We start from the raw sequence: 54,656 nt of genomic DNA, 5'->3' as shown, positions 1-54,656 counted from the left end.
GTGCCGGTGGTGATCTACCTGGCGGTGAACTCGGGCCGGCCCTCCGGGCACGGCTGGGGAGCAGCGATGTCCACCGACACCGCGTTCGCCCTGGGCATGCTGGCGCTGCTGGGGTCGCGCTTCCCGCGCCGGCTGCACACCTTCATCCTCACCGTGGCGGTGGTGGACGACTTCCTGGCGCTGGCGGTGATCGCCGTCGCCTACAGCGAGCACCTGTCGTGGACGCCGCTGCTGATCGGGGTGGGCGTGCTGGTGGTGGCGGCGCTGGTCCGCAGGACCGGCACCCGGCGCGGGCCGGTCTACGCGCTGCTCGGCGTGGTCGCCTGGGTGGCCTTCGTGAACTCCGGGGTGGACCCGGTGGTGGTGGGCCTGATCATGGGCCTGATGTCGTACGCGTACCCGGCGTCCCGGGACGCGCTGGAAAGGGCCAGCGGGCTCTTCCGGTCCTTCCGCGAGCAGCCGACCCCGGAACTGGAGCGGGAGGCCCGGCAGGGCATCGCCTCGGCGCTCTCGCCCAACGACCGCCTCCAGCGGCTCTACCACCCGTGGAGCAGCTACGCGATCGTGCCGCTCTTCGCGCTGGCCAACGCCGGTATCGAGATCAACGGGTCGCTGCTGTCCGACGCCTTCACCTCGCCGATCACCCTGGGCATCCTGCTGGGCTACGGCGTCGGCAAGCCGATCGGCGTGATCGGGGCGTCGGTGCTGGCGACCCGGCTGAGCGGCGGCCGGATGCGGCCGCCGGTGGGCTGGGGGGCGGTGGCCGGCGGCGGGACCATCGCGGGGATCGGCTTCACCGTGTCGCTGCTGATCGCGACGCTGGCCTTCGACGGGCGGCAGCTGGACGAGGCGAAGATCGGCGTGCTCAGCGCGGTGGTCTTCGCGATGCTCGCCACCTCGACGGTGGCGCTCGTCATCGCCCGCATGCCGAAGGAGCGCAAGGCCAAGGCGCTGCTGGGCACCGCGGAGGCCGTCGTCGACCTCGCGGAGCCGGTGGACCCGGAGCGGGACCACGTACGGGGGCCGCTGGACGCGCCGGTGACGGTGGTCGAGTACGGCGATTTCGAGTGCCCCTACTGCGGCCAGGCAGAGGAGGTGGTGCGCGAGCTGCTCGCCGACTTCGGCGACGTCCGCTACGTCTGGCGCCATCTGCCGCTGACCGATGTGCACCCGCACGCGCAGCTCGCCGCCGAGGCCGCCGAGGTCGCCGGGCTCCAGGGCGCCTTCTGGGAGATGCGGGACCGGCTTTTCGAGCACCAGGACCGGCTGCAGGTCAAGGACCTGCTGGCGCATGCCGAGCACCTGTCGCTCGATGTGGGCGCCTTCCGCGAGGCGCTGCGCGGGCGCAAGGGCGCGCCCCGGGTCGAGCGCGACGTGGAGTCGGCCGACCTGAGCGGGGTGTCGGGCACACCGACCTTCTTCATCAACGGCAGGCGGCACCACGGCGCCTACGACATCGAGAACCTGTCGGCCGCCGTGGTCGCCGCGCGGGACCGTGCGGTGCTGATCGACGGGGCGGGTCCCGGCGAAGGCTACTGAGGGGCACTCCCCCGCGCTCTCAGCGCGGCACGGAGTGGACGGACAGGGGGACGTCGGGTGTCTGGTGGCCGCCGCTTGCGACCATCCGGACCTCGCCGTCCGCGCTGATCTCGGCGCGGACGATACCGGTGTCGTCCTGGTAGATGGGATAACCGCCGGCACCGGACCGGTCGGTGCGGTGCACCAGCACCGCGTCGTCCTCGACGGCGGCGGCGTGGAACACCAGCTCGTACGTTTCCGGATAGTCCATGGCTGCCTCCCGGCCTCGGTTGCCGGTCAACCTCCATCATCCACCAGGTGCGGCCGGCGCGCCTGTCAGTCGAGCAGGCCCGCCTTGTACGCGGCGGCGACCGCGGCGGCGCGGTCGCGCACGCCGAGCTTGGCGTACAGGTGCAGCAGGTGGGTCTTGACCGTGGCCTCGCTGATGAAGAGCCGGCGGGCGGCCTCCTTGTTCGTGGTGCCCGCGGCGACCAGGCGGAGGACTTCGAGTTCGCGGTCGGTGGGGGTCGTCTCGGGCGTCGCGGGGGCGGCCTGCGGGGTCCTGACACGGCCGAGGATCTTGCTGGCCACCGTCGGGGCGAGCACGGCCTCGCCGCGGTGGGCGGCGTGGACCGCGCGGACCAGTTCCTCGCGCGGGGCGTCCTTGAGCAGGTAGCCGGTGGCGCCCGCCTCGATCGCCGGCAGCACGTCGGCGTCGGTGTCGTAGGTGGTGAGGACCAGGACGCGGATCGCGGGGGCGCGGTCGGCCAGCAGCCGGATCGCCTCGACACCGCCCATCCGCGGCATCCGCAGGTCCATCAGGACGACGTCCACCGCCAGCGCCACGGCACGGTCGACTGCCTCCGCACCGTCCGCGGCCTCGCCCGCGACGGTGAAGTCCGGGTCCCCGTCGAAGACGCCGCGCAGGCCGTCGCGGACGACGGGGTGGTCATCGACGATGAGCAGGCGAATGGTCACGCGCCATTGTCCCCCGCGGCGGAGACCCGGCCGCCTTCAGGGGCGGGGGTCCGCGCGGACGGGCAGAGCGGGGAGGGGGCCGGGACGGTCGGCGATGCGGTCGCGGCGGGGACGCGGGCGCTCAGTGCGGTGCCCTCACCCGGGGCGCTCTCGATCTCCAGGGTCCCGCCGACCTGGTGCAGCCGCTGCCGCATCGCGGTGAGGCCGTAGCTGTCGCCACCGGGTGCGGAATCGAAGCCGGCCCCGTCGTCGAGCACGTCGAGCATCACCACCTGGTGCGTGTACGAGAGGGTCAGGCCGGCGCGGGAGGCAGCTGCGTGCTTGGCGATGTTGGCCAGGCCCTCCTGCGCGGTCCTGAAGAGCACCACCTCCACCGGTGGGGGCAGCGGTACGGGGCTGCCGGTGACCTCGACCCTGACACCGACGCCCGAGGTCCGCGACCAGCGCCAGGCCAGGTCCTCCAGGGCGCCCGGCAGGTGGGCGGCCTCGTCCAGCGGGCCCGGGCGCAGCGCCCGCACCGAGCGGCGGGCCTCGGCCAGGCTCTCCCTGGCCAGCGTCCTGGCCAGCTCGCGGTGCCTGGCGCGGCGGGCGGGGTCGGCGTCGAAGCGCTCCGCGGCCTCCAGCTGGGTGACGATGCCGGTGAGGCCCTGGGCGATGGTGTCGTGGATCTCGCCTGCCATCCGCTGCCGCTCGTCCAGGACCCCGGCCTCGCGGGCCTGGGTGACCAGCTGGGCGTGCAGCCCCGCGTTCTCCACCATCGTCTCGCGCAGCCTGCGGTTGGCCTCGGCGAGTTCCTCGATCATCTCGGCCCGCCGTCTGCTGCGCTGGTCCTCCTCGATGCCCTGGTTGGTGATGACGCCGGCGAAGACCATGTTCACGACCACCAGGCCCGCGTAGACGCCGAGGGTGCCCCCGTGCAGGTTGCCGAAGCCGCCGACCTGGGTGGTGGCCATCAGTGCCGCGTTGACGGCGATGGCGGGCATCCGCAGGGCGCGGGGCAGCAGCGCCACCTGGAGGTAGCCGGTGAAGCCGAAGAAGCCGAAGAAGGGGCTGAGGGCGACCAGCGCGGCGATGAGCGCCTGGAGGCCGGCGAAGAAGAGGATCGCCCGGCCGCGCCGCCCGGCGGGCGCGGGGTAGGGCAGGTCCATGAAGCGCAGCCACAGCGCGGCAGCCGCGGACAGCCCGCAGGCGGCCGCCACGAATGCCGCCGTGTGGGGGCCGAGGCCGAGCGCCAGCACCAGGGAGACCCCAAGGCCGCCGTAGGGCAGGTGCTGCTGGAGCTGCTGGAACCGCACGTCGGAGGTGTCGCCGCTTGCTGCCTTCACCCGTCCCATCATTCCCAACGGAAAAGCCGTGCGGCCAGCAGCCCGCCGAGCACGGTGTACGCGGCGAGCACCGCCAGGTGGTGCCACAGGGCTCCCTGGCCGGCCCAGGCCGCCATCACGGCGCCGAAGGGGACGTACTCGCTGATCCGCCGGAGCACGTCGGGCAGCTCGGCCAGCGGCACGTACAGGCCGCTGAAGAAGAAGTTCAGCACCATCAGCGGGACGCCCATGCCGCTGGCGGCGCCCGAGGTGCGGGCCAGTGCGGCCACCACCAGGCCGAGGGCGAACACGGCGGTGCTGCCGAGCAGGAAGGAGGCGGCGACCGCGCCGGGGTTCGCCGGCGCCTTGACGTGGAAGGCGAGGCTTCCGACGGCGGTGACCGCGGCGACGCCCACCGCGGCCAGGGCGGCGATGACGGCCAGCAGCGCGGCGAGCAGGCCCGCGGCCGGGACCGGGCTGACCGACAACCGGCGCAGGAAGCCCTTCTCGCGGAAGCCCGCCATGGTCATGGGCAGGGCGGTGCAGCCGAGGAACAGCGGCACCATGGCGGCGATGGTGGGCACGTACACGTCCAGGACACTCCGCCCGCCGAGGTCATCGCTCGGGGTGCGGAAGCCGGGGATGTTGCCGAAGACGATCAGCATCAGCAGCGGGAAGGTGAGCCACACCAGAGCGGCCGGCTCGCGCATCAGCAGCCTGGCCTGGGTGGCGGTCAGGGTGCGGAAGCCCTTGGCGGTCATGCGGACGGGTGGCGCGGCGAAGGCGGTCATCTGAATGTCCTCTGCGGGTGTCGGGGTGGCGGGGTGTCGGCAGTGCGCGCGGGTCAGCGGGCGTCGTCGGCGCGGCCGGTCTGGTGCGCCCCGCCGGTCAGGGCGACGAAGGCGTCGTCGAGGGTGGCCTGGTCGACCCGCAGGTCGGCGGCGATGATCCGGCGCCTGGCCAGCAGGGAGGTGACGGCGCCGACGAGGTCGCCGGTACCGGTGAGCTCGACCTGCCCGCCGTGCCGGGCCAGGGTGGTGACCTCGGGCAGGGCCCGCAGCTCGGCCTCGTCCAGCGGCGCGGACGGCCGGAAGCGCATCCGCTGCTCCTGCCCGGCCCGCCCGGCCAGGCCCGCGGGGGTGTCGACGGCGACGATCCGGCCGGCGTCGATCAGTGCGACCCGGTCGCAGAGCCGCTCGGCCTCCTCCATGAAGTGGGTGACCAGTACGACGGTGGCCCCCTGGTCGCGGATCTGCTCCACCAGGTCCCAGGTGGCGCGGCGGGCGTGCGGGTCGAGGCCGGTGGTGAGCTCGTCGAGCACCACCACCCGGGGGCGGCCGACCACGGCCAGGGCGATCGCCAGACGCTGCTTCTGGCCGCCCGACAGGCTCTTGTGCCGGGCGGCGGACTTGTCGGACAGGCCGAGGCGGTCGAGGAGTTCCGGGATGTCGGCGGGGTCGGCGTGGAAGGACGCGAAGAGTTCGAGGGCCTCGCGCACCCGCAGCCGGTCCGGCAGGCCGCTCTCCTGCAGCTGGACGCCGAGCTGCCGGCGTACGGCGGCGCGTTCGCTGCGCGGGTCGAGGCCGAGGACCCGCACCCGGCCGCCGTCTGCGGGCCGCAGCCCGGACAGGCACTCCACCGTCGTGGTCTTGCCCGCGCCGTTCGGGCCGAGGATGCCGAACACCTCCCCTTCGCCGACCGAGAACGACACGTCGTGGACCGCGATGTCGTCGCCGTAGCGCTTGTGCAGGTGCTCGACCTCGATGACCTTCATTGCCGTGGACCTTCCCGGTGGCCTTGGGGCGGCGCTTCGCCGTCGTGGACCGAGAATCCCGCGCGGAGGCCTCCGGGCGGATCGACCACCGGGGTGCGGTGCACAGGCGGCGCGGTGGATCCGGGGGTCAACCGATCGGTTGATGCGGGCGGCGGCGCCCCGTGCGACCGCCCGGCTTCCGAACGGCAGCCTCGCGGCGCCTCCGGAACCCGCCCGAGGTCAGAGGGTGCGCAGCCAGTGCGCCGCGGCGGCCGGGGTGGTGACGGTGGGTACACCGGGGGGTGCCTGCGGGCGGCGGACGATCAGTACCGGCAGGGCGGCCTCACGCGCCGCGGTGAGTTTGGGGGCGGTGGCGGTGCCGCCGCTGTCCTTGGTGACCAGGACGTCGATGCGGTGCTCGCGCAGCAGGGCCCTCTCCGCGTCGAGGCTGAAGGGCCCCCGGTCGAGCAGGACGCGGCAGTGCGCGGGCAGCGGTGGCGGTGGCGGGGCGACCGAGCGGGCCAGGAAGCGCAGCGGGAGGTCCGCGAAGGCGGCCAGGTCCCGGCGGCCGGTGGTCAGGAAGGGCCGCCGGCCCAGGGCGGGAAGCAGTGCCGCGGCCTCCACGACGGTGTCCGCCCAGTGCCAGCGGTCCCCCTCCCCCGCGCTCCAGCCGGGCCGGCGCAGCGCCAGCAGCGGTATCCCGGCGGCGCGGGCCGCGTCCACCGCGTGGCGGCTGATCGCCTCGGCGAACGGGTGGGTGGCGTCGACCACCGCGCCGGTGCGCCGCTCCCGCAGCCACTCGGCGAGCCCTTCGGGGCCGCCGAATCCGCCGACCCTCGCCTGGCCCGCGGGCAGCCGCGGTGCCGGGGTGCGGCCGGCGAGCGAGGTCGTCACCTCCAGGCCCTCCGTGCCGGCGAGCAGGTCGCCGAGCTCGCGGGCCTCGGCGGTGCCGCCGAGGATCAGCACCCGGCGCATCAGGGCGCGTCGGCGGGCGCGGCCCCGGCGGCGGGCGCCCCGGGAGGCGGGGCGGCGTCGGGTCCCGCCTCGTGAGGGGGCCGGGAGCCGGCGGCCCTGCGCAGCAGGTAGGTGTCCATGATCCAGCCCTTGCGGGCCCGCGCGTCGGCTCTGACGGTACGTATCCGGTCGGCCAGTTCCTCGTCCAGCGGGCCGGCGAGCAGGATCTCCTCGGGGGTGCCGAGATAGGCGCCCCAGTAGATGTGCAGGCCCTGGCCTGCGAGCGCGCCGAAGGCCTGGCGGGCGTCGAGCATCACCACGACGTCGTCCACGCCGTCGGGCAGTCCGCCTTCTGCGAGCCGCCGTCCCGTGGTGATCTGGACCGGGCGGCCGACCTGGTTGAGCCCAATGCGGTGCCGGGCGGCCAGTGTCGCCACGGCGCTGATGCCGGGCACCACCGTCCATGCGAAATCCGTGCCGCCGCGGGCCTGCACGTCCTCCAGGATCGCCAGGGTGCTGTCGTAGAGCGCGGGGTCGCCCCAGACCAGGAACGCCCCGCACCCGCCGTCGGGCACCTCCTCGGCGATGAGCCGCCGGTAGATGTCGGCGCGGCGCCGCCGCCAGTCGTCGACGGCGGGTGCGTAGTCACCGGTGGGGGCCTTGCGGTCGCGGTCCGGGTCGCGCGCGACGACCACCCGGTGCGGGTGGGCGGCGTGCCGTTCCAGGATCTCCTCGCGCAACCGCACCAGGCCCGCCTTGTCCTCCCCCTTGTCCAGCAGGAAGAACACTTCGGCGCGCCCGAGCGCGCCCACCGCCTGCAAGGTGAGCTGTTCGGGGTCGCCCGCGCCGATGCCGATGACGTAGATGTGCTTCACGCACCGGAGTGTGGCACAGGGTCCGTGCGGCGCCGGGGCCGGTCGGGGCGGTGGTCAGGCGGGTGTGCCGTGCAGCACGCAGTCGCCGCACAGGGCGCCCGCGCGGTCGGGGGCGGCGCGGTAGATCAGGCAGCAGCTGCGCCGGCGGAAGGTGCCTGCCGGGGTGCGGGCGCTCTGTGCCCGCAGCGGCGGGCGGTCCAGCAGCAGGGCGGTGAACGCGTGGGCGCGGGCGGCCAGTTCCGGACGTGCGGCGGCCAGCGCGGTCGCGGCGCCGTTGACCGCGGAGGCGGTGTTGCCCAGCAGGATGTGCCGGGAGACTCCCAACGCCCCCATGTGATCGGCCAGTTCCGCGAGCGGACCGTCGAGCAGCAGGCGGGCCACGGCGTCGGCGAGCCGGTCGGGCGCCGGGAGCGCCGGTCGCAGCGCGTCGTCCGGCAGCGAGACCGGGACCGGGCCGCCCAGCGCGGGCTGCCAGCGCACCGCGCCGAGGTCGTAGCCGAGCGGCCGCCGGTGCAGGACGGCCGCGGCGAGCGCGGGCGACACCAGCCGGGCGGCCAGGCCGAGATGGGCGACGGAGGCGGCGACCCGCGGCTCGACCGCGTCCTGCGGCTGCCCGCCGGCCGCGGCCAGATACGCCCTGACGCCGGCGGCCCGCTCGGCGAGCAGCGGCCCGGTCATGGACGCCCACGGGCCGGCAGGCGGTGCGCCGGCCGGGTGGGTGGAGACGGCGAAGAACGGCCCGAGCGCGGCGATCTCCTCGATCACCGCGCCCGGCGCCGCCGTGCCGTGCGGGTGGCCGGTCATGCCGGTAGGGGTGCCGCCCCTCGTGCGGTGGCCGTGTCGGGCCGGGGCCTGAGCACCCGGTCGGCCAGTGGCGCGAAGACCAGGCCGATCACCGACCAGAGCAGCAGTTGCGCGGCGACGGAGTAGAAGCGGAAGGAGAAGAGCACGTCGGCCGGGAAGCCGGGGTAGACGATGCGTCCGCTGCCGTCGGTGAGGGGCAGCGGGGTCTCGGTGGCGTGGTTTCCGAAGTGCTCCTTGTTGTAGGCCAGATGGCCGAGCGGGGGCAGCACCAGCATGACGACGCCGATCGCGACGGCGAAGGCGCCGGCGGCCAGCAGGGTGGCGTTCCAGTTGCCGAACCTGGCTTGCAGCCGTCTGCCCAGCCAGGCCGCGCCGGCCAGGAAGGCCACCGAGCAGACCACCATCAGCAGGTAGAGGCCGCTGCGGGCCCTGATGGTGTCCTCGTGCCCGATGGCCGGCGGGTTGGCCGGGTACTTCAGGAACGGCACCAGGTACATGCCGAGGAATCCGCCGCCCGCGACCAGCAGCGCCAGGCTGCGGGCCCGCAGGCCGCCGACGCGGCCGAGGCAGACCGCGTAGGCGACGGCGAACAGCGCCCCCATGGCCATGCCGAACACGATCATTCCGGCGCCTATCCCGACGTCGGCCTGGACGGTGCGGCTGAACAGGTCCGGGTCGGCCGCGGCGGCCGGCAGGCCGGCCGCCTTGTCGAGTGCGGCCTGTGCGGCGTCCCGGCCGCTCTCGTAGTCGATCGCCCTGCCGATCTGCGGCTCGGCGAAGACGCGGGCGAAGAGGAAGGCGAGCAGCCCGGCGGCTGCGCCGGCCAGGATGCCGCGCAGTATGAGCTTCTTTTCCATGTCGAGTTGTCCGTACCTCGGGTTCCGGCGGTGTCAGTGGCAGGGGAAACCGAGGAAGTGGCGGGCGTCGTGGACGAACTCGTGGATGTGCATGTCCTTGCCGAAGACCGAGACGGCGCCCTGGTCGACACCGATGAAGTAGTAGGCGGCGAGCGCGAGGATCGCGGTGCCGACCAGCCACAGCACGGCCTTCGAGACCGGCAGGACGACCGGCGTGGCTGCCGGGCGGGGTGCGGAAATGCTGCTCAAGGTGAGCCCTCCTTTGGGGATCGTGCGTCCCTGTTCCATGGGCGTCGTGATGAGCGGCTGTCTGACTTCCCGTCTCGCCCGGTGCGGGCGGCGGGATCACAGTGGCGCGACCGTGCTGGATTCCCACCAGCTTCCCCACGTCATCACTACACGGCGAGCGTAGGGCTCGGTTCTGTCATGCGTCAATCAGGACGAAGGGACATCGGCCACGCTTTCCCGGCGCTTGTGATCAAGCTCTCCCGCCCCGATCGCAGCCGGGCCCGGACCCGTTGCGGCTGCGGCGCGCCTGCGGGGCAGGGCTTCCGGTCGCGGCGGCGGGTGTGAACGAAAGCGGAGGGGGAAGCTATTGCGAGTGATTCGCAACAAGTAGTCTGTTGCGGTAACCGCTCCCCCAGCCGCTCCACGGAGGACCCACGATGACCACCACCACCGAGGCCGCCGTCCCAGCGGCGTCCCGCTGGCGCCGCATACGCGGATCGATGACCCGGGCGGAGTGGTCCCGGCTGGGCGGGATGGCCGCGTTCATCGTGGCGCTGCACGTCATCGGGTGGTTCACACTGGTGGCGATCGTCGCGCCCGAGCACTACAGCCTGGGCACCAAATCCTTCGGCATCGGCATCGGCGTGACCGCGTACACGCTGGGCATGCGGCACGCCTTCGACGCCGACCACATCGCGGCCATCGACAACACCACCCGCAAGCTGATGCACGAGGGCAAGCGGCCGCTGTCGGTCGGCTTCTGGTTCTCGCTGGGCCACTCCAGCATCGTCTTCGCGCTGGCCCTGCTGCTCTCGCTCGGCGTCAGGTCGCTCGCCGACCCGGTCGAGAACGACGACTCGCAGCTGCACAATGTCACCGGCTGGGTCGGCACCACCGTCTCCGGCACCTTCCTCTACGTCATCGCCTTCATCAACCTGCTGATCCTGGCGGGGATCTGGAAGGTCTTCCGGCAGATGCGCGGCGGCCACTTCGACGAGGCCGCGCTCGAAGAGCACCTGAACAACCGAGGGTTCATGAACCGGCTGCTCGGCCGGGTGATGAAGTCGGTCACCAAGCCGTGGCAGATGTACCCGCTGGGACTGCTGTTCGGGCTGGGCTTCGACACCGCCACCGAGATCGCACTGCTGGTGCTCGCCGGGTCAGGCGCCGCCTCCGGGCTGCCGTGGTACGCGATCCTGTGCCTGCCGGTGCTGTTCGCGGCGGGGATGTGCCTGCTGGACACGATCGACGGCTCGTTCATGAACTTCGCCTACGAGTGGGCGTTCTCCAAGCCGGTCCGCAAGGTCTACTACAACCTGACCATCACCGGCCTGTCCGTCGCGGTCGCGCTGATCATCGGCACCGTGGAGCTGCTCGGCCTGGTCAGCGACAAGGCGGGGCTGCACGGGGCGTTCTGGGACTGGGTGGGCGGCCTGGACCTCAACATCGTCGGATACGTCATCGTCGGGCTGTTCTTCGCCACCTGGGCGGTGGCGATGGCGGTCTGGAAGTTCGGCAACATCGAGGAGAAGTGGACGGCGGGGCTGCGCCCGGTCGAGCAGCAGGACTGAGCCCTCCGCCGTCAGCCCGGCAGGCCGCCGGGAGCGGGCTGCGGCCCGCGCTCCAGCGCCGTGCGCAGGGTCGCCAGCGTCGCCGCCACCCGGTCGAATTCCGCGGCCGGGACGGCGGCGGTCAAGGTGGCGAGTTCCCGCTCCACCTCGGGACGGGAGAGCGCCAGGAGCCTGGCGCCCTCCGGGGTGAGGCCCAGCACCGAGGAACGCCTGTCCTGCGGGTGCGCGCTGCGCACGCACCAGCCGGCCGCCTCCAGCCGGTCGACGGCCTTGCTGGCGGCTCCCACGGTGATCGCCACCTCGCGGACGATGTCGAGCACCCGGCATCCCGGCACCCGGTCGATGATCTCCATGAATTCGAACTGCCCCAGGCTCAGCCCGAGTTCAGAGTGCAGCCGGGCGTTCACGGCGTTGTAGAGCCGGGTCTCGACGCGGACGAGGTCCGTGAAGACCCGGGTGACGTGGCTCACACAGAACTCCTTTTGATTCCTGGGAATCATCTTCCCAGGAACCCGGTTGGCACGAACAGATGGATTCCAAGGAATCCATCGCCCCATCATGCCACTGGAGGCACCCATGACCCGGCAGCAGCGTGACACCCTGGACGCCCTGCTCCGCAGCGCCCCGAGCGATCCGCACCCCGCCCCCGAGGCGGAACGCCTCGCATTCGCCGCGGCCCTCACCCGGCCCGCACCCGACGACGTCGCCACCCGCAGGACCGTCGTGGGCGGCCTCCCCGCCCTCGAGCTGGAGCCCGCAGGGGCCGCAGGCCGCGGCCGGCTCCTCTACCTGCACGGCGGGGGCTACGTCATCGGCTCCCCCGACACGCACGCGGGCCTGGTCGGCGAGCTGGCCCGGCGCACCGGGGTACGGGCCACGTCGCCCGACTACCGCCTGGCGCCGGAGCACCCGTTCCCCGCGCCGGTGGACGACGGGCTCGCCGTCTACCGCGCTCTGCTCGATGACGGCACCGACCCGCGCGAGCTGGTCCTGGCCGGCGACTCCGCGGGCGGCGGCCTCGCGATCGCCGTCCTGCTCGCCGCGAGGGACGCCGGCCTGCCGCAGCCGGCCGCCGTCGCCGTCCTGTCCCCGTGGACGGATCTGACCCTCGGCGGCGAGAGCATCCGCACCAAGGAGCAGGCGGACCCGATCTTCACCGGCGACCACCTGCGGGCGTACGCCGACCACTACCTCGGCGACCGGGACCGCTCGCAGCCGCTGGCAAGCCCGGTGTTCGCGGACCTGACCGGGCTGCCCCCGCTGCTCATCCAGGTCGGCTCGAACGAGGTACTGCTCGACGACGCCGTCCGGCTGGCAGGACGCGCGGGCGCCGACGACGTCGACGTCACCCTCGAGATCCGGCCGCACGTCCCGCACGTCTTCCAGCACCACTACGGGCGGCTCGACGAGGCCGACGCCGCCCTGGACGGGCTGGCCCGCTTCCTCGGCGGGAAACTGGCCGCGGCGCGGCCCGCGCCGGCGAGCCGGGCGCAGGCCGCGAGCGGGCCGCGCTAACCGGGCTGCCGGGTGCCGATGACGACCGTGGCGCCGAGGTCGTCGTCGGTCGCGACACGGGGCCGCAGGCCGCCGCCGGACAGGACGGCGGCCGCGGCTCGCGCCTGCCGTTCACCGGACTCCACCAGGAGGGAACCGCCCGGGGCGAGCCAGCCGGCGGCGGCCGCCGCGACCCTGCGCATCACATCGAGGCCGTCGTGTCCCCCGTCGAGGGCGATCAGCGCCTCGTGGTCCCTGGCCTCGGGCGGCAGCAGGCCGACGGCGCCGCTGGGGACATAGGGCACGTTGGCGGCCAGCACATCGACAGTCCCGCGCAGTTCGGGCGGCAGCGCCGCGAAGAGGTCGCCCTGGTGGACCCGCCCGCCGGCCGGGGCCAGATTCCGGGTGGCGCAGGCGACGGCCGCCGGATCGAGGTCGGCTGCGTGCAGCCGGGCGCCCCCGAGGCCCGCGGCAAGCGCGGCGCCGACCGCGCCGGAGCCGCAGCACAGGTCCAGCACGACGACCTCGCGTTCCGCGGCGGCCGGCCGGGCGAGCGCGACGGCCTCGCGGACCAGGAGCTCGGTACGCCTGCGGGGCACGAAGACCCCGGGGTCCACGGCGATCCGCAGGCCGCAGAACTCGGCCCAGCCGACGACGTGTTCGAGCGGCAGCCCACCGGCCCGCCGGGCGACCATCGCGGCCAGCTCTTCGGGCGTGGTGGCGGTGCCGAGGATGATCCGCGCCTCGTCCTCGGCGAAGACGCACCCCGCGGCTCTGAGGCGGGTGACGACAGCGGATTCGGACATCGATCCGGGCATCGACCCGGTCATGGCTTCTGGCAGTGGTGTGGCGGAGTCCGACATGTGAACCTCTCGGGGAGCCGGTTGCCGCTCCCCTGACCCGATCACGGGACAGCCCTCAGGAAGCCGCGGGCCTCGCGAGGCCGTGCGGTGGGAGCGGCCGGTACGAACTGGCGGTGATCGGTCCCACCTCCTCGGCTTGTCGCGGTGTGCTGCCGGTCGGCGCCCAACCTACCCCACCGCGCCGCCCCGGCTCGCACTGAACCAGTATGTAACGGTTAAGCATCAGCGCTGAATCAGTCCCTTTACCGGCCAACAACCCAATGCAATAGTGCGGTCGTTCCGTTACTGAATCGCTTAAGTAACCGCGCTGCGCGTCGTCCCCTCCTGGACTCGCTCGGACGTCATGGAAACGGAGATGGTGCACATGAAGCGCACAGCACTCGCCGGCTCGCTGCTCGCCACCATGGCGCTGCTGGCGACGGCCTGCGGCGGCGGCTCGTCGTCGTCCGGCGGCGACTCGGCCGCCTCACCGACCGACCCGAGCAAGGTCACCGGCGACGTCAAGGTCCTCACCCAGCGCACCGACCTGGTGCAGGACGGCTCGATGAAGAAGTACGCGGCCGAGTTCAACAAGATCTACCCGAAGGTGCACGTCACCTTCGAGGGCATCACGGACTACGAGGGCGAAGTCAAGATCCGGATGAACACGTCGAACTACGGCGACGTGCTCATGATCCCCGCGGCCATCAAGACCGACGACTACCCGAAGTTCTTCGCCTCGCTGGGCAGCGCGGACGAGCTGGCCAAGAAGTACACCTTCACCGAGAAGTCCACCGTCGGCGGCAAGGTCTACGGCATCGCGAACTTCGCCAACGCGGACGGCTTCGTCTACAACAAGGCCGTCTGGCAGCAGGCCGGTGTCACGGACTGGCCCACCACGCCGGACGAGTTCCTCGCCGACCTGCGGGCCGTGAAGTCCAAGACGTCCGCGACGCCGTACTACACCAACTACAAGGACGGCTGGCCGCTCACCGCGTGGACGCAGGTCCAGGGGGCGGTGACCTGCGACGCCAAGGCGACCGACGAGCCGGCCACCGACCCCGACCCGTGGAAGGCCGGCAGCGATCTGAACGTCGGCGACACGCTGCTCTACACCATCGTGCACGACAAGCTCTCCGAGGAGGACCCGACCACCACCAACTGGGAGAACAGCAAGAGCCTGCTGGCCACCGGGAAGATCGGCACCATGTGGCTTGGCTCGTGGGCGATCGTGCAGATGCAGGACGCGGCCAGGAAGGCCGGCAAGGACCCGGCCGAGATCGGCTACATGCCCTTCCCCTCGCAGAAGGACGGCAAGTCCTGCACCCCGGTCGCGCCCGACTACCAGGAGGCGGTGAACATCCACTCCAAGCACAAGGCCGCCGCCCGCGCCTGGATCGACTGGTTCACCGACAAGTCCGGCTACGTGCAGACCAACCAGGCCGTCCCGACGCTCAGGGGCGGCGCGCTGCCGTCGGCGCTCAAGCCGTTCCAGGACGCGGGCGTGCAGTTCGTGCAGATGTCGCAGGCGCAGAGCGCCAAGGTCACCGGTATCGACAACCAGTCGGAGATCGGCATGACCAACAAGCCGGACTACCGCCAGCACCTGATCGACGTGGCCCGCGGTGCGGCCGGCGGTGATCTCCAGGGCATCTTCGCCGACCTCGCCAAGAAGTGGTCCTCCGCACAGAAGACCGCAAGCCTGTGACCCGCGCTCGGGTCTGGCGGACCGTGACGCCGTGGCTCTACCTGGCGGTGCCGCTCGCTCTGCTGATCACGTTCACCTACATTCCGGTCGGGAACATGATCAGGGACAGCTTCACCGACTGGGACGGGGTCAGCCCTGACCGCAATTACGTCGGGACCAGGAACTACGTGGAGCTGTTCACCAGACCCGAGCTCTTCCAGGTCTTCTTCGTCAGCATCTACTACCTCGTGGCGTCGGTGGTGCAGATCGTGCTGGCGCTGTACTTCGCGACGGTGCTGAGCTTCGACCTGCGCTTCAGGAACCTCTTCAAGGGGATCCTGTTCTTCCCCTACCTGCTCAACGGGGTCGCGATCGGCCTGGTCTTCCTGTACTTCTTCCAGCCGCACGGCACCCTCGACACGGTGCTGAGCGGCTTCGGGGTGCACGGGCACCACTTCTGGCTGGGCAGCGGGCGGATCGCCAACACCTCGCTGTCCGGGGTGTCGGTGTGGCGCTTCATGGGCCTGAACTTCGTGCTCTTCCTCGGCGCGATCCAGTCGATACCCGGCGAGCTGTACGAGGCGTCGGAACTCGACGGCGCCAACCGGTGGCAGCAGTTCCGGCACATCATCGCCCCGGGCATCAAACCCGTGCTGAGCCTGAGCGTGATCCTGGCGATCTCCGGCTCGCTTTCGGCGTTCGAGATCCCGTTCATCATGACCAACGGCGCCGCCGGCACCCAGACCTTCGTGATCCAGACGGTGAAGCTTGCCTTCGAGTTCAACAAGATGGGGCTCGCCTCCGCCGCGGCCGTCGCCCTGCTCGTGATCATCCTGCTGGTGACCTGGCTCCAGCGGGTCGTGGTGCCCGACGAGAGGAACGATCTCGTATGACCTCGCTGCTCGTGCGCGACAAGGCCCCCGCTCCGCCGGAGCACACCGCGGACCGCGCCGCGCGCACTCGCAAGGTGCTGACCAGGACGCTGGTCTACACCTCCCTGCTGCTGGCCTGCGCGGTGGTGCTGCTCCCGCTGCTCGCGGTGTTCCTGACCTCGCTGAAGACGTCCGAGGAGATCTCGCGGGGCAGCGGCGCGCTGTCGCTGCCGCACGACTGGCTGAACTACCACAACTACGTCACGGCCTTCAGAGCCGGGAAGATGCTGCGGGCGTTCTGGAACACCGCGTTCATCCTCGTCTTCTCGATCGCGGGGACGGTGCTGATCGGGTCGATGGCGGCGTTCGCCATCGACCGCTTCCACTTCCGGATGCGCCGGCTGGTGATCGCCCTGTTCCTGATCGGCTCGCTGGTGCCGAGCGTGACGACCCAGGTCGCGACCTTCAAGATCGTGAACAACTTCGGGATGTTCGACAGCCGTTGGGCGCCGATCGTGCTCTACATGGGCACCGACATCGTCTCGATCTACATCTTCCTGCAGTTCATCCGGGGCATCCCGGTGTCGCTGGACGAGGCGGCCAGGATCGACGGGGCGAACACCTTCACGATCTACTGGCGGATCATCCTGCCACTGCTGAAACCGGCCATCGCCACCGTGGTGATCATCAAGGGCATCACCGTCTACAACGACTTCTACATCCCCTTCCTCTACATGCCCTCGGAGAGCCTGGGCACCATCTCGACGTCGCTCTTCCGCTTCAAGGGGCCCTTCGGTGCCCACTGGGAGGACATCTCGGCGGGGGCGATCCTGGTGATGGTGCCCACGCTGGTGGTCTTCCTCCTCCTCCAGCGCTTCATCTACAACGGCTTCACCCGGGGGGCGACGAAGTAGCGCCCCGGCGCGGGCGGGGCGGGCGGGGCCGGTCAGCGGCCGCCGTCCGCCCCTTCCTGCCGTACGGCCGCGTTCACGCAGTAGAGCGCGGCCGCGGCGGCGTCCGGGGCCGGGCGGGCCCAGCCGCGCACGGTGATCGTCACGCTCTCACCCGGCAGCAGGGTGGTCAGGCCGCGGTCGGCGGTCGCCCCGGGGCCCAGCCGGTCGGCCTGCAGCAGCAGGTCGCGCAGCAGGGTGCGTGCGGTGACGGTGACCTCGGCGGTCCCGTCGGGGTGCACCGCGACGGCGACGTCCCAACTGGGCTCCGGATAGCCGAAGTCCTTGTCCCGGACCGGGAACCAGAACGCCCGCAGGTCGCCGACCCGCACCGTCAGCAGTTCCTTGCCGCTGCCGGCCGCCGGCAGCACGTCCGCCGGCAGGTCGATCTGCGCGACGGTCCTGGGCGCCGCGGTGAACGGCAGCCGCACCTCGGCGAGTACGGCGCCGTCCACCGCGACCCGGCACAGGACCGCCGTGCCCGACCAGTCCTGTGCGGTCTGGTTGACCAGCGCCGCGACGAGGCCGCCGGGGCGCGGTTGTACGGTGACCAGCCGGTCGGCGTAGAGCCGTTTGAGTTCGTGGTAGAGCGGCTTGGGGCGTTCGTCGCCGTCGATGGCGGCCCAGGAGGTCACCGGCCAGCAGTCGTTGAGCTGCCAGACGACGGTGCCGGCGCAGACCGGCCAGTGCGAGCGCCAGTGCTCGACGCCGGTGGCGATCGCCCTGGCCTGGTTGACCTGGGTGAGGTAGTGCCAGGTGTCGAAGTCGGCGGGGACCGGGAAGTGCCGGGCCAGGCCGCGGTCGAGCTTGCCGTTGCCGTCCGCCGCCTTCTGGTGGTGCAGCATGCCGGGCGAGTCCGGTGTCAACGGGTCGTCGGACAGCGCGCGGCGCGCGGTGGCGTACGCCGGCGGTGCCTGCCAGCCGAACTCGGCCACGAAGCGCGGGACGCTGTCGCGGTAGTCGGTGTAGTCGACGCGGTTCCACACCTCCCAGGAGTGGGCGGTGCCGTACCCGGGGTCGTTGGGGTGGTGGTCCCAGGAGCCCGACCAGGGGCTGCCGGCCCAGTAGGGGCGGGTGGGGTCGGTCTCGGCGACGATCCTGGCCAGCAGGCCCAGGTAGTAGCCCTCGCCCCAGGAGACGCCTGCCAGGCCGTCCTCCCAGTCCCAGTCGCGGAATCCCCACAGGTTCTCGTTGTTGCCGTTCCACAGGACCAGGCTCGGGTGCGGGGCGAGCCTGCTCACGTTCTCCCTCGCCTCGGCCTCCACCTCGGAGCGCAGCGGCTGCTCCTCGGGGTAGGCGGCGCAGGCGAACAGGAAGTCCTGCCAGACCAGCAGGCCCAGTTCGTCGCAGGCGTCGTAGAAGTCGTCGCTCTCGTAGATCCCGCCGCCCCACACCCGGACCAGGTCCACCCCTGCGTCGGCGGCCTGGCGCAGCCGGCGCCGGTAGCGGGCGGCGTCGACCCTGGTGGGCAGGACGTCGTCGGGTATCCAGTTGACGCCGCGGGCGAAGAGCGGGGTGCCGTTGACGACCAGGGTGAAGGCGCTGCCGTGCTCGTCGGGGGAGGTGTCCAGGGTGACGGTGCGAAAGCCGATGCGGCGCCGCCACTGGTCCAGGTCGGCCGCGGGGCCGCCGGTACCGGGGTCCACGAGGGTGATCTCGCAGTCGTAGAGCGGCTGCTCGCCGTATCCGTGCGGCCACCACAGCCGGGGTCCTGCGATCTCGGCGACGGCGGTGAACCGGTCGCTGCCCGCCGGCACCGCGGTCTCGGTGACGGTCTCCCCCACCCGCAGCCGTACGGCCAGCGGCCGGTCCGCACCGGCCGCGGTGCGCTCCAGCTCCACCCGGGCCTCGACGCGGCCGGTGTCACCGGTGACGGTGACGAGCGGGGTGACCCTGGCCAGCCGGGCGGTCGACCAGTGCTCGAGCCGCACCTGCTTCCAGATCCCGGCGGTGACCAGGGTCGGCCCCCAGTCCCAGCCGAACGAGCAGGCCATCTTGCGGATGTACTGGAAGGGCTCCGGATAGGAGTTGGGGCGGCCGCCGACCAGGGCCCTGACCCTTTCGGCCTCGGTGTAGGCCGAGGTGAAGGCAACCGTCAGCGGTGTGCCGTCGGCGCCCGACCGGTCGGCGGTGACGTCGAAGCGGTGGGCCCTGTGCATGTTGCGGGTCGCGCCGAGCAGCCTTCCGCCGAGGGTGATCTCGGCGACGGTGTCGAGCCCGTCGAAGACGAGGTCGCTGCGCTCGTGGGCGGTGGAGTGTCGGGGCAGCCGGGTCTGGTACGTCCAGTCGGCGCGGCCGACCCAGGCGGCGTCGGTCTCGTTCCGGTCCAGGAACGGGTCGGCGAGCAGGCCGGCGGCCAGCAGGTCGGTGTGCACGCAGCCGGGGACGACGGCCGGCACGACGTCGCCGACGGCCGCCGCCGGGTCCGCGCCCTCGCCCGTGCTCTTGCCCGGCAGGCGGAGGGTCCAGCCGTCGACCACCGGCGTGACGTCCTTCATCGCAACTCCTTGCCCTTGCCTACGGCGTCGGCTGGTTCCCGACCCTGGGCGGGGCGGGACCATTAAACGGTAAAGCATGGCAAGTGCAGATGGGAAGCGGGTCGTTCGGAAGGAACTGCCGTATTTGCTTAACCGATACAGGTGAGTTGCCCCGTACCCCGCCCGCCCCACGCGAACCCCTCGCCAGCATCGCAGGCGTCGCGCGCCCCGCCGGTACGGCCCGGCGCGGGGACGCGGCGGGACGCGGCGTCCGCATCCCGGCAGCCGTGGGTCAGCGCGCCCGGCGCAGCGCGAGGGCCACGCAGGTGGCGGTGGCGGCCAGGGCCAGGGCCGCGGGAAGGCGGGACCAGGAGGTGTCCGCGACAGGCGCGGCGGCCGCGGCGAAGACCACCGCGGACGCCGCCGTGGCGGCGAGCGCAGGGGTGGCCCGGTCGGTGCCCGCGGGAGCGGTGGCACCCATCGTCCAGCCGTCGGTGACCAGCAGGTAGGCGACCAGCAGGCCGGTCACGCAGGCCGCCGCCCAGACCGCGGGCGCGGTCAGCGCGGCCAGGACCACCGCGCCCGCGCTCAGCAGCGTGTTGCGCCGGTGCGCGGCCACCGCGTGCCACCGCATCGAGGTGAGCACCGGCCGGGCGTCGACCATGGGCGCGGCCCACCACGCGGCGCCGGCGGCGGCCAGGACGAGCACCCAGCCGATGAGCGGACCGCCGAGGATGCGCGGCGGGTTGCAGGCGGCGACGGCCAGCGAGACCCCGAAGATCCTGGCGGTCAGCCGGTGGGCGTCGGATGCGCGGCTCATCGGCGTCCTCCGTGGATCCGGGTGCGCAGCAGCGGCGCGAGGGCGAGGTCGAGGGTCTCCCCCGGCTGGTGGGTGACGACGGCGACACCGCGTTCCGTCAGCGCGAAGCGCATCGCGTCGCGGTCGGCCCGCCACAGCCGCAGCGCCAGCTCCGCGGTGCGGTCGCCGGCCTCGACCTTCGGGTCGCCGGTCGCGATCTCCACCACGACCAGCGGGTTGGCCCGCGACCTGACCTGGTCGAGCACGTCGAGGATGCGCTGGTCGGTGAGCGGTGTGAAGACGTAGACGAGCGCGCTCTCCGGCAGGGCGGGCGGCGGCAGCCGGCGCAGGCCCGTGCTGCGGTAGCCGAGGTCCTTGCGGACGTCGAGGACGCTCTCCACGATCCGGTAGAAGTAGCTCTGGCCGCTGCCGGGCTGGAGCCAGCGGGTGGTGCCGCCGACCGAGACCACGCCGATGCGGTCATGCGTGCGCAGGTAGGCGCGCACGAGTCCGGCGGCGGCGCGGAAGGTCTCGTCGAGCGAGGACGCGCCGGTGGCCGGGTCGCGCACATCGGCGAGCACGTCGAGCAGGACGACGGTGTCCGAGGCCCTTTCCGCGGCGAACTGCTGGAGTTGGAGCTCGCCGCGGCGGGTGGTCGCAGGCCAGTGGATCCGCCGCTGCCGGTCACCGCGTACGTACGGGTGGACACCGGTGACCTCGACGCCCTCGCCGCGCTGGGCGGAGGCGTGCTCGCCGAGCCGCTGCGGGAGCCGTACCGGGATCGGGGTGACCCCGGTCCTGGTGGGGACCGGGAAGACCGCGACCTCGCCGAGGTCGACTCTCACCGTGCGCCGGGCGGCGCCGCCGCTGTCGTAGACGTCGAGGTCGACCGTGCCGACCGTCCAGCGGCCCCAGCGCTCCGCGGTGAAGGTCAGCCGCGCGCGTCCGGCGGCCACCTCGATGTCGTCGAGCCGCACGCCGGGGCCGAGGGTGATGCCCGGGTCCAGGCGGCCGGCCACCCCGTCGTGGGTCAGGGTGATGGTCGCGGTGATCCGCTCGCCCTCGAAGCAGCGGCGCGGCTCGACGTCGACCGCGGTGGTGAGCTGCTGCGGCCTGCTCCCGGTCGGCAGGGCCAGCGCGAGCAGAGCCAGCGGGGCCGCGGCCGCGGCCAGCAGCCAGGCGTGGCCGGTGATCAGGGCGGCGGCCACCGCGACCGCGGCGACCGTGCCGTGGCGAAGGGTGCGCTCGCCGGCCCGCCAGCCGGGCGGCGGCGCCGTCGGCGGCTCGGCGGGTGCGGCCGTCACACCGCCCAGTGCCCGGTCGAGGGCGGCGGGTCGCTCCGTCATGACGCGACAGGGCTGCGGGGCAGGGTCTGCGGTGCGGCGACGGACTGGACGATCTCGGCGACCACGTCGTCGGCGTCGATCTGCCGGACCCACAGTTCGGGTTTGAGGGTGACCCGGTGGGCGAGCGCCGCGACGGCGACGTCCTTGACGTCCTCGGGGGTGGCGTAGTCGCGCAGGTCGAGTACGGCCCGGGCGCGGGCGAGCTGGACCAGGGCGAGGCCGCCGCGCGGCGAGGCGCCGACCTGGATGTGCTGGTGGCTGCGGGTGGCGCCGACCAGCGCGACGACATAGTCGAGCAGGTCGTCCTCGACCTCGACCCTTTCCACCGCGGCGCGCATCGCCAGGACCTCCTTGGGGCCGCTGAGGGTGCGCAGCACGGCCTCGGGGGCGGCGCGGGCGATCCGCGCGCGCAGCATCCCGGTCTCCTCGGACGCCGCGAGGTAGCCCATCCGCACCCGGAGCAGGAAGCGGTCGAGCTGCGCCTCGGGCAGCGAGTAGGTGCCCTCGTACTCGATCGGGTTCGCGGTGGCGATGACCACGAACGGGTCGGGCAGCGGCCGGGTGCTGCCGTCGATGGACACCTGGGACTCGGCCATCGCCTCCAGCAGCGACGCCTGGGTCTTGGGCGGGGTGCGGTTGATCTCGTCGGCGAGCAGCAGGTGGGTGAAGACCGGGCCGGGCCTGAAGACCATGTCGGCGGTGCGCTGGTCGTAGAAGGGCGCGCCGGTGACGTCGGAGGGCAGCAGGTCGGGCGTGAACTGGATACGCCGGAAGTCCAGGCCGAGCGCGGTGGCGAAGGAGCGGGCGAGCAGGGTCTTCCCCAGGCCCGGCAGGTCCTCGATCAGGACGTGCCCGCCGGCCAGGATGCCCAGCATGACCATCTCCAGCGGCCGGGGCTTGCCGACGACGGCGGTGCGGATCTCGGCCAGGACTTCCGCGGCCCTTTCACCGGCCTGCCGCGGCGTCAGGGCGTTGTCGTCGGATATGCGGTCTTGGCTGGTCACTGCGCGTCCTCACTGTGCCTGGTGGTGGTACGGGTGGTGGCCGGTCGCGGGGTCCCGCCGTCGCCGCCGCCGCGGGCCTCGGCCAGGGGTGCTCCCAGGGCCTCCAGCCGGTCGAGCAGTGCGCGCAGCACCCGCTCGGGATCGTCCGGCGGCTGCGCGGGCCGGTGCGCCGGGTCGATCCACGGCCACAGCTCCGCGCCGATCATCGCCTCGGCCCGCTCGGGGCTGCGGTGGAGGTCGACGCCGTGCCGTTCGGCGAGCCGGGCGGCGAACAGCCGCTGCAGCTGCGGGCGCAGCGTCGCGATGAAGTGCACGTCGCTGCGGTCGCCGATCGACTTGTCGACTATGCGCTGCCATTCGCCGAGCGCGGGCGCGCGGCTGCCGAGGAGCCGCACCGAGCGGCGGAAGCCGCTGTCCTGGGCGCCCGCCCCGGTGGTGTAGCGCGCGATGCCGAGACCCGCGACGGTGCACACCGCAAGGCCGGTGGCGGCCCCCGGCAGGCCCTCGGCGAGGCCGGGCAGCACGATCACGGCGGCACCGACCGCGTACAGCACGAGCAGCGAGTGGCGTACGGAGCCGGGTGTGCCGGGCTCAGGGGGTTCGTTCACCTGGGGGCTCCCGCGTGCGGTTGGGGTCCCGGTGCTCCGCCGCCTGGCTGCGCGGCGTCCGCCTCCGCCCGCTCGGCGAGCTGTGCGGCGATGGCGTCGAGCGCTTCGGCGGCCCGGTCGCGGTGGGTGCGGTCCATGGGGTGGGTGGAGTAGCGGGCCTCACGGAACAGCGCGGTCAGGCCGGTGCCGTGCGAGCCGGTCAGCAGGCCGCTGCCCGCGGCGCGTTCCAGCAGGTCCTGCGGGCTGTCGGAGGCCCGGCGGGCGACGCCGGAGCGGGCCAGCGAGGCCTCCATGGCGGCGTAGCAGGCGATGACGGCGGCACGGGCGTCGTTGCCGTCGAGCAGGGCGCGGCGCCCGGAGTCGACCGCGTCGGCGAGCACCTCCTGCTCGGCCGGGTGGTAGGCGTCCTCGGCCGGTCGTACCGCGGTGCGGTGCAGTTGCCGCCACAGCCGGTATCCGGCGAGAAGCAGCACGACCACCAGGACGGCGATGCCGATCACCACCAGGATGTGCGGCAGGCTGATCGACAGGGCGTGGCCGGACCGGTCCCGCTTGGGCTTCGGGATGAAGGTGTGGGCGGGCGGCGGCGGGATGTCGCTCCTCGGCGTGGGGGCGGGTTCCGCGCGCCCCTGGGACGGGAAGCGGTGCATGGAGAGCAGCAGCACCGGTATCAGCACCGCGGCGGCGATCAGGGTGACCCGGACCGCGTCGGCGAGCCGCTGCTCGAAGGGCGGCAGGTTCTGGTCGTAGCCGAGGCGGGCGCGGTAGCGGCTGCTGAGCAGCAGTCCCACGGCGAGGCATGCCAAGGAGATCAGGATGACGGTGGCGGTGTTGTCCAGCGGGCCGCCGCTCTTGGCGAGCAGCGACCGGTCGGGGCGCAGCAGCACCGCGCCGAGCGCGGTGCCCGCGACGGCCACGACGGCGAGCGCGGTACCCGCGGCCCTCGCACTGCCCTGTCCCCCCGCGGCCTGCCGCGCTGCGGTCCCCGGTGCCCGCGGCCCGTTCCGCCCCCGCTCCCCTGCCCGCGCCCTGGCCGTGGCCTCGTGCTCGCCCACCGCCGCCTCCCCTCGTCGCGGTCGGCAGCTTCGCACATGGGTCACGTGCTGTCGGCAGCGGCCCCTGGCAGCGGACATTCCGCTTCCTCGACGGCTCGCGCCGGTCACGGTGCGTGAGCGGGCCTGGGCGCCGCGCGGGCGGACCGGCCGTACCGGCAGACCGGCCGAGCGGGCCACCACCGACCCCCCAGTTCCGCCCGCCGGGCGGCATCCCCTCGCGCCGCGCCCCACCGGGGCGGATCGCGGCGCCCCGTGGGCCGAACGGGTGAGGACGCCGGGCGGGCCGCGGCGACGCCGCACAAGCTGCGGGCGACGGCACATTGATATATCCATGAAGAGACAAAGGGACGCCGCGGGGGACGTCACCGGCACACGATGCCGCCGCCGAAAGGGCAAGCCATGCATGCGCCGATCAGCCCCGCCATCCTCGCCGACCTGCGCCGTCCGCGGCCCTACCCGGCCGTCTCGGTCCTGCTGCCGACCCATCGCCGCGAACCGGCCAACGCCCAGGACGCGGTGCGGCTGCGCAACCTGCTGGAAGAGGCCAAGGACGCGGTGCACAACGACCCCGAGGTGTCGCGGGCCGACCGGATAGACGTGATCGGCCAGCTCGACCAGGCGCTCGGCGAGGTCGACCTGGTGCACGCGGAGGACGGTCTCGCGATCTTCGCCGCGCCCGGCGAGCACCAGGTGTGGACGCTGGCGCGGACCGTGCCCGCGCGCGTGCTGCTCGCGCAGACGTTCCTGACCCGCAATCTCGTGGCCGCCCATGTCGCCAACCACCCGTTCTGGGTGCTGGCGCTGTCCGCGGACGTGGCGACGCTGTGGAGCGGGTCCAAGTGGCGGGCGCCGGAGCAGGTCACGGGCACCTTCCCGGTCCGGCGGGTGCCTGAGGACTTCGATCCGGAACGCGAGGAGCGCATCGGGGACACCCCGAGCACCTTCAACGACGAGCGGACCCGGCAGTTCCTGCGCGAGGTGACCGAGAGCGCCGGGGTGGCCGTGGCCGCCGACCCGCGGCCGATGTACCTCGTCGGCGAGGCGGAGGCGCTGGCCGCGCTCGACGAGGCGGGCAAGCTGGTGAAGGAGGCCGCCGGGCAGGTCGTCCAGGGCGGGCTCGCCGAGGGCCCGGCAGAGGCGCTGCGCCAAGCGCTCGCCGACGCCGCGGGGCGGCGTGCCGAGGAGGAGGTCGCAGGCGTGCTGTCGGAGCTGGACCAGGCCCGCAGCCGCAAGGCCTTCGCGGGCGGGGTGGACGAGGTGTGGCAGTCGGTCGCGGAGGCGCGGGTGGCGCTGGTCGCGATCGAGGACGGCTACCGCGCGACGGTGCGCGACGACGGCGACCATCTGGTCCCCGCCGCCTCGGGCGACCGTGGCGCGCGCGACGACATCGTCGACGAGATCGCCGAGCAGGCGCTGGACACGGGGGCGCGGGTCCGCTTCGTCCCCGACGGCGAGCTGGCCGACGTCGGCCACGTCGCGGCGGTCCTGCGCTACTGACCGCCGTGGGGCCGGCCCCGTGGCCAGGAGCGTCCACCGGCTCGCGGAGCCGTGCACGGCACTCCCCCGGACATCCGGCAGACCTCCCGGCCCCAGCCGTCAGGGTCCGCCGGACGCCGGGTGCACCCCGGGGCGGGCGAGGAGGACCAGGCTCGCGGCCGCGGCCACCGCACACCAGGTGGAGACGAATTCGAGGCGCCACAGCACGGCGCACACCACCGCTCCCGCAGCCGTGAGGGCGCCGAGCAGGCGCAGGACGGGCTCTGGCGCGAGCAGCAGTGACCCCAGGGTGGCGAAAAGGTAGGTGGCGATCAGCCACGAGGGGTGCGGCACGTGCACCGCGTAGCCGACGGTGTGGCCGCGGATGTCCGCCGACGGCGCGCGATCCGCCAGCGACGCCGCCAGGACGGCCGCCGTCAGCACCCCGGCCGCGGCCGGGGCGGCGAGCCTGCCGCGGCTGCCCGCGGGGGCGGCGGCCAGGACGGCGAGCGGCACCCACAGCGCGACCAGCGGCAGCGCGATCACCGCCCAGGCCGTGGTGGCGGCGCCGGTGCCGCCACCGCCGTGCCACACCACGGCCTCGATCAGCTGGTGCGTCCCGAGCAGCAGCGGCAGCGCGGCCAGCGGCAGGTCGCGGGCCCGCCGGGTCCGGGCCACGCAGGCCGCGCCGAGCGCGCAGATGACGGACCCTGCCGCGAGATCGGCCGTGGCGGACCAGCACATGCCGTCACCTCGCGTCGGGCCGGCCGCCGCCGGCGTCCCTCAGACCTTCCAGAGTTCCTTCTTCTGGTACGAACGCTGCCACAGCAGCTTGTTCGCGACCTTCACCGGCGGCGGGAACATCCCGATGAACTCGCGCTGCTCGTCGGGCGTGAGGCCGTCGACCACCCAGGGGAGGTAGACCGAGACGCCCTTGACGCCGAGCTTCTTGGCGTTGGCGAGGCCGTACTTGCGCCACTCGCCCTTCGTCAGCACGTTCTTGATCAGCGGCAGCGCGCTGTCCTCCTCGTGGGCGAAGTGGTGGTCCATCACCTCGTAGAGGCCCTGGATCCGCCCCGCGAGGTCGTCCACACCGGACTTGAGCGCGGTGTCCACCGCCTCGATCCGCGGGCCGAGCTCCGCGTGCTCGGCCTCCATCGCCTCCATCAGCCGCAGGTCGTCCGGCCGGTCCTTGATCTTGGCCTCGACCTGCGGCCACAGGGCGGCGTCCTCCACTGAGTGGTGGTGGTCGAGCTGGAAGCTGAAGTTCTCCCAGCCCGCCAGGATCTGCGGGGCTCCGGCGCGTCCTGCCTGCACCGCGGCGGTCAGGCGCCGCAGGTCGCGCCGGAAGGCGCGGTGCGTCGCGTACATGATGGTGAAATCGCTGTCCTGCAGTGTGTCGGCCACGGCGGACTACTTCCTTCGGCACGTCGATGGGTCCGACCGCCCCGTCCGGGACGGCGGCGGGCGCTGATCCGGTCCGGCGGTGCCCCTCCCCCACCCGCTGCGGGGCGCCCGCCGGGCCGTCGTGCACGCCCCACACCACAAAGAGCGTCCGTACGGCCCCGATGTGACGTCGGCACTGCGCAGAGCGAGTGAAGCGGCTGGGTCAAACCCCCCGAATGGGGTCAATCTCAGCACCTGGTGAGACGCACATCACATTTCGGCCACCCGGTGTCACACCGGGATGCGGGTGTGCCCTCATAGGGCCGACGGGGAGACGCACCACAGGAGGCCCACCGTGTCCGACACTCCGACCCTGCATCCGATCGCGGGCGACCGCGCGACCGAGGTGTTCGTCAGCCACCGGGAGCTGCTGTTCTCGGTGGTCTACAACATGCTCGGCAGCGTCTCGGACACCGAGGACGTCCTCCAGGAGACCTGGTTCGCGTGGACGCGCCGCAGCAGCCGCCCCGCGGCCGGGGACATCGGCAACCCGCGGGCGTACCTCATCAGGATCGCCGTCAACCAGGCGCTGGCGCGGCAGGCCCGCATCAACCGCCGCCGCGAGACCTACGTGGGCCCCTGGCTCCCCGAGCCGCTGGCCACCGGGGCCCCTGAGGCCGCGGCCGCGGAGTGGCCGCGGGCGGCGGAGACGGTCGACGCCGCGGAGCCCGCGCTGCGCAACGAGTCCGTGTCGATGGCGATGCTGGTGGTGCTGGAGACGCTGACACCGCTGGAGCGGGCGGTTTTCGTGCTGCACGAGGTGTTCGGCTACCCGCACACCGAGATCGCCGCGATCCTGGAGCGCAGCCCGGCGGCGGTCAGGCAGCTCGCACACCGGGCGCGCGAGCACGTACAGGCCCGCAGGCCTCGCCACCAGGCCGACCGGCGGCTGCAGCGGCAGGTGACCGAGCGCTTCATCGCCGCCGCGCTGGGCGGCGATCTTGCCGGGCTGATGAGCCTGCTCGCCCCCGACGTGACGCTGTGGACCGACGGCGGCGGCAAGGCGAACGCGGCGCTGCGGCCGGTCTCCGGCCAGGAGCAGGTGGCCAGGATGATCACCGGCTACGCGGCCCGCAGGCTGCCGGCACCGCTCGACATCCGCTACCGGCACGTCAACGGCGACCCGTCGGTCGTGGTCTTCGCCGACGGCTCCCCCACCGCGGTCATGGTCGTGGACCTGGACGCGGGCAACGACAAGGTCACCGACATCTACCTGGTCACCAACCCGGACAAGCTCTCCGGGGTCGGCCCGCGGGACGGCGACACGGCCGACGCGGAAGGCGCGGCCGACGCGGAAGGCGCCGGCCGCGGGCGGCTCAGTAGCGGGTGACGTCCAGTGCGCCTCCGGTGGTGCCGATGGCGATGTGCGGGTGGGCGGCGGGCTTCAGCCAGGCCATCACCCGGTCCAGCGCGTCCGCCGGCACCGACACGCAACCGGCCGTGGCCCCGCTGCCGTTGACGTGCAGGAAGATCCCCGCGCCTCGGCCCTTGACCGGGGCGTTGTAGTTGAAGTCGATGAGCACCGCGTGCGCGTACTGGGTCGGGTAGTCGGCCAGGTGCTCGGACTCGCCTGCCCTGCAGTCCGCGGGCAGCGGGCTGACCCAGCGGTTGTACGAGGTGGAGGCGGTGTCCTCGCACCACCAGGAGGACGCGGTCACGGTGCGGTAGGGCAGCGTGTTCCCGGCGGGCGCCGCGCTGTTGCCGAAGGCGAACGGGAGCCCGTACAGGCCGGTCGGGGTGGTGCCGGTGTCCTGCTTGCGGGTGGCGCCCTCCGTCAGGCCGTGGCTGCCGAACCGGGCCGGCGCGGTGCCGACGGTGCGCCAGTCGCCGTCGGTGCGCTCCCACCAGGTGAGGGTGCCGGTGGTGGCGCCCGCCGTCGGCGCGGTGGCGATCAGCAGCTGGGTGCCGCCGCCGTCGTTCACCATGGTCAGCGGCAGCGGCAGCGGCCTGGGCAGCGACGGTGTCCTGGCGGCCGCGCTGCCCGCGGTGGTGACCGCGGTGACCAGCGCGAGCGCGGCACTGACGGCGATGGCGGCGGGGGTGGTCCTGCGCAACGTCGGCTCCTTGCGGGGACGGTGACGGTGGGTCGCCGCAAGCCTGCCACGGGCGGCGCCGCCGCGCAGCCGCCGGCCCTGGCCGGCGAAAGGCCCCCGGACACGCGGGAGCCCCGGCCGGGACGGGGGGACCTGGCCGGGGCGGTCACGCATGACGGGCTCGGGGGCGCCGCGTCACGTTGTTAGTTTAACACTCAATGAGCGTAGTCGAATCCACCCGGCGCAGCTGAGGTGCGCAGCGGGGGCGCGGTCGGCGCGCCGGGGTCGCCGCCGGCGGAACCGGAGGCGGGAGCGGGCGGGCCGTGCAGCGGGGCGGGAGCGGCGACCGGGCCGCCGAGCAGGTCGCAGAACTTGCCGGCGTCGGCGGGCAGGTCGCGCCGCCAGGCCATCGCGACGACCGGTGCGAGCAGCAGCAGCGCGGCGCTCAGGCAGCTGGTGACCGAGAGCCGGACCATCGTGCCGTCGCCGTGCGGGATCAGGTCGAAGCCGTAGACGGGCACCTGCGTGCCCAGCGGGCTCCACATCCGCTGCCCGCGGAAGACTATGCGGCGGCAGGGTTCGAAGTCGGCGCACACCAGCCGGTGCGGCCTGCGCCTTCCCGGGTAGCGGTAGTCGTAGGCGGCGTCGCGACCGGGAAGGACCGCGTCGGCGGCGACGGAGGTCACCCCGGAACTCCACAGGGCGAGATTGCGGGCGTCGGCGAGAAAGTCGAAGACCTCGGTGTCCGGCCTCGACACGAAAACGCTCGTGGACACACTCGGCATCACAAACCTCCCCGGTAGCGGCGTGGGCCGCGAGCCACCGCGCGGACGCGCACCTGACCGTGGTGCGTGTGACGGGCGGAAGGACGCTGCCTGTTTCACTCCTCCTGGAAAGCGTGCCCCGCAAAGGTGCCCATGTCGTGGCAATACACCCATTGGGGTGAGCACGGTGCGTGACGGGAGGTGAAACCGCAGGCCGCAGGCCGATAGCCTGACCAGGTGGACGAGCAGAAATCCCCCCCGCGATTCGAACGCGGCACCGACGGGCCGAAGGTGATCGTCGCCGGTGTCGACGGCTCGGACTCGGCGTGGCGCGCCGCCGCCTATGCCGCGGGCCTCGCGCGCCGGCAGAACGCGCTGCTCGCCCTGGTCTACGTGCAGCCGTACCTGCCGGGCGGCGCCGCGCTCGGCGTCCCGGTCTCCGAGGTGGACACCGGGATCGCCGCGCAGCTGCTGGCCGAGATCCGCGCGTCGGTGGAGCGGCTGCGCGGCACCTTCCAGGTGCGGTGGGAATTCCACACCTTCCGCGGCGACCCCTTCGGCGGCCTCGCCGCGGCCGCCGACCAGCTGACCGCGGACGCGGTCGTGGTCGGCGCCTCCGAGCGGGCCGGCCACCGGCTGGTGGGCTCGGTGGCCGTCCGGCTGGTGAAGGCGGGCAAGTGGCCCGTCACCGTCGTGCCGTAGCTCCCGGTTGCGCCCGGTCGCCCTGCGCCGGGGCGTACTTGTAGCCGACCCGGCGTACGGTCACGATGCTGCCGCGGTGGTCCGCGCCGAGCTTGCGGCGCAGCCGGGCGACGTGGACGTCGACGGTCCGGCCGTCCCCGACGTGGCCGTAGCCCCAGACCGTGGTGACCAGTTGGTCGCGGGAGTGCACCCGGTGCGGGTGGGCCACCAGATGCGCCAGGAGTTCGAACTCCAGGTAGGTCAGGTCGAGTTGGCGGTCGTCCACCGCGGCCGTGCGGCGGTCCTCGTCGATGCGCAGCCCGCGGTCGGCAGCGGGCGGCACCACGGCGGCGCCCGCCTCCGCGGGCACCAGTACCAGGTAGCCGACCATCGGGACGCCGCCCGCGGCCGAGGGCAGTACGTGCCCGGGTGCGGGCAGCCAGGTGGCGCCGGGCGGCAGGAAGTCGGGGGCGGGCGGCACCTCGTCGGGGCGCACCGCGCGCAGCCGCTGCCGGTGGGTGGCGGGCAGGGAGGTCAGGGACGTGACGGAAGGCATGTTCGACATGGGTTCGGCTCTTTCGCGCGAAGGGTCGTGGGACTCCGTTGTGCGCGGGACCGTTTGCTGCCGTGGGGCCGCCCGTGGCCACAGGGGCCGGGCTTCGGGCAGGTCAGCGAGGAACGCGGGTCCGCGCGGGGATCGCGCGGCAACACCAGCGGTCGAAGTGCTGCTCCTGCCGGGACGGCCAGAAGGGTTCGAGGTCGCTGCGACCTGTCCCGGTGTCAGTGATGCTGGCCATGCCCCCCATTGAAGCAGACGCCGGCGCGGTGGTGTGAGGGCGCGGGTGGCACGGGCGAGTGCGCCTGGTCACCCCGGCCCCGCGGGTGACCCGTATCGCCTGGTCCGAGCGCATTTCGCAGGTGCCCGGCCCGCGGTCCTTCTGCCTAAGCTCTGCTGCATGACGTGGTTGCGTGCGCTGCGGGAGACCGCCAGATCCGGCCTGCGGGTCGAACGGACCCGTCTCGAACCGCTGGTGGCGCTGCGGGCCGCCTGCGGTGTGGCGATCGTCATCGGTCTCGCGCTGTGGCTGTGGTCGCCGCCGGTCGCGGCGTCGTCGGCCTTCGGGGCGTTCGCCGCGGGGGTGGCCACCTTCCAGCGCAGCTGGCGGCCCCGGCCGGTGCTGGCGCTCGCCGCCGGCGCCGGGCTCGCGCTGAGCACCTTCCTCGGGTACCTGGCCGCGTCGCACGTGGCGCTGTTCGTGCTGCTGCTTGCGGTGTGGGCGTTCGCGGCCGGCATGGCATGGGCGCTCGGGCCGACCACCGGCATGGTCTCGGCGCTGACCGTCGCGGTGATGCTGGTGACGGTCACCCTGCCGACCTCGGTGCTCAGCGCGCTCCAGCACGCGGCCCTGGTGGGGCTCGGCGCCCTGGTGCAGGCGGCGCTGATCGTGGTCTTCCCGATCCGCCGCTGGGGGGCCCAGCGCGACGCGCTGGCCGACGCCTTCGCGGCCGAGGCGGACTACGCGCGCCGGTTGCGGCACGACCCGCTGGCGCCCTTCGACCCGGCGGCGCTGATGGCGGCGCGCAGCGCGGCGGTGGTGACGGCCTGGCAGGCCAGGCGCCGGCCGGAGGAGCTGCACGGCAACCGGGTGCTGGCCGAGCGGATCCGCCCCGTGCTCGCGTCGCTGGCCGATCCGACGGTGGGCGCGGCGGCCGAGGGGCCGGAGCGGGACCGGGCGCGCGAGGTGCTGGCGGTGGCGGCGACCGTTCTGGATGCGGTGGCCCGGGCGATCAGGTACGGCGTCGCGGTGCGGGTGCCGGAGCGGGCCGACGCGCTCCTGCGCGACGACGCGCCGGGCACGGACCTCACAGGCGCCGCCCGCAGGTCGGCCACCCGGCTGGTGTCGCTGCTGAGCGCAGCGGTGGAGCGGGCCGAGGGTTCAGGGCCTTCGGACGCGACCGGGACCGCGCACCTGCTGCGCCCTTCGGTCGGCGAGCTGCTGCCGACCGCGGTGCGCACCGTGCGCCGCCAGGTGCGCTGGGACTCGCCGGTGCTGCGGCACGCGATGCGGCTGTCCGCGGTGGCGGCGGCAGGCTACCTGCTGGGCACGGTGCTGCCGCTCGGGCACGGCTACTGGGCGCCACTGGCCGCGGTGATGGTGATGCGGCCCGACTTCACCCAGACCTACGAGCGCGGGGTGGCCCGCTTCGCCGGGTCCCTTGTGGGTGTCGCGCTGGCCACCGGGATCACCCAGGCCGCACACCCCGGCACCTACGCCTTCGCCGCGCTGGCGGTGGTCAGCATCGGGCTGATGTACCTGCTGCTGCGCGTCGGCTACGTGGTCGCGCAGGCCTGCGTGGGCGGCTACGTGGTCTTCCTGCTCGGCATGGGCGGCACGCAGCTGGAGCAGACGGTGCGCGACCGGGTGCTGCTGACGCTGCTGGGCGGGGTGCTGGCGATGGCGGCCTACGCGGTCTTCCCCGCCTGGGAGACCCCGCGGCTGCGGGACCGGCTCGCGGAGTGGATCGAGGCGACGGCGGGCTACGTGGCCGCGGTGATGGACGCGCACGCGGAGCCGTCGCGGCGGCGGCCGGGCGCGGTGCGCCGTGCGCTGCTCGACCTGCGGGCGGCCGGCGCGGCCTGGGACCAGGCGGTGGCCAGGGCGGACGCGGAACCGGTACGGCACCGCGGCATGTCGCGCAGCGCGGTGCGGGACGCGGACGCGGCGCTGTCGGCCGTGGGGCGGGTGGGGCTGGTGATGGAGGCGCACCAGCCCCAGAAGGACGCGTCCCCGGTGCCGCAGGCGGCGCGTTTCGCGGGGGCGCTGCGGCAGGCCACCGCGGTGGCGGCAGGCGAGGTCAAGGCGCGCCGGGCGCCGGACTGGCGGGCGCTGCGCACCGAGCTGGACCGCTGGCCGTCGGATCCGGCGGGGGACCGGGTGGTGCGCCGGGGCGCGGAGCTGCTGGTCGACACGCTCGACGAGCTGGCCGAGGCGCTGCGCCCCAGGTCGGCGGGGCAGCGGCACCCCGCGGGCGGCCAGGGGCGACCCGCGGCGCGATAGTCGGCCCGGGGGCGTCCCCGGGGGGACGGCGAGGGGGGTCTACGCTGGTGGCCGGACCAGAAGGAGCCTTCCCATGCACATCGGCGCGATCCACGGCGTGACCAATCTGGCGACGTCCGACTCGGTGGGTCCAGGACCCGTGATGCGCACCGTCATCGTCGTCGCGGTGGTCGGTGTCGCGTTCATGGCGTGGTTCCTGCTGCGGGGCTACGGCAACGACAAGTGACCCGGCGGACCGCCGCCCCCGGCGAGGGGGCCGGCGGACCGCTCCGGGCCGCGGGGGAAGGCGCTCAGCGGATGGGCACGCCGGACAGCGTCCTGGCGATCACCAGCCGCTGGATCTCGCTGGTGCCCTCGAAGATGGTGTAGATCGCGCTGTCCCTGTGCATCCGCTCGACCGGGTACTCCCGGGTGAAGCCGTTGCCGCCGAGGATCTGCACCGCCTGGGCGGTGACCTTCTTGGCGGTCTCGCTGGCGAAGAGCTTGGACATCGAGCCCTCGGCCGAGGTGAAGGGCTTGCCCGCGGTCGCCATCCACGAGGCGCGCCAGACCAGCAGCCTGGCCGCGTCGATCTGGGTGCGCATGTCGGCGAGCTGGAAGGCCACGCCCTGGTTGTCGATGATCGGGCGGCCGAACTGCTCGCGCCCGGTGGCGTATTCGAGGGCGTACTCGTACGCGGCCCGCGCGGTGCCCACCGCCATCGCGCCGACCGCGGGGCGCGAGGCCTCGAAGGTCGCCATCGCGGCGTTCCTGCCGCCGCCGGTGCCGCCGGTCGCGGCCCGCTCGCGGGCCCTGGCCAGCCGCTCGTCGAGCTTGTCCTTGCCGCCGAGGAGGCAGTCGCCGGGGATCCTGACGTCCTCGAGGACCACCTCCGCGGTGTGCGAGGCGCGGATGCCGTGCTTCTTGAACTTCTGGCCCTGGGACAGGCCGGGCGTGCCGGGCGGCACGATGAAGGACGCGTGGCCCCTGGTGCCGAGTTCCGGATCGACGACCGCCACCACCACATGGACGTTCGCGATGCCGCCGTTGGTGGCCCAGGTCTTGGTGCCGTTGAGCACCCACTCCCCGGTGGCCTCGTCGAAGACCGCGCGGGTCCGCATGGCGCCCACGTCGGAGCCGGCGTCGGGCTCGGAGGAGCAGAAGGCGGCGACCTTGACGTCGTCCGCGTCGCCGTACATCTGCGGGACCCAGGTGCCGATCTGCTCCTCGGTGCCGTTGGCCAGGACGCCGACCGCGGCGAGGCCGGTGCCGACGATGGACAGCGCGATGCCCGCGTCGCCCCAGAACAGCTCCTCCATCGTCATCGGGATACCGAGGCCGGTGGGGTCGAAGAACTGCTGGGCGTAGAAGTCCAGCGAGTACAGGCCGATCTTGGCCGCCTCCTGGATGATGGGCCAGGGGGTCTCCTCGCGTTCGTCCCACTCGGCCGCGGCGGGGCGCATCACGTCGGCGGCAAAGCCGTGTATCCAGTCGCGCACCGACCGCTGGTCATCGTTGAGATCGAGCGTGAAGTCGCCCATCTGTCCCCTCCACATGCTAGTTACTTGCGGTAACATCAGTCTGTTACCGTCGGGTAAGCGATGTCAACTCGCCAACCGCCGCACGACGGTCCGCGCCCGGGGTGTTACGTTGCGCGGACCACCGGCAATCGAACAGCGGGGAGGCGCGGTGGAGACCGGCCAGCGGGAGGACCAGCGGACGGCGACGCAGCGGCGGCGCACGGAACTGCTGGAGGCGGCCGAGCGGGTGGTGCTGCGGGACGGCCCGGAGGCGTCGATGAACGCCATCGCGGCAGAGGCGGGGATCACCAAGCCGATCCTCTACCGGCACTTCGGCGACAAGAGCGGCCTGTACCGGGCCCTGGCCAAGCGCCACACCGACGCACTGCTCGGCACCCTGCGCACCGCGCTCGACTCCCCCGGCGACCGCAGGGACCGGGTGGAGGCGACGCTGCACGCCTACCTGTCGGCCATCGAAGCACGGCCCCAGGTCTACCGCTTCCTGATGCACCCGGCCGAAACCCCCTCCGACGAGAAGGGCTTCGACGTCGGGCGGCACTCCGTACCGCTGCTGCGCAGGATGGGCGAGGACCTGGGCGAAGTGATCGCGGAACGGCTCGACCTCGGGCCCGACACCCGCCAGGTGGCCAGGGTCTGGGGGCACGGCATCGTCGGGATGATGTACGCCGCGGGCGACTGGTGGCTCGGCGAACGGCCGCTGTCACGGGACCTGCTGGTACGTCACCTGGCCGACCTGCTCTGGGGCCGGCTCGCCGAGACTGGCGACCGGGCGGGCAGCCCCGGCCTGTGACCGCGGTCGCGCACCCGGCGCCGCGGTGCTGCTCCACGGCCCGGAGTCGATAGGCTGACCTCGACCGGAACTTGCCGGCCGCCGCAGCGGCCGCCCGGGGGACGGAATACCGGCCACCGCGGGCGGCATCGCGGCCGGAGTCGAGGAGGAAAACAGACGATGGCAGGCAACTCGGAGCCGCTGTCGCCACGGGCCAAGCTGGCCGTGACGGCGGGCAGGGCGGCAGCGGCGGTGTCCCGCGCGGCGGGCAAGGGCAGCGGATCGGTGATCGGCGGCAAGGTCGCACTGCGTTTCGACCCCGACCTGCTGGCCAGGCTCGCCCGGCACCTCGATGTGGTGCTGGTGTCCGCCACCAACGGCAAGACGACCACCACCCGGCTGCTCGCGGAGGCCTTGCGGGCCGGCGGCCCCGTGGTCTCCAACGCGCTGGGCGCCAACATGCCGGCCGGCATCACCTCCGCGCTGGCCGGCGGCTCCGACGCGCGCTTCGGCGTGATCGAGGTGGACGAGAAGTACCTGGCCGGCGTCGCCAGGGACGTCGCCCCCAAGGCCATCGCCCTGCTGAACCTGTCGCGCGACCAGCTCGACCGCGCCGCGGAGACCAGGATGCTCGCGGAGAAGTGGCGCGAGGGCCTGGCCGGCTCCGAGGCGATCATCATCGCCAACGCCGACGACCCGCTGATCACCTGGGCGGCCTCCTCCAGCCCCACCGTGGTGTGGGTCGCGGCCGGCCAGTCCTGGAAGGACGACGCCTGGTCCTGCCCGTCCTGCGGCGGGGTGCTCCAGCGCCCGGACGACGACTGGTTCTGCGGGGAGTGCGGCTTCCGCCGCCCCACCCCCACCTGGGCGCTGTCCGGCGACCACGTCGTCGACCCCTACGGCGTCGCCTGGCCGATCCACCTCCAGCTGCCGGGCCGCGCCAACAAGTCCAACGCGGCCGTGTCGGCCGCCGTCGCCGCCGCCTTCGGCATCGACCCCAAGGTCGCCCTCGAGCGGATGTACAAGGTGCAGGCCGTCGCCGGGCGCTACGACGTGGTGACCTTCCAGCAGCGCGACGTGCGGCTGCTGCTGGCGAAGAACCCGGCCGGCTGGCTGGAGACCTTCTCGCTGATCGACGGCCCGCCCACCCCGGTGGTCCTGTCGGTGAACGCCCGCGGCGCCGACGGCACCGACACCTCCTGGCTGTGGGACGTGGACTACACCCGGCTGGCAGGACACCCCATCATGGTGATCGGCGACCGCAAGCTCGACCTCGCGGTGCGCCTCGAGGTCGCGGGGCTCCAGTTCAGGGTCTGCGCCGACCTCGACGAGGCGGTGAGGGCCGCGCCCCCCGGCCGGATCGAGGCCATCGCCAACTACACCGCCTTCCAGGACCTGCGCCGCCGCGTCGGCAACTGACCCCGGCCGACCGCGGGCGACGCACCGCCCGCCGCCGCCAACCGCCGCCGCCGCCCGACAAGGAGAAGCACGTATGAGTGAGTCCAGCCTGCGCCTGGTGTGGGTCTACCCCGACCTGCTGAGCACCTACGGCGACCAGGGCAACGCGCTGGTGGTCGAGCGCCGGGCGACGCAGCGCCGGGTACCGGTGACCCGGGTGGACGTCCGCTCCGACCACGCCATCCCGACCTCGGGTGACATCTACCTGATCGGCGGCGGCGAGGACCGCCCGCAGCGCCTCGCCGCCGAGCGCCTGCGCCGCGACGGCGGGCTGAACCGGGCGGTGGCCAACGGCGCGATCGTCTTCTCGGTGTGCGCCGGCTACCAGATCCTCGGCCACGAGTTCATCAACGACCTGGGCCGCCCGGAGCCTGGCCTCGGCCTGCTGGACGTGGTGAGCACCAGGGGCGAGGGCGAGCGCTGTGTCGGCGACGTGCTGGCCGACATCGACCCGCACCTCGGCCTGCCGCCGCTGACCGGTTTCGAGAACCACCAGGGCATCACCCACCTCGGGCCGAGCGCCAGGGCGCTGGCCCGGCTGCGGGTCGGCAAGGGCAACGGCACCGGTGACGGCACCGAGGGCGCCTTCAACGACACCGTCTTCGGCACGTACATGCACGGCCCGGTGATGGCGCGCAATCCGCACATCGCGGACCTGCTGATCAAGCTGGCGCTCGATGTGAACGCGCTGCCGCCGGTGGACGACCAGTGGTACGACGCGCTGCGGGCCGAGCGGATCGCCGCGGCGGTGCAGCCCGCCTGACCGGCGCGCCGTCACGCTGCGGAACCGTCGCCCGGAGTTCGGGTAATCGTCAGGTGTCCGCAGTACGGTCGGCGTGGAGGCGTGAGCCCGCGGCTCGGTAAGCTTGCCGTGATCCATCCGGACGACGGGGTCCGGCCGTCCGGTCGAGTTGCGGGAGTATCGAGAGCATGCGTATTGGTGTACTGACCAGCGGCGGCGACTGCCCCGGGCTGAACGCCGTCATCCGGTCCGTGGTGCACCGCGCCGTCGTGGACCACAATGACGAGGTCATCGGCTTCCACGACGGGTGGAAGGGCCTGCTGGAGTGCGACTACCGCAAGCTCGACCTGGACGCGGTGAGCGGCATCCTGGCCCGCGGCGGCACCATCCTCGGCTCCTCCCGGGTACAGCCCGCGCATCTGCGCGGCGGGGTGGAGCAGGCCAAGGGCCACGTGGCCGACCTCGGTCTCGACGCGATCATCCCGATCGGCGGTGAGGGCACCCTCAAGGCGGCCCGGCTGCTGTCCGACGCCGGGCTGCCGATAGTCGGCGTGCCCAAGACCATCGACAACGACATCGCCTCGACCGACGTCACCTTCGGCTTCGACACCGCCGTGACGGTGGCCACCGAGGCGCTCGACCGGCTCAAGACCACCGCGGAGTCGCACCAGCGGGTGCTGATCGTGGAGGTCATGGGACGGCACACCGGGTGGATCGCCCTGCACTCGGGCATGGCGGCGGGCGCGCACGCCATCGTCGTCCCCGAACGGCCCTTCGACGTCGCCGAGCTGGCCGCGCTGGTCGGCAAGCGCTTCGAAGCGGGCAAGAAGTTCGCCATAGTGGTGGTCTCCGAGGGCGCCAAGCCGCGTGAGGGCACCATGGAGTTCTCCTCGGGCGCCACCGACGTCTACGGCCACGAGCGCTTCAGCGGTGTCGCCAACCAGCTGTCCGTGGAGCTGGAGGAGCGCCTCGGCAAGGAGGCGCGCCCGGTGATCCTCGGCCACGTGCAGCGCGGCGGCACTCCCACCGCGTACGACCGGGTGCTGGCCACCCGTTTCGGCTGGCACGCGGTGGAGGCCGTGCACCACGGGCGGTTCGGCATGATGACCGCGCTGCGCGGCACGGACATCACCCTGGTGCCGCTGGCCGACGCGGTGCAGCACCTCAAGACCGTCCCGTCCGACCGCTACACCGAGGCCGAGTGCGTCCTGTGAGCCGCTGACCTCGGCAGCACCGCCCCGCATGTGCGGGGCCGCCCCCGCCCGGAGCGCCGGACGGGGGCGGATCTACTCTGGAGCGGGCACAACGGTCGAATCGGCCTGCTGCCGGTCGGCGCGACGGAGGAGTGACGGATGGACCACGGTGGACACGGCATGCACATGGACCTGCCGCCGTTCACCCTCGGCCGGGGACTGGCCTTCAGCAGCGGCGACCCCTTCTTCCTGATCGGCTGCGTACTGCTGCTGGCGCTGTACGGCTTCGCGGTGCTGCGGCTGCGGCGGCGCGGTGACCACTGGCCGGTGGCGCGTACGGCGGCCTTCACCGTCGGGGTGCTGACCATCGGCGTGACGATGTGCACCCGGCTGAACGACTACGGCATGGTCATGTTCAGCGTGCACATGGTGCAGCACATGATCCTCAGCATGCTCTCGCCGATCCTGCTGCTGCTCGGCGCACCGGTGACGCTTGCGCTGCGGGCGCTGCCGACCGCCCGCCGGGGCAGCACCGGTCCGCGCGAGCTGCTGGTGAAGCTGCTGCACAGCAGGTATCTGCGGATCATCACGCATCCGGCGTTCACCATCCCGCTGTTCATCGCCAGCCTCTACGCGCTGTACTTCTCGCCGCTGTTCGACTTCCTGATGCGCAGCCAGACCGGGCACGTCGTGATGATGGTGCACTTCCTCGCGGTGGGCCTGCTGTTCTTCTGGCCGATCATGGGCGTCGACCCGGGGCCGCACCGGCCCGGCTACGTGCTGCGGATGCTCGAGCTCTTCGCCGGGATGCCCTTCCACGCCTTCTTCGGCATCGCGGTGATGATGGCCAGCGAGCCGCTGGTGAGCTCCTTCGAGCACCCGGCGGCGTCGCTGGGCATCGACCCGCTGAGCGACCAGACCGCGGCGGGCGGGATCGCCTGGGCGTTCAGCGAGATCCCGTCGGTGATCGTGCTGGTGGCGCTGCTTTTCCAGTGGTACACCTCGGAGCAGCGGCAGGCCCGCCGCCTGGACCGGGCCGCCGACCGGGACGGCGACGCCGAACTCGTCGCGTACAACGCCTATCTGGCGTCCCTGGAGTCGCGCGGGCGCGGCTGACCACCGCTCGGGCGCGGACGCCACCAGCGGTCAGCCGCGGCGGAGCGTTCAGCGCGGGGGGACGTGTGCGGCGAGTCCGGTGACCATCAGGTCGAGGCCGAACTCGAAGCGCTCGTCGCCGACGTCCCTGGTCATCTCCTTCATCATGCCGGTGAGCATCGGGAAGCGCTCGGGGGGCAGCGCCTCGTAGTACCTGTGGACCCGGGCGAGGAAGGTCTGCTCGGCCTGCTCGGGGTCCTTGCTCTCCTGGGCGCGGATCGCCTCCTCGGCGACGATGCCGGTGACGTAGAGCGTCAGGGCGTCCAGTGCGTAGGCGCACGCCTGCGGGGGCAGGCCGCCCGCGGCGAGGATTCCGAGCATCCCCTCCGCGGCGCCGGTGGCGCTCTCCCCGGTCGGCACCCCCACCTCGGGCAGCAGCCTGGCCAGGTCCCCGTGCGCGGCCAGCACCCGGCGTGACTGCCGCAGCATCTCCTTGATCTGCTCCTGCCAGCGCTCGGGGTCCGGCTCGGGACAGGTCACCTCGGCCAGCACGCGGTCGAGGACCAGGCCGATCAGCTCCTCGCGGCCGGCGACATGGGCGTAGAGCGAGGCCGCTCCGGTGCCCAGTTCCTGTGCGACCCGGCGCATGCTCAGCGCGGCCACGCCCTCGGTGTCGATCACCCGGAGCGCCGCCGCGACGACGGCTTCCTGGCTGAAGATCCGGCGCGGCGCGGATTTGCGGGGCCGCCCCCACGGCGGGACGGGCATGTCGGACACGGGTACCTCCTGCGGGCTGACACGAACACCGTACTTGACGCGAACACCGTTCGTCAGTAGAACAGTGTTCGCCAATACGAACGACGTTCGTCCCGCTTGGAGGAGCCACCATGACCGCACCCGTACTCGACGAACCGGCCGCCCGCGGCACGGCAGCCGAGGGCCGGGCCACCCGGCTGCACTGGCTCGGGCTGGCCGTGATCCTCGCGGTGGAGGTGATGGACCTCCTCGACGCGACGATCGTCGGCGTCGCCTCCCCCTCCATCCAGGCCGACCTCGGCGGCAGCTCCACCCGGATCCAGTGGATCGCCGCCGCGTACACCCTCGCCTTCGCGGTACTGATGATCACCGGCGCACGGCTGGGCGACATCGTGGGGCGCCGCCGGATGTTCCTGATCGGCGTCGCGGGCTTCGCGCTCTGCTCGCTGCTGTGCGCCTGCTCGGGATCGGCGGGGATGCTGATCGGGATGCGCGCCGCACAGGGCGGCTTCGCCGCGATGATGGTGCCGCAGGGCCTCGGCCTGCTCAGGGAGATCTTCCCCCCGTCCCAGGTCGGCGCGGCCTTCGGCGTGTTCGGCCCGGTGATGGGCCTCGCCGCGGTCGGCGGTCCCGTGCTCGGCGGATTCCTCACCGACGCCGACCTGCTGGGCACCGGGTGGCGTGCGGTCTTCCTGATCAACGTGCCCCTCGCCGCTGCCGCCTTCGCGCTGGCACTGCGGGTGCTGCCGGACAGCCGCGCACCGCACGGGCCGCGGCTGGACCTGCCGGGGGTCGCGATCCTCAGCGCCGCGGTACTGCTGCTTGTCTACCCGCTCGTCCAGGGCCGCGACCTGGGCTGGCCGCTGTGGTCGTACCTGATGATGGCCGCCTCGGTGCCTGTCCTCGCGGTCTTCGTCCGCCTCCAGCGCTCGGTGCTGCGGCGTGGCGGTTCGCCACTGGTCGAGCCTGGCCTTTTCGGCCGGCCCGGCTTCACCGGGTCACTGGCCGTCGGCCTGGTCTTCTTCGCCGCACTGACCGGCATCATGCTGGTGGTGCCCCTCTACCTCCAGTACGGCCTCGGCTTCAGCGCCAGGAGCGCGGGGCTGGCGATGATCCCCTGGGCCCTCGGCTCCTCGGTCGGCGCCACGCTGTCCGGTGCCTGGCTCGGCCGGAAGTACGGCAGGACGACCCTCCAGGGAGGCCTGCTGCTCAGCGCGGCCGGTATCGCCGCGGTGGCGCTGACGGCACACCTGGCGGGCACCCCGGGCGGGTGGCAGCTCGCACCGCCGCTGCTGGTCAGCGGGATCGGCCTCGGCCTGGTCATGGCACCGTTCTTCGACATCTCGCTGGCAGGCGTCCCCGACCAGGAGACAGGCTCGGCGTCCGGGGTGCTCAACGCGGTCCAGCAGCTGAGCGGCTCGGTGGGCGTGGCGGTGCTGGGCACGGCCTTCTTCGCCAGGGCAGGGCATGGCATGGGCGGCGCGCTGGAGTCGACGCTGCTCATGGCGGCGGGCGCACTCGCCGTCGCGAGCGCCGTCGCCTTCCTCATGCCGCGGCGCGCGGCGCACTGACCGGGGGCGCATTCGCGCCCGGCCACCGGCTGTGACCGCGTCGCGCTGGTCCCGGCCGGTGGCCGGGCACTACTCTGCCGGGGCGCCGGGTGGACCGTCGCAGTGCGGCCCGGGCGTGCCGGGTCCAGTCGAGGGGGAGGCGGCCCGTGTTCTACCGGGTGCTCAAGTACGTGATTCTCGGACCTCTGCTGCGACTGCTGTTCCGGCCCAGGATCGAGGGCATGGAGAACATCCCGGAGACCGGCGCCGCCATCGTCGCCGGCAACCACCTGTCCTTCTCCGACCACTTCGTCATGCCGGCGATCCTGCCGCGCCGGATCACCTTCCTGGCCAAGGCGGAATACTTCACCGGCCCCGGGCTCAAGGGCCGGCTGACCGCGGCCTTCTTCCGCGGGGTGGGCCAGATCCCGGTCGACCGCTCGGGCGGCAAGGCCTCGCAGTCGGCGATCGACGCCGCCCTCGGCGTGCTGGGCCGCGGCGAACTGCTGGGCATCTACCCCGAGGGCACCCGCTCGCACGACGGACGGCTCTACCGCGGCAGGACCGGAGTGGCGGTGATGGCGCTGCGGGCGCACGCCCCGGTGGTGCCCTGCGCGATGCTGGGCACCTTCGAACTCCAGCCGCCCGGGCGGAAGATCCCGCGGATCGGCCGCGTCACCATCCGCTTCGGCGCCCCGCTGGACTTCAGCCGCTTCTTCGGCATGGAGGACCGGCGGGAGGTGGTGCGGGCGGTCACGGACGAGATCATGTACGAGGTGCTGGCGATGTCGGGGCAGGAGTACGTGGACCGCTACGCGGGCGACGTGAAGGCGGAGCAGGCGCAGAAAGGCGTGGGCGCGCGGCTGCGGCGCAAGTCCTGAGCGCCCGCCGGGCGGTCAGCGGCCGTCCCGCCAGGGGTACTTGAAGTCCCGCATCACCCGGACGTGGCCGAAGACCGAGCGCCCGGTGATCCGGACGACGGGCCCGTCGCTCTCGCCGCCGTCCGCGTCCTTGTCCTGGCGGCCGCCGATCTGCGAGCGCTTGCCGAACAGCGCGGTGCCCATGTCGTAGACCCGGGCGTCGTCCGGCACCACGATCTCGACCTTGCCGAAGAAGGAGTCCGCCTCGATCACCACTTCGCGCCGGGTGAAGACGGCCTGCCGCAGGTCGATGACGACCGCGCCGAACCCGGCCCTGGCGACGGTGTGCGGCGGCACCGGCCACTGCCCGGAGCGGCGGACCTTGCTGAACAGCGCGCGTACCGGGTCGAGGTCGGCGGGCGTGGCGAGCCGGGCGCCCGGTGCGGGGGCCGGCAGATCGGCGGTGATCGGTGCCAGCTCGCCCCGGGTGCGGGCGGCGTAGACCGCCTCCAGCCGCTCCGAGTGCTCCTCGACGGTGAGCCGGCCCGCGCCGAGTGCGTCGCCGAGCAGCGCGGCGACATGGTCGCGCTCGTCGTCCGAGGCTCGTACGGCGGCACCGGCGGGGTCTTCCCACCGCGACGGCTCTGACACCGGATCGACCTCCTGGGGGTAGCGGAACGCGCTCACGATATATCGCGTCTGCCGGGCGAGGCAAGGCGCTGTCCGGCGGCGGGAAACGCCTCGCGCCGCGGCGCGCGGCCCGCGTAGCCTCGCCGCATGAGTGCACGGCTGCGGGGCATCGCCCGGGAGAACGAACGGATCGTCAGCGAGGGCGGCTACCGGGCCCCCGGCGGGCAGTGGGTCGACCTCGGGCCTGCCGTCGCGGCTGCCGCGGACGGCACCCGGCTGTTCGGCCCCGAGCCCGTACCGGTCGGCGAGGTGGCGCCAGGGGCCGGCGCGAGCTGCACGGTCACCGCCGAGGACAGCGTCACGGCCGCGGGACGGCTCGCCGCGGCGGACCGCGCGCCGGTCGCCGTCCTGAGCTTCGCCTCCGCGCGCAATCCCGGCGGCGGCTACCTCAACGGGGCGCAGGCGCAGGAGGAGGCGCTGTGCCGGGCCTCGGCCCTGTACACCTGCCTGCTGCGCGCACCCGGCTACTACGCCCACCACCGGGCCGACCGGGACACCTTCTACTCGGACCGGGTGATCCACTCCCCCGCGGTACCGGTCTTCCGCGACGCGCGCGGCGGCCTGCTGGACGAGCCGTGGACGGCCGGCTTCCTCACCTGCCCCGCGCCGAACGCCGGGGTGATCGCCCGGACGCAGCCGGAGCGTACGGCCGGGATCGGGCCCGCGCTGGACGCGCGAGCCGAGCGGGTGCTGGAGGTCGCGGTCGCGCAGGGCTACCGGCGGCTGGTGCTCGGCGCCTGGGGCTGCGGTGTCTTCCGCAACGACCCGGCCAGGGTGGCGGCGGCCTTCGCCGGGCCGCTGCTGCCGGGCGGCCGGTTCGCGCACGCCGTGGACGAGGTGGTCTTCGCCGTCCTCGACCGGCGCCCCGACTCCCCCACCCGCGCTGCCTTCACCGCCGCCTTCCCCGGCGCGCTCTCCTGCGCCTGACATGCCGGGGGCCGCCGCCCGCACCCCGGTTCCGGTGCGGGCGGCGGCCCCTCGCGAGCCTCGCGGACGCGTCCCTACGGCACGGGGGTGGCGTGCGGCCCGCACACCACGTCGTGCCGGTCGAGCGTGCCGTGCAGCAGGTAGTCGTCGACACGGGAGTTGATGCACGGGTTCACCAGGTTGGTGACGCCGTGCGAGCCCGCGCCCTGCTCGGTGATCAGCCGCGATCCGGCCAGCCTGCGGTGCGTCTCCAGCGCGCCGGGGTACGGGGTCGCCGCGTCGTTCGTGCTCTGCACGATCAGCACGCCGGGCAGCCCGCGGTGCGAGCGGACGTCGACCGGGGTCTGCTGACGTACCGGCCAGGTGGCGCAGGGCAGATTCATCCAGGCGTTGGACCAGGTCAGCAGCGGGTACTTCGCGTGGAGCGCGGTGTTGTCCCGGTCCCACGTGCGCCAGCTGGTCGGCCACGCGGTGTCGGTGCACTCCACCGCGGTGTAGACGGCGGTGCCGTTCTCCGCGGTGGCGTTGCCTGCGGTGTCCGAGAGGTCGGGGGCCGCCGCGTCGAGCATCGCCTGGGTGTCGCCGGCCGCGTACCGGCTCCACACGCCGGCCACGGTGGCCCAGCTGGAGTCGTAGTACGGGGCGCTGGTGAAGAAGTTGAGCAGTTCGGCCGGGCCGACGACGCCGCCGATCGGGTGGCTCTTGGCCGCGGCCCGCAGGGCCACCCACTTGGCCTGGACCTGTGCCACCGTGCTGCCGAGGTGGTAGACGGAGTCGTACTTCGCGACCCACGCCTCCCAGTCCGCCCACCGGGCCTCGAACGCCACGTCCTGGTCGAGGTTGTTCTGGTACCAGACCTGGTCGCGCGAGGGGTCGACCACGCTGTCGATGATCATCCGGCGCACGTGCGTCGGGAAGAGCGTGGCGTAGACCGAGCCGAGGTACGTCCCGTAGGAGACCCCGAGGTAGTTCAGCCGGTCCTCGCGCAGTGCCGCCCGGATGACATCGAGGTCGCGGGCGGTGTTGGCGGTGGTCATCTGGGAGAGCATCGCCGCACCGGTGCGCTCCAGGCAGCCCCGGGCGTATTCGGCGGCCAGTTTGCGCTGCGCCTGCTTGTCGGCGTCGCTGTCAGGCACCGGGTCGGCCTTGGGCGCGCTCACGTAGGCGGTCGGGTCCTCGCAGGAGATCGGCGCGGAGTGGCCGACGCCCCTGGGGTCGAAGCCGATGAAGTCGTACGCCTTGGCCGTCTTGGTCCACAGCGGGGCGCCGGTGGCGCTGCGCACCGGGAAGCGCAGGCCGGAGCCGCCGGGGCCGCCCGGGTTGTAGACCAGCGCGCCCTGCCGCTCCTGCGCGGTGCCGGTGCTGGCCGCCCGGTCGACGGCGAGCTTGATGGTGGCACCGAACGGCTTGCGATAGTCGACGGGCACGGTCACCCAGCCGCACTGGACCGGCGCCGCGAGGCCCCAGCCCTCGGGGCACGCGGCCCATTTCACGCCGGTGCGCCGGGCGTCGGCCGCGGCGATGGTCTCGCCGACGGCCTCCGGCACGGTCACCGCCGGCGGGCGGTGCCCCCTGGCGGCTCCTGCCGTGGCGGCCGGCGCCGCGGCGATGGCTCCCGCGATCAGGGCGCCGGTGGAGACGAGCACGATCGTGCGTCTCACGTCGAACCTCCCCCTCTGTTCCATGGCTTGTGGCCATGGTGGTCACAGTGATGAGGTGCGAATCCTTTCCCCTGTGTGGCCGCTGTGAACAGGCCAGGAGAGTGATTTTTCATCAAAGCGTGATTTCATCCCGGAGTTGGCCTGCTCCGCATGGGTGACCGCCGCCTCGGCCAGAGCCGTGATGAACGGGTGCGGATCCGTGCCGTCGCCCGCCAACTCCGGCTGGAAGAGGGTGGCGAGGTAGAAGGGGTGGCCGGGCAACTCGGCGATCCTGGGAGCCTGCTCGCCGTCGTGCCCGGTGAACCGCAGCCCCGAGGCGACGAGTCGCGGCAGCAGCGCGGGGACCGGGCCGTAGGCGCAGTGGAAGCGCTCGACGCTCTCCCGGCTGCCGAGCAGCCGCTCGGCGAGGCTGCCGGGGACGGTGGCCAGCCGGCCCTCGTGGCCGACCAGGGAGCAGGCCAGCGGGCCGATCAGCAGGTCGCCCGCAGCGTCGTCGTCCTCGCCGCGCGGGTCGTTCTCCGCGTGGCGGGCAGTGGCCAGGCCGCACACGTTGCGGGCGAATTCCAGCAGCGCGTGCTGGAAGCCGCCGCAGGTGCCGAGGAAGGGGATGCCGTTCTCGCGGGCGGTGCGCACCGCGGCCAGTGCGCCCGCCTCGCTGCGGTACGGGCTGCCGGGCAGCAGCCACACCGCGTCGAAACCGCGGACGGCGCCTGGTTCCAGGGCGTCCTCGGTGGGGATCCAGTAGGCGTCGACGGGCAGTCCGTGCCGGCGCCTGAGCGCGTCGAGCAGGCCGGGCAGGCGCTGGTGGGACCTGACGGCCGGGGCGCGGTCGCCGACCAGGGCGATACGGGCGGTCGTTTTGCGGGCGGCGGCGTTGCGGGGATCGGAGGTCCGGGCGGCGGCGTTGCGGGGATCGGAGGTCCGGGCGGCGGCGTTGCGGGGATCGGAGGTCATGACGGTCATCGTGGGCCGGGCAGCCACATCACGTCCAACGATTCATTCTGCTCCCCGCATCAGCGATACTGATGGCCATGGATCCCCATCTGCTGCGGACCTTCACCGCGGTCGCCCGGCTGGGGTCCTTCTCCGCCGCGGCCCATGAACTCGGCTACACCCAGTCGGCGGTCTCGCAGCAGGTCGCCGCGCTGGAGGCGGACCTCGGCGTCGCCCTGCTGGGGCGCCGCCCGGTCGCCCCCACCGAGGCGGGCGCCCGGCTGCTCGACCATGCCGACGTCCTGCTCACCCGCCTCGCGGCCGCCCGCGCCGATGTCGTACGGGTGGCGCGCACCCCGGTGGTGAGCCTGGTGGTCGGCGCCGCCGGCTGCGCGTTCGGGCCGCGGGCGGCGCGGGCGCTCGCGGAGTTCCGCGGCGCGATGCCGCGCGCGCAGGTGGGGGTGCGCGGGCTCGAACGGGCCGCCGTGGTCCCTGCGGTGGTCGCCGGAGAGGTCGACCTCGGGCTGGTCGACGGGGCGGTGGCGCCGACCGATCCGCTGCGGCTGCCGCAGGCGGAGGGGCTGGCGGTGGCGGTGGTGGGCGAGGAGCCGCTCGCGGTGCTGCTCCCGCCGGGCCACCCGCTCGCCGGGCGCACCGGACTGCGTCTCGACGACCTCACCGACGCGCTCTGGCTCGACGCGCCGGGTGCGGCCGTGCCGCTCGCCGACCTCCGCGCGGCCACGCCCGGTGCCTACCCCGCAGGGCTCGGCTACGCGGGCGGCGACGCGCGCGTGCTCCACGAACTGGTGGGCGCGGGCCACGGGCTCGCGGTACTCCCCCGCTCCGCCGCGGGCCCTGCGGCCGTGCCCCTCACCGAGCCGCACCTGGTCCACCGCGTGGAAGTCGTCCACGGGGCCGCCGCGAGCCCCGCCGCCACCCGCTACGCCGCCGCTCTGGCAGCGGGCTGACGGCGCGCGAAGCCGGTGCTGCGACCGGCAGGACCGGGCGGGTTCGCCGGAAGCCCGCGCCGTCATGTGCGGTGCGTCGCAAGGCGCCGGCTCTGCCTCCCAGCGGCCCCACCCGGTTGATCGGGCAACGCCGCGAGATGCCGTGCAGGACTTCGGGAGCCGCTGAACCCACCCGGTCGCAGCACTAGACTGGCAGCCGCTGACCGACAGGGGGACGGGGATGGCCGCAGGCAGCGGTATGAGGTTGGTCGTGTCCGGTCACGCGGATGTGGACCAGGAAGAACTCGACGCGCTCACGGCGCAGTTGAGGCGGCGGCTGCTCGACCTGGACGTGGACGGCGTACGCCTGGACCGGTCCGCCGCTGAGGTGCCGGAAGGTGCCAAGCCCGGCGAGGCCATCGCCGTCGGGGCGCTCGCGGTCAGCCTCGCGCCCGCGGTCTTCCGGTCCGCGCTGCTCCTGGTGGAGACCTGGATGCAGAACCGCCCGGTGCGCGCGGTCAAGGTCGACATCGCCGGCCGCAGCATCGAACTCGGCCAGGCGTCGGCGGAACAGCAGCAGCTCCTGGTGGAGGCCTTCCTCGCCGAGTTGCGCGGCACGCCCGGCACGGCAGGCCCTTCCGGGACCGAGCAGGCGCCCGGGGCCTCCGGGGAACCGCCCGCCGCCCAGGGGTAGACCGGATGACCGACTCCCCCTTCGGCCCGGGCCGCAGGGACGCGCTGCTGATCGCGACCGGACAGTACGACGACCCGACGCTGACCGCCCTGCGCTCCCCAGGCCAGGACTGCGTGGGCCTCGCGGGAGTACTCGCGCGACCGGACATCGGCGGCTTCGGCACCGAGCAGCTGAGGGACGCGCCGGCGCATGAGGTGATGCGCGCGCTTGAGCGCTTCTTCCTCGACCGCAGCCGCGACGACCTGCTCCTGCTGCACATCTCGTGCCACGGCATCAAGGACGATGACGGCCACCTGTACTTCGCCGCCCGCGACACCGACCGCGACCTGCCCGCCTCCACCGCGGTCCCGGCCGCCTTCCTGCGCGACAGGATGGAGCGGTGCAGGGCCCGCACCGTCGTCGTCCTGCTCGACTGCTGCTACAGCGGGGCCTTCATCCCGGGGGCGAAGGGGGACGACCGGATCCACCTGCGCGACGAGCTGGCGGGCCACGGAAGGGCGGTTCTCACCGCGACCAGCCGCACCGAGTACGCCTGGGAGGGCAGCCGGGTCGAGTCCTCGGTGCCCCAGCCGTCCCGCTTCACCGGTGCCCTGATCGAGGGCCTGGCCACGGGCGCGGCCGACCTGAACCGGGACGGCCGGATCACCGTCACCGAGCTGTACGACTACGTGTACGAGTCGCTGCACCGCGCCGGTGCGCGACAGCGGCCCCGGATGTGGGCGGACCTGGAGTACCAGGTCACGATCGCGCGCACGGCTGCGGCTCGCCAGGACCCCGTGCCGCCACCGGCGGCGCCCGCGCCGCAGCCGCCCCCTGAGCCGGAACCCCTGTCGGAGCGCGAGGCCGCCCGGTACCCCCTGCCACGCACGAGCCAGGGGGAGGACTGCGTGATCTACTTCGAACTCGACCTGGCCGAGGCCTCGTTCGGCTGCACCAAGGACATCCGGGTCGAGACCGCGAGGGTGTGCGGCGACTGCTCGGGAACGGGCGGGGCGGGCGGGGCGCGACCCCGGATGTGCTCCGAGTGCTCGGGCCGCGGCCTGACGACACAGACCCCGTGGAACCCGAACGGCACCACCTTGGTGGCCCGCCCCTGCACGAAGTGCCAGGGCTTCGGCACGGTGCCCCGCCGCACGTGCCCCGAGTGCGCGGGCGACGGGCGCGTCGTGGCCCGCCGTACCCTCACACTCCGATTCCCGCCGGGAGTCGCCCACGGCACCAGGATCCTGCTGGCCGGCGAAGGAGAGGCCGGGCCCGGCGGCGGCGATCCCGGCGACCTGTACATCGAGGTCGTGGAGCTGCCGCACCCGGTTTTCCGGCGCGAGGACGCCGACCTGTACTGCACCGTGGCCATCCCGGCGGCCGTGGCAGCGGCGGGCGGCACCGCCCAGGTGGACACGCTGGACGGCAGGAAGACCGTCCGTGTCCGCAAGGGCATCCGCGACGGCCAGTCACTGCGGCTGCCGGGCCTCGGTGTTCTCCACCTCCACGGCGATGGCGCCCGCGGCGACCTGTACGCACAGGTCGAGATCCGGGGCTGACCCGGCCGGCGGCGCCACGGGCATCAGGGCGGCCGAGGCTTCGGCGAAAGCGGTGCGGGGCGCCGCCGACGTCAGCAGGAGGCCGGGGCCCGCCAGCGGGGTGAGGGAGCTGAGCGGCGGCAGCGGGAAGCCGGCGGCAGAGGCGGGTGGCGGCACCACGAGGAGCTGACTCATCGTCCGGTGGGCGCCGAGTACCGCCGGGCCGTCCCAGCCAGGCGCCGCCCCCGGGCCGAACGCCAGGGACTGGTCGAGCAGGGTGCGGCCGCCGTGGTCGACGGTGAGCCGGGTGGTGAGGTGCCCCGGCGCCTCACCGTGGCGGCCGAGGACCAGTTCCTCGCGCAGCACCAGGCAGGCGCCCGCGGCGAGCGTGACCCGGGTGGTCATCCGCAGGTCGCTGCCCCGGGCGGCGATCACCGGCTCGGGCAGCCAGTGCAGTTCCGCACCCTCGCCGACGGTCAGCCGCACGTCGTGGAAGGCCGGTCGCCCCTCGCGGTCGGGCAGCGAGACGGTCGCGGCGGCGGAGTCGACGGTGAGCCGCGCGCCGGCGGCCACCTCGACGTCGATGCCGAGCCGGTCGCCGCCGAGCGGTGCGCTCATCGCGCCGACGACGGTGACGCGGGCCCAGCCGTCCCGCGGCGCGCGGGTCCTGCGCAGGGCGAGCGGTCCCGCGCCCGCGAGCAGCGGCAGCGCGGTGCCGCCCGCGCCGCTGGGCACGGCCCTGATCCGGGCGACGGACGCGACCGTCATACGGCCCAGGCCGCGAGCCGTTCGCCGACCCACGCGGCGACGGGCGCGATGCCGTCGCCGCGCGTGACGGAGGTGAAGACCACGGGGAGCGCCCCGCGCTGGGCGGCGGCGTCGCGGGCCATCCGGTCCAGGTCGGCGCCGACGTGCGGCGCGAGGTCGGTCTTGTTGACGACCAGCAGGTCGGCGGTGGTCACCCCGGGGCCGCCCTTGCGGGGGATGTCGTCACCGCCGGCCACGTCGATCACGAAGATCTGCGCGTCGACCAGGCCCTTGGAGAAGGTCGCGGTGAGGTTGTCGCCGCCGGACTCCACGAGCACCAGGTCGAGCGGTCCCACCGCCTCCTCCAGGTCCTCGACGGCTTCGAGGTTCGCCGAGATGTCGTCGCGGATCGCGGTGTGCGGGCAGGCGCCGGTCTCGACGCCGACGATCCGCTCGGGCGGCAGCACCGCGCTGCGGAGCAGGAATTCGGCGTCCTCGCGGGTGTAGATGTCGTTGGTGACGACCCCGATGGCGAGCCGGTCGCGCAGTTCGCGGCACAGCGCGGCGACCGTGGCGGTCTTGCCGGAGCCGACGGGGCCGCCGAGCCCGATCCGCAGCGCCCGGCGGCGGCCGTCGGGGCGCAGGTCGGAGGAGGAGTGCGCGTAGCGCTCGGGGAAGACCTCGGGGTGGTCACGGTGCATGCTGGGCTCCGTCGGTCATGAGGCGAACAGCCGTACCGGCCAGGCCGCGTGCTGCTCCGCGCTGATGTCGAGCAGCGGTGCACAGGCGGCGGGCAGGGCGGTGAGGCCTTCGGTTGTCGCGCGGGCTGCCGCGTCTGCGGCGGCGCGGGCGGTGGCGTCGATCTGCGGGGCGAGCCGCGCCAGCACGGCGGCGGCGTGGAAGGGGTCGAGGCTGAGCAGCCGGACCGCGGCGGTTGCCGGGCCGGCGGCGGACTCGTAGGCGGCCGCGTAGCCGGCGTGCAGCGGGCGCAGGCCCGCCGCCTGTGCGGCCAGGCCGAGGACGACGGGCTGGTGGGCGCCGCGTGGGCGGGCCGCGGCGAGCCCGTCGAGGCCGGCCGAGGGCCAGGTGGCGCGGGCCGCCCGCATGAGCTGGCGGCCGAGCCGCCGGGAGACCGTACGCAGCGCGAGCGAGGGTGTGCGGGCATCCGCGGCATCGTCGAGCGCGAGCGGGTCAAGTCCTGCGGTCGCCGCCGCGGCCAGTGCGGCGGCGACCAGTCCCGCGGTGTGCAGCCGCCCGCGGCAGAAGTCCGCGAGGTCGGCCGCGTCGTGGACGCGCCCGTCGGCGACCGCCGCCTCTGCGCCCCCCGAGTGCGCGTGGCCGCCGGCCGGGAAGCGCCCGTCGGACAGCAGCAGCAGCGCGGCGAGGGAGGTGTCGGTGGCGCACTCGCGGGCGATGTCAGCGGCATCGGTGAGGCCGGCGGCTTCGGTGAGGTCGGTCATCGTCCGGGCCTCAGAAGAGGAAGTATCGCTGGGCCATGGGCAGTTCCGCGGCGGGGGCGGGCTCCACGACCTCGCCGTCGATCCGCACCGTGAACGTGTCGGGGTCCACCCTGACCTCGGGCAGTGCCGCGTTCTCGCGCATGTCGGCCTTGGTGACGGCCCGGGTGTCGTGGGCGGCGGTGAACTGCTTGCCGAGGCCGAGGCGTTCCGGCAGGCCGTCGTCGAGCGCCGCCCGGGTGACGAAGTTGACGGAGTTGGCCGCGGGGGCGGCGCCGACGCCGCCGAACATCGGCCGGGGCAGCACGGGTTGCGGGGTGGGGATGGACGCGTTGGCGTCGCCCATCTGGGCGTAGGCGATCTGCCCTCCCTTGAGCACCAGTTGCGGCTTGACGCCGAAGAAGGCCGGGTCCCACAGCACCAGGTCGGCGAGCTTGCCCGGCTCGACGGAGCCGATCTCGTGGTCCAGGCCCTGCGCGACGGCGGGGTTGATGGTGTACTTCGCGATGTACCGGCGCGCCCGGTGGTTGTCCGCGGCGGTGTCGCCGGGCAGTGCGCCGCGGCGGCGCTTCATGACGTGGGCGGTCTGCCAGGTGCGCAGCGCGATCTCGCCGATCCGGCCCATGGCCTGCGAGTCCGAGCTGATGATGCTGATCGCGCCGAGGTCGTGCAGCACGTCCTCGGCGGCGATGGTGGACGGGCGGATACGGGACTCGGCGAAGGCGAGGTCCTCCGGCACCGCGGGGTTGAGATGGTGGCAGACCATCAGCATGTCGAGGTGCTCCTCGACGGTGTTGACGGTGTGCGGCCGGGTCGGGTTCGTCGACGACGGCAGCACGTTGGGGTGCGAGACGACGCTGATGATGTCGGGCGCGTGCCCGCCGCCCGCGCCCTCGGTGTGGTAGGCGTGGATGCCGCGTCCCGCGATGGCGGCAAGGGTGTCCTCGACGAAGCCGGCCTCGTTCAGCGTGTCGGTGTGCAGGGCGAGTTGCGCCCCGGTCTGCTCGCACACCCCGAGGCAGGCGTCGATCGCCGCGGGGGTCGCGCCCCAGTCCTCGTGGATCTTGAAGCCGAGCGCTCCGGCCCGCAACTGGGCGTGCAGCGAGGCGGGGTTGACCGTGTTGCCCTTGCCGAGCAGCCCGACGTTGACCGGATACGCCTCGAGTGCGGCGAACATCCGCGCCAGGTGCCAGCCGCCGGGGGTGATGGTGGTGGCCTTGGTGCCCTCGGCCGGTCCTGTGCCCCCGCCGAGGACGGTGGTCACACCGGAGGCCAGCGCCTCGTCGATCAGGGTCGGCGAGATGAAGTGCACGTGGGCGTCGATGGTGCCCGCGGTGAGGATCCTGCCGTTGCCCGCGATGACCTCGGTCTCCGGACCGATGACCAGGTCGGGGTGGACGCCGTCCATGGTCTCGGGGTTGCCTGCCTTGCCCAGCGCGGTGACGCGGCCGTCACGCAGGCCCACGTCGGCCTTGACGACGCCCCAGTGGTCGAGGACGACCGCACCGGTGATCACCGTGTCGGGCGCGCCCTCGGCCCGGGTGGCGCGGCCCTGCCCCATGGACTCGCGGATGACCTTGCCGCCGCCGAAGACGGCTTCGTCGCCGGCCAGTCCCGGGCCGCCGGCGAGGTCGCGTTCGACCTCGATCAGCAGGTCGGTGTCGGCGAGCCGGATGCGGTCGCCGGTGGTGGGGCCGTAGAG

At 73.4% G+C, this 54,656-nt stretch carries 55 protein-coding genes and 1 riboswitch (2 of these 56 cut by a window edge); of the genes, 22 read left to right on the top strand and 33 right to left on the bottom strand.

The genetic code is table 11. From position 1 onward, the window contains the following. Window positions 1-1,539: the 3' portion of a Na+/H+ antiporter NhaA gene (nhaA, locus tag ACGFMP_RS16305; RefSeq protein ID WP_393673010.1), read on the top strand. 369 nt of this gene lie to the left of the window's left edge; 1,539 of the gene's 1,908 nt are visible here — the last part of the coding sequence; its start codon lies beyond the left edge, outside the window; the stop codon is at window positions 1,537-1,539. Between the two features lie 19 nt (window positions 1,540-1,558). Here the strand turns inward: nhaA and ACGFMP_RS16300 are convergent, their stop codons facing one another. The 10 genes from ACGFMP_RS16300 to ACGFMP_RS16255 form a co-directional block, all read right to left on the bottom strand. Continuing rightward, on the bottom strand, window positions 1,559-1,789 hold the full coding sequence (locus ACGFMP_RS16300) for a DUF6296 family protein (protein ID WP_393673009.1): 231 nt from the start codon (window positions 1,787-1,789) through the stop codon (window positions 1,559-1,561). A gap of 65 nt (window positions 1,790-1,854) precedes the next feature. Continuing rightward, window positions 1,855-2,496 (bottom strand): response regulator, encoded by a 642-nt coding sequence (locus tag ACGFMP_RS16295; protein ID WP_393673008.1) that lies wholly within the window; start codon window positions 2,494-2,496, stop codon window positions 1,855-1,857. Next, the gene (locus ACGFMP_RS16290) at window positions 2,493-3,821 is read right to left on the bottom strand and encodes a sensor histidine kinase (RefSeq protein ID WP_393673007.1); all 1,329 of its coding nucleotides are present in this window, start codon (window positions 3,819-3,821) and stop codon (window positions 2,493-2,495) included. The genes ACGFMP_RS16295 and ACGFMP_RS16290 overlap by 4 nt, the downstream gene beginning before the upstream one ends. An 8-nt stretch (window positions 3,822-3,829) precedes the next feature. Continuing rightward, window positions 3,830-4,591, bottom strand: a complete 762-nt coding sequence (locus ACGFMP_RS16285) for an ABC transporter permease (protein ID WP_393673005.1) — start codon at window positions 4,589-4,591, stop codon at window positions 3,830-3,832. A 53-nt stretch (window positions 4,592-4,644) separates the two neighbouring features. Beyond that, window positions 4,645-5,574, bottom strand: coding sequence for an ABC transporter ATP-binding protein (locus ACGFMP_RS16280; protein WP_393673003.1), 930 nt, complete (start codon window positions 5,572-5,574; stop codon window positions 4,645-4,647). Window positions 5,575-5,793: 219 nt separating this feature from the next. Next, window positions 5,794-6,528 (bottom strand): cobalt-precorrin-6A reductase, encoded by a 735-nt coding sequence (locus ACGFMP_RS16275; protein WP_393673002.1) that lies wholly within the window; start codon window positions 6,526-6,528, stop codon window positions 5,794-5,796. Next, window positions 6,528-7,382 (bottom strand): precorrin-6A synthase (deacetylating), encoded by an 855-nt coding sequence (gene cobF, locus ACGFMP_RS16270; protein ID WP_393673001.1) that lies wholly within the window; start codon window positions 7,380-7,382, stop codon window positions 6,528-6,530. Before cobF ends, ACGFMP_RS16275 begins: the two co-directional genes overlap by 1 nt. 54 nt (window positions 7,383-7,436) lie before the next feature. After that, entirely contained in the window at window positions 7,437-8,186 is a 750-nt protein-coding gene (locus ACGFMP_RS16265) for a (2Fe-2S)-binding protein (protein WP_393673000.1), read from the bottom strand. Continuing rightward, the gene (locus tag ACGFMP_RS16260; protein ID WP_393672999.1) at window positions 8,183-9,043 is read right to left on the bottom strand and encodes a CbtA family protein; all 861 of its coding nucleotides are present in this window, start codon (window positions 9,041-9,043) and stop codon (window positions 8,183-8,185) included. The genes ACGFMP_RS16265 and ACGFMP_RS16260 overlap by 4 nt, the downstream gene beginning before the upstream one ends. 33 nt (window positions 9,044-9,076) lie before the next feature. Next, window positions 9,077-9,292, bottom strand: a complete 216-nt coding sequence (locus ACGFMP_RS16255; protein WP_393672997.1) for a CbtB-domain containing protein — start codon at window positions 9,290-9,292, stop codon at window positions 9,077-9,079. Window positions 9,293-9,347: 55 nt separating this feature from the next. After that, a riboswitch (cobalamin riboswitch) is annotated at window positions 9,348-9,428 on the bottom strand. A gap of 280 nt (window positions 9,429-9,708) precedes the next feature. Between ACGFMP_RS16255 and ACGFMP_RS16250 the strand changes: the two genes are divergently transcribed. Further along, window positions 9,709-10,842 (top strand): HoxN/HupN/NixA family nickel/cobalt transporter, encoded by a 1,134-nt coding sequence (locus tag ACGFMP_RS16250; RefSeq protein WP_393672995.1) that lies wholly within the window; start codon window positions 9,709-9,711, stop codon window positions 10,840-10,842. An 11-nt stretch (window positions 10,843-10,853) separates the two neighbouring features. On the opposite strand, the gene ACGFMP_RS16245 is transcribed toward ACGFMP_RS16250, so the two are convergent. Further along, the gene (locus ACGFMP_RS16245; RefSeq protein WP_393672994.1) at window positions 10,854-11,312 is read right to left on the bottom strand and encodes a MarR family winged helix-turn-helix transcriptional regulator; all 459 of its coding nucleotides are present in this window, start codon (window positions 11,310-11,312) and stop codon (window positions 10,854-10,856) included. 106 nt (window positions 11,313-11,418) lie between these two features. On the opposite strand from ACGFMP_RS16245, the gene ACGFMP_RS16240 reads away from it, so the two are divergent. Further along, window positions 11,419-12,357 carry an alpha/beta hydrolase gene (locus tag ACGFMP_RS16240; protein WP_393672993.1) on the top strand — a complete coding sequence of 313 codons (939 nt, stop codon included), beginning with the start codon at window positions 11,419-11,421 and terminating at the stop codon, window positions 12,355-12,357. Here the strand turns inward: ACGFMP_RS16240 and ACGFMP_RS16235 are convergent. Next, entirely contained in the window at window positions 12,354-13,142 is a 789-nt protein-coding gene (locus ACGFMP_RS16235) for a putative protein N(5)-glutamine methyltransferase (RefSeq protein ID WP_393672992.1), read from the bottom strand. The genes ACGFMP_RS16240 and ACGFMP_RS16235 overlap by 4 nt on opposite strands. Before the next feature lie 421 nt (window positions 13,143-13,563). On the opposite strand from ACGFMP_RS16235, the gene ACGFMP_RS16230 reads away from it, so the two are divergent. Genes ACGFMP_RS16230 through ACGFMP_RS16220 form a run of 3 tightly spaced genes read left to right on the top strand, consistent with a single transcriptional unit; the run spans window position 13,564 to window position 16,651 of the window. Further along, a complete protein-coding gene (locus ACGFMP_RS16230) occupies window positions 13,564-14,886 on the top strand; it encodes an ABC transporter substrate-binding protein (RefSeq protein ID WP_393672991.1) in 1,323 nt (440 codons plus the stop codon). Next, entirely contained in the window at window positions 14,883-15,758 is an 876-nt protein-coding gene (locus ACGFMP_RS16225; RefSeq protein WP_393672989.1) for a carbohydrate ABC transporter permease, read from the top strand. The genes ACGFMP_RS16230 and ACGFMP_RS16225 overlap by 4 nt, the downstream gene beginning before the upstream one ends. Further along, the gene (locus ACGFMP_RS16220; RefSeq protein ID WP_393672987.1) at window positions 15,755-16,651 is read left to right on the top strand and encodes a carbohydrate ABC transporter permease; all 897 of its coding nucleotides are present in this window, start codon (window positions 15,755-15,757) and stop codon (window positions 16,649-16,651) included. Before ACGFMP_RS16225 ends, ACGFMP_RS16220 begins: the two co-directional genes overlap by 4 nt. A gap of 32 nt (window positions 16,652-16,683) precedes the next feature. Here ACGFMP_RS16220 and ACGFMP_RS16215 read toward each other — a convergent pair whose 3' ends face one another. From ACGFMP_RS16215 to ACGFMP_RS16190, 6 genes are all read right to left on the bottom strand, one after another. After that, window positions 16,684-19,185, bottom strand: a complete 2,502-nt coding sequence (locus tag ACGFMP_RS16215) for a glycoside hydrolase family 2 protein (protein ID WP_393672986.1) — start codon at window positions 19,183-19,185, stop codon at window positions 16,684-16,686. Window positions 19,186-19,456: 271 nt separating this feature from the next. Then, window positions 19,457-19,984, bottom strand: coding sequence for a hypothetical protein (locus ACGFMP_RS16210; RefSeq protein ID WP_393672985.1), 528 nt, complete (start codon window positions 19,982-19,984; stop codon window positions 19,457-19,459). After that, window positions 19,981-21,309, bottom strand: a complete 1,329-nt coding sequence (locus tag ACGFMP_RS16205) for a DUF58 domain-containing protein (protein WP_393672984.1) — start codon at window positions 21,307-21,309, stop codon at window positions 19,981-19,983. Before ACGFMP_RS16205 ends, ACGFMP_RS16210 begins: the two co-directional genes overlap by 4 nt. Beyond that, complete coding sequence (locus ACGFMP_RS16200) at window positions 21,306-22,313, bottom strand: AAA family ATPase (RefSeq protein ID WP_393672983.1); 1,008 nt, start codon at window positions 22,311-22,313, stop codon at window positions 21,306-21,308. The genes ACGFMP_RS16205 and ACGFMP_RS16200 overlap by 4 nt, the downstream gene beginning before the upstream one ends. Beyond that, on the bottom strand, window positions 22,310-22,921 hold the full coding sequence (locus tag ACGFMP_RS16195; RefSeq protein WP_393672982.1) for a hypothetical protein: 612 nt from the start codon (window positions 22,919-22,921) through the stop codon (window positions 22,310-22,312). Before ACGFMP_RS16195 ends, ACGFMP_RS16200 begins: the two co-directional genes overlap by 4 nt. Continuing rightward, window positions 22,918-23,976, bottom strand: coding sequence for a DUF4129 domain-containing protein (locus tag ACGFMP_RS16190; RefSeq protein WP_393672981.1), 1,059 nt, complete (start codon window positions 23,974-23,976; stop codon window positions 22,918-22,920). The genes ACGFMP_RS16195 and ACGFMP_RS16190 overlap by 4 nt, the downstream gene beginning before the upstream one ends. Window positions 23,977-24,375: 399 nt before the next feature. Here ACGFMP_RS16190 and ACGFMP_RS16185 point away from each other — a divergent pair, with 399 nt between their 5' ends. Further along, complete coding sequence (locus ACGFMP_RS16185; RefSeq protein ID WP_393672980.1) at window positions 24,376-25,473, top strand: chemotaxis protein; 1,098 nt, start codon at window positions 24,376-24,378, stop codon at window positions 25,471-25,473. A gap of 99 nt (window positions 25,474-25,572) precedes the next feature. Here ACGFMP_RS16185 and ACGFMP_RS16180 read toward each other — a convergent pair whose 3' ends face one another. Next, a complete protein-coding gene (locus ACGFMP_RS16180; RefSeq protein WP_393672979.1) occupies window positions 25,573-26,196 on the bottom strand; it encodes a DUF6629 family protein in 624 nt (207 codons plus the stop codon). 39 nt (window positions 26,197-26,235) lie between these two features. After that, on the bottom strand, window positions 26,236-26,859 hold the full coding sequence (locus ACGFMP_RS16175; protein WP_393672978.1) for a hemerythrin domain-containing protein: 624 nt from the start codon (window positions 26,857-26,859) through the stop codon (window positions 26,236-26,238). Between the two features lie 334 nt (window positions 26,860-27,193). Between ACGFMP_RS16175 and sigJ the strand changes: the two genes are divergently transcribed. Further along, window positions 27,194-28,228, top strand: a complete 1,035-nt coding sequence (gene sigJ / locus ACGFMP_RS16170) for an RNA polymerase sigma factor SigJ (protein WP_393672976.1) — start codon at window positions 27,194-27,196, stop codon at window positions 28,226-28,228. On the opposite strand, the gene ACGFMP_RS16165 is transcribed toward sigJ, so the two are convergent. Both ACGFMP_RS16165 and ACGFMP_RS16160 read right to left on the bottom strand, forming a co-directional pair. After that, a complete protein-coding gene (locus ACGFMP_RS16165; protein ID WP_393672975.1) occupies window positions 28,215-28,952 on the bottom strand; it encodes a L,D-transpeptidase in 738 nt (245 codons plus the stop codon). The genes sigJ and ACGFMP_RS16165 overlap by 14 nt on opposite strands. Window positions 28,953-29,146: 194 nt before the next feature. Beyond that, window positions 29,147-29,707 (bottom strand): SRPBCC family protein, encoded by a 561-nt coding sequence (locus ACGFMP_RS16160; RefSeq protein WP_393672974.1) that lies wholly within the window; start codon window positions 29,705-29,707, stop codon window positions 29,147-29,149. A gap of 225 nt (window positions 29,708-29,932) precedes the next feature. Between ACGFMP_RS16160 and ACGFMP_RS16155 the strand changes: the two genes are divergently transcribed. Then, window positions 29,933-30,397, top strand: coding sequence for a universal stress protein (locus ACGFMP_RS16155; protein WP_393672973.1), 465 nt, complete (start codon window positions 29,933-29,935; stop codon window positions 30,395-30,397). On the opposite strand, the gene ACGFMP_RS16150 is transcribed toward ACGFMP_RS16155, so the two are convergent. Continuing rightward, entirely contained in the window at window positions 30,381-30,941 is a 561-nt protein-coding gene (locus ACGFMP_RS16150; RefSeq protein WP_393672972.1) for a winged helix-turn-helix domain-containing protein, read from the bottom strand. The two genes, ACGFMP_RS16155 and ACGFMP_RS16150, sit on opposite strands and share 17 nt — an antisense overlap. Window positions 30,942-31,044: 103 nt before the next feature. Beyond that, the gene (locus ACGFMP_RS16145) at window positions 31,045-31,173 is read right to left on the bottom strand and encodes a hypothetical protein (protein WP_393672971.1); all 129 of its coding nucleotides are present in this window, start codon (window positions 31,171-31,173) and stop codon (window positions 31,045-31,047) included. Between the two features lie 159 nt (window positions 31,174-31,332). Between ACGFMP_RS16145 and ACGFMP_RS16140 the strand changes: the two genes are divergently transcribed. Both ACGFMP_RS16140 and ACGFMP_RS16135 read left to right on the top strand, forming a co-directional pair. After that, window positions 31,333-33,435: an FUSC family protein gene (locus ACGFMP_RS16140; RefSeq protein ID WP_393672969.1), complete on the top strand. Its 2,103-nt coding sequence runs from the start codon at window positions 31,333-31,335 to the stop codon at window positions 33,433-33,435. Between the two features lie 73 nt (window positions 33,436-33,508). Beyond that, the gene (locus tag ACGFMP_RS16135) at window positions 33,509-33,661 is read left to right on the top strand and encodes a hypothetical protein (RefSeq protein ID WP_393672968.1); all 153 of its coding nucleotides are present in this window, start codon (window positions 33,509-33,511) and stop codon (window positions 33,659-33,661) included. 64 nt (window positions 33,662-33,725) lie between these two features. Here the strand turns inward: ACGFMP_RS16135 and ACGFMP_RS16130 are convergent, their stop codons facing one another. Continuing rightward, window positions 33,726-34,955, bottom strand: coding sequence for an acyl-CoA dehydrogenase family protein (locus tag ACGFMP_RS16130; RefSeq protein ID WP_393672967.1), 1,230 nt, complete (start codon window positions 34,953-34,955; stop codon window positions 33,726-33,728). A 148-nt stretch (window positions 34,956-35,103) separates the two neighbouring features. Between ACGFMP_RS16130 and ACGFMP_RS16125 the strand changes: the two genes are divergently transcribed. From ACGFMP_RS16125 to ACGFMP_RS16105, 5 genes are all read left to right on the top strand, one after another. Then, the gene (locus ACGFMP_RS16125; protein WP_393672966.1) at window positions 35,104-35,745 is read left to right on the top strand and encodes a TetR family transcriptional regulator; all 642 of its coding nucleotides are present in this window, start codon (window positions 35,104-35,106) and stop codon (window positions 35,743-35,745) included. A gap of 159 nt (window positions 35,746-35,904) precedes the next feature. Continuing rightward, window positions 35,905-37,143 carry a MurT ligase domain-containing protein gene (locus tag ACGFMP_RS16120; RefSeq protein WP_393672965.1) on the top strand — a complete coding sequence of 413 codons (1,239 nt, stop codon included), beginning with the start codon at window positions 35,905-35,907 and terminating at the stop codon, window positions 37,141-37,143. Between the two features lie 73 nt (window positions 37,144-37,216). After that, window positions 37,217-37,945 (top strand): type 1 glutamine amidotransferase, encoded by a 729-nt coding sequence (locus ACGFMP_RS16115; protein WP_393672964.1) that lies wholly within the window; start codon window positions 37,217-37,219, stop codon window positions 37,943-37,945. Window positions 37,946-38,112: 167 nt separating this feature from the next. Next, on the top strand, window positions 38,113-39,138 hold the full coding sequence (locus ACGFMP_RS16110; RefSeq protein WP_393672963.1) for a 6-phosphofructokinase: 1,026 nt from the start codon (window positions 38,113-38,115) through the stop codon (window positions 39,136-39,138). A gap of 138 nt (window positions 39,139-39,276) precedes the next feature. After that, window positions 39,277-40,233 (top strand): cytochrome c oxidase assembly protein, encoded by a 957-nt coding sequence (locus tag ACGFMP_RS16105; protein ID WP_393672962.1) that lies wholly within the window; start codon window positions 39,277-39,279, stop codon window positions 40,231-40,233. A 48-nt stretch (window positions 40,234-40,281) separates the two neighbouring features. Here the strand turns inward: ACGFMP_RS16105 and ACGFMP_RS16100 are convergent, their stop codons facing one another. Beyond that, on the bottom strand, window positions 40,282-40,980 hold the full coding sequence (locus ACGFMP_RS16100) for a TetR/AcrR family transcriptional regulator (protein ID WP_393673333.1): 699 nt from the start codon (window positions 40,978-40,980) through the stop codon (window positions 40,282-40,284). A gap of 119 nt (window positions 40,981-41,099) precedes the next feature. On the opposite strand from ACGFMP_RS16100, the gene ACGFMP_RS16095 reads away from it, so the two are divergent. Together ACGFMP_RS16095 and ACGFMP_RS16090 are read left to right on the top strand one after the other, a co-directional pair. Next, on the top strand, window positions 41,100-42,539 hold the full coding sequence (locus tag ACGFMP_RS16095; RefSeq protein ID WP_393672961.1) for an MFS transporter: 1,440 nt from the start codon (window positions 41,100-41,102) through the stop codon (window positions 42,537-42,539). A gap of 146 nt (window positions 42,540-42,685) precedes the next feature. Then, complete coding sequence (locus tag ACGFMP_RS16090; protein ID WP_393672960.1) at window positions 42,686-43,399, top strand: lysophospholipid acyltransferase family protein; 714 nt, start codon at window positions 42,686-42,688, stop codon at window positions 43,397-43,399. Window positions 43,400-43,414: 15 nt separating this feature from the next. On the opposite strand, the gene ACGFMP_RS16085 is transcribed toward ACGFMP_RS16090, so the two are convergent. Next, the gene (locus tag ACGFMP_RS16085) at window positions 43,415-44,029 is read right to left on the bottom strand and encodes a DUF1707 domain-containing protein (protein ID WP_393672959.1); all 615 of its coding nucleotides are present in this window, start codon (window positions 44,027-44,029) and stop codon (window positions 43,415-43,417) included. 126 nt (window positions 44,030-44,155) lie between these two features. Here ACGFMP_RS16085 and ACGFMP_RS16080 point away from each other — a divergent pair, with 126 nt between their 5' ends. Next, entirely contained in the window at window positions 44,156-44,995 is an 840-nt protein-coding gene (locus tag ACGFMP_RS16080; protein ID WP_393672958.1) for a TIGR02452 family protein, read from the top strand. Window positions 44,996-45,069: 74 nt separating this feature from the next. Here ACGFMP_RS16080 and ACGFMP_RS16075 read toward each other — a convergent pair whose 3' ends face one another. Further along, window positions 45,070-46,656: an alpha/beta hydrolase gene (locus ACGFMP_RS16075; RefSeq protein ID WP_393672956.1), complete on the bottom strand. Its 1,587-nt coding sequence runs from the start codon at window positions 46,654-46,656 to the stop codon at window positions 45,070-45,072. A gap of 42 nt (window positions 46,657-46,698) precedes the next feature. Further along, entirely contained in the window at window positions 46,699-47,610 is a 912-nt protein-coding gene (locus ACGFMP_RS16070; protein ID WP_393672955.1) for a hypothetical protein, read from the bottom strand. Between the two features lie 77 nt (window positions 47,611-47,687). Here ACGFMP_RS16070 and ACGFMP_RS16065 point away from each other — a divergent pair, with 77 nt between their 5' ends. The 3 genes from ACGFMP_RS16065 (at window position 47,688) to ACGFMP_RS16055 (ending at window position 50,771) form a co-directional block, all read left to right on the top strand. Further along, entirely contained in the window at window positions 47,688-48,557 is an 870-nt protein-coding gene (locus ACGFMP_RS16065; protein WP_393672954.1) for a LysR family transcriptional regulator, read from the top strand. A gap of 250 nt (window positions 48,558-48,807) precedes the next feature. Continuing rightward, complete coding sequence (locus tag ACGFMP_RS16060) at window positions 48,808-49,230, top strand: hypothetical protein (RefSeq protein WP_393672953.1); 423 nt, start codon at window positions 48,808-48,810, stop codon at window positions 49,228-49,230. Window positions 49,231-49,235: 5 nt separating this feature from the next. Next, window positions 49,236-50,771, top strand: coding sequence for a DnaJ C-terminal domain-containing protein (locus tag ACGFMP_RS16055; protein WP_393672951.1), 1,536 nt, complete (start codon window positions 49,236-49,238; stop codon window positions 50,769-50,771). On the opposite strand, the gene ACGFMP_RS16050 is transcribed toward ACGFMP_RS16055, so the two are convergent. The 4 genes in view from ACGFMP_RS16050 to ACGFMP_RS16035 are tightly spaced (at most 15 nt apart) and all read right to left on the bottom strand, a layout consistent with a single transcriptional unit that may run on beyond the window. Further along, on the bottom strand, window positions 50,682-51,518 hold the full coding sequence (locus ACGFMP_RS16050) for an urease accessory protein UreD (RefSeq protein WP_393672950.1): 837 nt from the start codon (window positions 51,516-51,518) through the stop codon (window positions 50,682-50,684). The two genes, ACGFMP_RS16055 and ACGFMP_RS16050, sit on opposite strands and share 90 nt — an antisense overlap. Beyond that, window positions 51,515-52,198 (bottom strand): urease accessory protein UreG, encoded by a 684-nt coding sequence (gene ureG / locus ACGFMP_RS16045; RefSeq protein WP_393672948.1) that lies wholly within the window; start codon window positions 52,196-52,198, stop codon window positions 51,515-51,517. The genes ACGFMP_RS16050 and ureG overlap by 4 nt, the downstream gene beginning before the upstream one ends. A gap of 15 nt (window positions 52,199-52,213) precedes the next feature. Continuing rightward, on the bottom strand, window positions 52,214-52,957 hold the full coding sequence (locus ACGFMP_RS16040) for an urease accessory protein UreF (RefSeq protein ID WP_393672947.1): 744 nt from the start codon (window positions 52,955-52,957) through the stop codon (window positions 52,214-52,216). Between the two features lie 10 nt (window positions 52,958-52,967). Next, window positions 52,968-54,656, bottom strand: the 3' portion of a protein-coding gene (locus ACGFMP_RS16035) for an urease subunit alpha (protein ID WP_393672946.1). It continues 33 nt past the right edge of the window; only the last 1,689 of its 1,722 coding nucleotides appear in the window; its start codon lies beyond the right edge, outside the window; its stop codon occupies window positions 52,968-52,970.

Origin of the sequence: Streptomyces sp. NPDC049040 (genome assembly GCF_043197715.1) — a bacterium.
Taxonomy (GTDB): Bacteria; Actinomycetota; Actinomycetes; order Streptomycetales; family Streptomycetaceae; genus Actinacidiphila.
Note: the sequence above shows the minus strand (reverse complement) of the source record. Positions and strands in the feature narration are given on the sequence as shown.

Coding starts and splice junctions, on each gene's coding strand:
- ACGFMP_RS16115 (WP_393672964.1), top strand. CDS start 37,217: ATGAGTGAGTCCAGCCTGCGCCTGGTGTGGGTCTACCCCGACCTGCTG.
- ACGFMP_RS16230 (WP_393672991.1), top strand. CDS start 13,564: ATGAAGCGCACAGCACTCGCCGGCTCGCTGCTCGCCACCATGGCGCTG.
- ACGFMP_RS16095 (WP_393672961.1), top strand. CDS start 41,100: ATGACCGCACCCGTACTCGACGAACCGGCCGCCCGCGGCACGGCAGCC.
- ACGFMP_RS16235 (WP_393672992.1), bottom strand. CDS start 13,142: ATGTCCGAATCCGCTGTCGTCACCCGCCTCAGAGCCGCGGGGTGCGTC.
- ACGFMP_RS16120 (WP_393672965.1), top strand. CDS start 35,905: ATGGCAGGCAACTCGGAGCCGCTGTCGCCACGGGCCAAGCTGGCCGTG.
- ACGFMP_RS16240 (WP_393672993.1), top strand. CDS start 11,419: ATGACCCGGCAGCAGCGTGACACCCTGGACGCCCTGCTCCGCAGCGCC.
- ACGFMP_RS16265 (WP_393673000.1), bottom strand. CDS start 8,186: ATGACCGGCCACCCGCACGGCACGGCGGCGCCGGGCGCGGTGATCGAG.
- ACGFMP_RS16215 (WP_393672986.1), bottom strand. CDS start 19,185: ATGAAGGACGTCACGCCGGTGGTCGACGGCTGGACCCTCCGCCTGCCG.
- ACGFMP_RS16285 (WP_393673005.1), bottom strand. CDS start 4,591: ATGACCGCCTTCGCCGCGCCACCCGTCCGCATGACCGCCAAGGGCTTC.
- ACGFMP_RS16250 (WP_393672995.1), top strand. CDS start 9,709: ATGACCACCACCACCGAGGCCGCCGTCCCAGCGGCGTCCCGCTGGCGC.
- ACGFMP_RS16275 (WP_393673002.1), bottom strand. CDS start 6,528: ATGCGCCGGGTGCTGATCCTCGGCGGCACCGCCGAGGCCCGCGAGCTC.
- ACGFMP_RS16300 (WP_393673009.1), bottom strand. CDS start 1,789: ATGGACTATCCGGAAACGTACGAGCTGGTGTTCCACGCCGCCGCCGTC.
- ureG (WP_393672948.1), bottom strand. CDS start 52,198: ATGCACCGTGACCACCCCGAGGTCTTCCCCGAGCGCTACGCGCACTCC.
- ACGFMP_RS16260 (WP_393672999.1), bottom strand. CDS start 9,043: ATGGAAAAGAAGCTCATACTGCGCGGCATCCTGGCCGGCGCAGCCGCC.
- ACGFMP_RS16110 (WP_393672963.1), top strand. CDS start 38,113: ATGCGTATTGGTGTACTGACCAGCGGCGGCGACTGCCCCGGGCTGAAC.
- ACGFMP_RS16280 (WP_393673003.1), bottom strand. CDS start 5,574: ATGAAGGTCATCGAGGTCGAGCACCTGCACAAGCGCTACGGCGACGAC.
- ACGFMP_RS16205 (WP_393672984.1), bottom strand. CDS start 21,309: ATGACGGAGCGACCCGCCGCCCTCGACCGGGCACTGGGCGGTGTGACG.
- ACGFMP_RS16185 (WP_393672980.1), top strand. CDS start 24,376: ATGCATGCGCCGATCAGCCCCGCCATCCTCGCCGACCTGCGCCGTCCG.
- ACGFMP_RS16070 (WP_393672955.1), bottom strand. CDS start 47,610: ATGACCTCCGATCCCCGCAACGCCGCCGCCCGGACCTCCGATCCCCGC.
- ACGFMP_RS16135 (WP_393672968.1), top strand. CDS start 33,509: ATGCACATCGGCGCGATCCACGGCGTGACCAATCTGGCGACGTCCGAC.
- ACGFMP_RS16065 (WP_393672954.1), top strand. CDS start 47,688: ATGGATCCCCATCTGCTGCGGACCTTCACCGCGGTCGCCCGGCTGGGG.
- ACGFMP_RS16150 (WP_393672972.1), bottom strand. CDS start 30,941: ATGTCGAACATGCCTTCCGTCACGTCCCTGACCTCCCTGCCCGCCACC.
- ACGFMP_RS16040 (WP_393672947.1), bottom strand. CDS start 52,957: ATGACCGACCTCACCGAAGCCGCCGGCCTCACCGATGCCGCTGACATC.
- ACGFMP_RS16105 (WP_393672962.1), top strand. CDS start 39,277: ATGGACCACGGTGGACACGGCATGCACATGGACCTGCCGCCGTTCACC.
- ACGFMP_RS16050 (WP_393672950.1), bottom strand. CDS start 51,518: ATGACGGTCGCGTCCGTCGCCCGGATCAGGGCCGTGCCCAGCGGCGCG.
- ACGFMP_RS16080 (WP_393672958.1), top strand. CDS start 44,156: ATGAGTGCACGGCTGCGGGGCATCGCCCGGGAGAACGAACGGATCGTC.
- ACGFMP_RS16180 (WP_393672979.1), bottom strand. CDS start 26,196: ATGTGCTGGTCCGCCACGGCCGATCTCGCGGCAGGGTCCGTCATCTGC.
- ACGFMP_RS16220 (WP_393672987.1), top strand. CDS start 15,755: ATGACCTCGCTGCTCGTGCGCGACAAGGCCCCCGCTCCGCCGGAGCAC.
- ACGFMP_RS16100 (WP_393673333.1), bottom strand. CDS start 40,980: ATGCCCGTCCCGCCGTGGGGGCGGCCCCGCAAATCCGCGCCGCGCCGG.
- ACGFMP_RS16055 (WP_393672951.1), top strand. CDS start 49,236: ATGACCGACTCCCCCTTCGGCCCGGGCCGCAGGGACGCGCTGCTGATC.
- ACGFMP_RS16140 (WP_393672969.1), top strand. CDS start 31,333: ATGACGTGGTTGCGTGCGCTGCGGGAGACCGCCAGATCCGGCCTGCGG.
- ACGFMP_RS16130 (WP_393672967.1), bottom strand. CDS start 34,955: ATGGGCGACTTCACGCTCGATCTCAACGATGACCAGCGGTCGGTGCGC.
- ACGFMP_RS16145 (WP_393672971.1), bottom strand. CDS start 31,173: ATGGCCAGCATCACTGACACCGGGACAGGTCGCAGCGACCTCGAACCC.
- ACGFMP_RS16210 (WP_393672985.1), bottom strand. CDS start 19,984: ATGAGCCGCGCATCCGACGCCCACCGGCTGACCGCCAGGATCTTCGGG.